At 55.9% G+C, this 56,758-nt stretch carries 55 protein-coding genes, 2 tRNA genes and 1 riboswitch (2 of these 58 cut by a window edge); of the genes, 32 read left to right on the top strand and 25 right to left on the bottom strand.

Going from position 1 to position 56,758, the window contains the following annotated elements:
- The 3 genes from tilS to EKL30_RS08335 all read left to right on the top strand — a co-directional run.
- Positions 1-638, top strand: partial view of a tRNA lysidine(34) synthetase TilS gene (gene tilS / locus EKL30_RS08345; RefSeq protein ID WP_126706760.1) — the 3' portion only. Its footprint begins 415 nt before the window's first position; 638 of the gene's 1,053 nt are visible here — the last part of the coding sequence; its start codon lies beyond the left edge, outside the window; its stop codon occupies positions 636-638.
- A 156-nt stretch (positions 639-794) separates the two neighbouring features.
- A complete protein-coding gene (locus tag EKL30_RS08340; RefSeq protein ID WP_126706759.1) occupies positions 795-2,066 on the top strand; it encodes an aspartate kinase in 1,272 nt (423 codons plus the stop codon).
- A gap of 144 nt (positions 2,067-2,210) precedes the next feature.
- Positions 2,211-2,303 (top strand) — tRNA-Ser (locus EKL30_RS08335).
- A gap of 233 nt (positions 2,304-2,536) precedes the next feature.
- Here EKL30_RS08335 and fabI read toward each other — a convergent pair.
- The 5 genes from fabI to EKL30_RS08310 form a co-directional block, all read right to left on the bottom strand.
- On the bottom strand, positions 2,537-3,319 hold the full coding sequence (gene fabI, locus EKL30_RS08330; protein ID WP_126706758.1) for an enoyl-ACP reductase FabI: 783 nt from the start codon (positions 3,317-3,319) through the stop codon (positions 2,537-2,539).
- Positions 3,316-4,545: an acetate/propionate family kinase gene (locus EKL30_RS08325; RefSeq protein WP_126706757.1), complete on the bottom strand. Its 1,230-nt coding sequence runs from the start codon at positions 4,543-4,545 to the stop codon at positions 3,316-3,318. The genes fabI and EKL30_RS08325 overlap by 4 nt, the downstream gene beginning before the upstream one ends.
- 4 nt (positions 4,546-4,549) lie before the next feature.
- A complete protein-coding gene (locus tag EKL30_RS08320) occupies positions 4,550-5,488 on the bottom strand; it encodes a phosphate acetyltransferase (protein WP_126706756.1) in 939 nt (312 codons plus the stop codon).
- Between the two features lie 24 nt (positions 5,489-5,512).
- Positions 5,513-7,846: a DUF3141 domain-containing protein gene (locus EKL30_RS08315; protein WP_126706755.1), complete on the bottom strand. Its 2,334-nt coding sequence runs from the start codon at positions 7,844-7,846 to the stop codon at positions 5,513-5,515.
- Between the two features lie 247 nt (positions 7,847-8,093).
- Entirely contained in the window at positions 8,094-8,630 is a 537-nt protein-coding gene (locus EKL30_RS08310) for a GNAT family N-acetyltransferase (protein WP_126706754.1), read from the bottom strand.
- Positions 8,631-8,898: 268 nt separating this feature from the next.
- Here EKL30_RS08310 and EKL30_RS08305 point away from each other — a divergent pair, with 268 nt between their 5' ends.
- The 5 genes from EKL30_RS08305 (at position 8,899) to nhaA (ending at position 13,453) form a co-directional block, all read left to right on the top strand.
- Positions 8,899-9,603: a GntR family transcriptional regulator gene (locus EKL30_RS08305; RefSeq protein WP_233582926.1), complete on the top strand. Its 705-nt coding sequence runs from the start codon at positions 8,899-8,901 to the stop codon at positions 9,601-9,603.
- Positions 9,603-10,523 (top strand): fumarylacetoacetate hydrolase family protein, encoded by a 921-nt coding sequence (locus tag EKL30_RS08300; RefSeq protein ID WP_126706753.1) that lies wholly within the window; start codon positions 9,603-9,605, stop codon positions 10,521-10,523. Before EKL30_RS08305 ends, EKL30_RS08300 begins: the two co-directional genes overlap by 1 nt.
- A gap of 6 nt (positions 10,524-10,529) precedes the next feature.
- A complete protein-coding gene (locus tag EKL30_RS08295; protein ID WP_126706752.1) occupies positions 10,530-11,504 on the top strand; it encodes a tripartite tricarboxylate transporter substrate binding protein in 975 nt (324 codons plus the stop codon).
- 54 nt (positions 11,505-11,558) lie between these two features.
- On the top strand, positions 11,559-11,939 hold the full coding sequence (locus EKL30_RS08290; protein ID WP_126706751.1) for a RidA family protein: 381 nt from the start codon (positions 11,559-11,561) through the stop codon (positions 11,937-11,939).
- A 155-nt stretch (positions 11,940-12,094) separates the two neighbouring features.
- On the top strand, positions 12,095-13,453 hold the full coding sequence (gene nhaA / locus EKL30_RS08285; protein ID WP_126706750.1) for a Na+/H+ antiporter NhaA: 1,359 nt from the start codon (positions 12,095-12,097) through the stop codon (positions 13,451-13,453).
- 6 nt (positions 13,454-13,459) lie between these two features.
- On the opposite strand, the gene EKL30_RS08280 is transcribed toward nhaA, so the two are convergent.
- Together EKL30_RS08280 and EKL30_RS08275 are read right to left on the bottom strand one after the other, a co-directional pair.
- Positions 13,460-14,422: a DMT family transporter gene (locus EKL30_RS08280; protein ID WP_233582924.1), complete on the bottom strand. Its 963-nt coding sequence runs from the start codon at positions 14,420-14,422 to the stop codon at positions 13,460-13,462.
- Positions 14,423-14,663: 241 nt separating this feature from the next.
- Positions 14,664-14,849, bottom strand: coding sequence for a hypothetical protein (locus EKL30_RS08275; RefSeq protein ID WP_126706749.1), 186 nt, complete (start codon positions 14,847-14,849; stop codon positions 14,664-14,666).
- Positions 14,850-14,969: 120 nt separating this feature from the next.
- A riboswitch (SAM-I-IV-variant riboswitch) is annotated at positions 14,970-15,076 on the bottom strand.
- A gap of 161 nt (positions 15,077-15,237) precedes the next feature.
- Between EKL30_RS08275 and EKL30_RS08270 the strand changes: the two genes are divergently transcribed.
- Positions 15,238-15,828: a transferase hexapeptide repeat family protein gene (locus EKL30_RS08270; RefSeq protein ID WP_126706748.1), complete on the top strand. Its 591-nt coding sequence runs from the start codon at positions 15,238-15,240 to the stop codon at positions 15,826-15,828.
- Positions 15,829-15,898: 70 nt separating this feature from the next.
- Here EKL30_RS08270 and EKL30_RS08265 read toward each other — a convergent pair whose 3' ends face one another.
- On the bottom strand, positions 15,899-18,250 hold the full coding sequence (locus EKL30_RS08265; protein WP_126706747.1) for a cytochrome P450/oxidoreductase: 2,352 nt from the start codon (positions 18,248-18,250) through the stop codon (positions 15,899-15,901).
- 196 nt (positions 18,251-18,446) lie between these two features.
- On the opposite strand from EKL30_RS08265, the gene EKL30_RS08260 reads away from it, so the two are divergent.
- Together EKL30_RS08260 and EKL30_RS08255 are read left to right on the top strand one after the other, a co-directional pair.
- Positions 18,447-19,262 carry an IclR family transcriptional regulator gene (locus tag EKL30_RS08260; protein ID WP_126706746.1) on the top strand — a complete coding sequence of 272 codons (816 nt, stop codon included), beginning with the start codon at positions 18,447-18,449 and terminating at the stop codon, positions 19,260-19,262.
- A 110-nt stretch (positions 19,263-19,372) separates the two neighbouring features.
- On the top strand, positions 19,373-20,350 hold the full coding sequence (locus EKL30_RS08255; protein WP_126706745.1) for a tripartite tricarboxylate transporter substrate binding protein: 978 nt from the start codon (positions 19,373-19,375) through the stop codon (positions 20,348-20,350).
- Between the two features lie 70 nt (positions 20,351-20,420).
- Here the strand turns inward: EKL30_RS08255 and EKL30_RS08250 are convergent, their stop codons facing one another.
- The 3 genes from EKL30_RS08250 to EKL30_RS08240 all read right to left on the bottom strand — a co-directional run bounded on the left by EKL30_RS08250 (position 20,421) and on the right by EKL30_RS08240 (position 23,445).
- Positions 20,421-21,083: a transglycosylase SLT domain-containing protein gene (locus EKL30_RS08250; protein WP_233582922.1), complete on the bottom strand. Its 663-nt coding sequence runs from the start codon at positions 21,081-21,083 to the stop codon at positions 20,421-20,423.
- A gap of 207 nt (positions 21,084-21,290) precedes the next feature.
- Entirely contained in the window at positions 21,291-22,439 is a 1,149-nt protein-coding gene (locus EKL30_RS08245) for an alpha-hydroxy acid oxidase (protein WP_126706974.1), read from the bottom strand.
- Positions 22,440-22,518: 79 nt separating this feature from the next.
- A complete protein-coding gene (locus EKL30_RS08240) occupies positions 22,519-23,445 on the bottom strand; it encodes a hypothetical protein (RefSeq protein WP_126706744.1) in 927 nt (308 codons plus the stop codon).
- A gap of 155 nt (positions 23,446-23,600) precedes the next feature.
- Here EKL30_RS08240 and EKL30_RS08235 point away from each other — a divergent pair.
- Positions 23,601-23,677: transfer RNA gene (locus EKL30_RS08235), tRNA-Arg, on the top strand.
- 220 nt (positions 23,678-23,897) lie between these two features.
- Here EKL30_RS08235 and EKL30_RS08230 read toward each other — a convergent pair.
- Complete coding sequence (locus EKL30_RS08230) at positions 23,898-24,794, bottom strand: LysR substrate-binding domain-containing protein (protein WP_126706743.1); 897 nt, start codon at positions 24,792-24,794, stop codon at positions 23,898-23,900.
- 125 nt (positions 24,795-24,919) lie between these two features.
- Here EKL30_RS08230 and EKL30_RS08225 point away from each other — a divergent pair, with 125 nt between their 5' ends.
- Both EKL30_RS08225 and EKL30_RS08220 read left to right on the top strand, forming a co-directional pair.
- Positions 24,920-25,669, top strand: a complete 750-nt coding sequence (locus EKL30_RS08225) for a sulfite exporter TauE/SafE family protein (protein WP_126706742.1) — start codon at positions 24,920-24,922, stop codon at positions 25,667-25,669.
- A gap of 123 nt (positions 25,670-25,792) precedes the next feature.
- Complete coding sequence (locus EKL30_RS08220) at positions 25,793-25,975, top strand: hypothetical protein (RefSeq protein WP_126706741.1); 183 nt, start codon at positions 25,793-25,795, stop codon at positions 25,973-25,975.
- 472 nt (positions 25,976-26,447) lie between these two features.
- On the opposite strand, the gene EKL30_RS08215 is transcribed toward EKL30_RS08220, so the two are convergent.
- Together EKL30_RS08215 and EKL30_RS08210 are read right to left on the bottom strand one after the other, a co-directional pair.
- Complete coding sequence (locus tag EKL30_RS08215) at positions 26,448-27,311, bottom strand: class I SAM-dependent methyltransferase (RefSeq protein ID WP_126706740.1); 864 nt, start codon at positions 27,309-27,311, stop codon at positions 26,448-26,450.
- Between the two features lie 221 nt (positions 27,312-27,532).
- The gene (locus tag EKL30_RS08210; protein ID WP_126706739.1) at positions 27,533-28,084 is read right to left on the bottom strand and encodes a DNA-3-methyladenine glycosylase; all 552 of its coding nucleotides are present in this window, start codon (positions 28,082-28,084) and stop codon (positions 27,533-27,535) included.
- A 176-nt stretch (positions 28,085-28,260) separates the two neighbouring features.
- Here EKL30_RS08210 and EKL30_RS08205 point away from each other — a divergent pair, with 176 nt between their 5' ends.
- The gene (locus tag EKL30_RS08205; RefSeq protein ID WP_073107347.1) at positions 28,261-28,470 is read left to right on the top strand and encodes a cold-shock protein; all 210 of its coding nucleotides are present in this window, start codon (positions 28,261-28,263) and stop codon (positions 28,468-28,470) included.
- A 170-nt stretch (positions 28,471-28,640) separates the two neighbouring features.
- Here the strand turns inward: EKL30_RS08205 and catA are convergent, their stop codons facing one another.
- The 3 genes from catA to EKL30_RS08190 form a co-directional block, all read right to left on the bottom strand.
- Positions 28,641-29,552: a catechol 1,2-dioxygenase gene (gene catA, locus EKL30_RS08200; protein WP_126706738.1), complete on the bottom strand. Its 912-nt coding sequence runs from the start codon at positions 29,550-29,552 to the stop codon at positions 28,641-28,643.
- 229 nt (positions 29,553-29,781) lie between these two features.
- Complete coding sequence (locus EKL30_RS08195) at positions 29,782-30,864, bottom strand: adenosine deaminase (protein WP_126706737.1); 1,083 nt, start codon at positions 30,862-30,864, stop codon at positions 29,782-29,784.
- The gene (locus EKL30_RS08190; protein WP_126706736.1) at positions 30,845-31,525 is read right to left on the bottom strand and encodes a GntR family transcriptional regulator; all 681 of its coding nucleotides are present in this window, start codon (positions 31,523-31,525) and stop codon (positions 30,845-30,847) included. Before EKL30_RS08190 ends, EKL30_RS08195 begins: the two co-directional genes overlap by 20 nt.
- A 98-nt stretch (positions 31,526-31,623) precedes the next feature.
- On the opposite strand from EKL30_RS08190, the gene EKL30_RS08185 reads away from it, so the two are divergent.
- From EKL30_RS08185 to EKL30_RS08155, 7 genes are read left to right on the top strand one after another with little or no spacing between them, the layout of a single operon-like run.
- Positions 31,624-32,874: an ABC transporter substrate-binding protein gene (locus tag EKL30_RS08185; RefSeq protein WP_126706735.1), complete on the top strand. Its 1,251-nt coding sequence runs from the start codon at positions 31,624-31,626 to the stop codon at positions 32,872-32,874.
- Positions 32,875-32,932: 58 nt separating this feature from the next.
- Entirely contained in the window at positions 32,933-33,814 is an 882-nt protein-coding gene (locus EKL30_RS08180; RefSeq protein WP_126706734.1) for a branched-chain amino acid ABC transporter permease, read from the top strand.
- Positions 33,815-33,819: 5 nt separating this feature from the next.
- A complete protein-coding gene (locus EKL30_RS08175; protein WP_233582915.1) occupies positions 33,820-36,336 on the top strand; it encodes a branched-chain amino acid ABC transporter ATP-binding protein/permease in 2,517 nt (838 codons plus the stop codon).
- 13 nt (positions 36,337-36,349) lie between these two features.
- A complete protein-coding gene (locus tag EKL30_RS08170) occupies positions 36,350-37,132 on the top strand; it encodes an SDR family oxidoreductase (RefSeq protein ID WP_126706733.1) in 783 nt (260 codons plus the stop codon).
- A 21-nt stretch (positions 37,133-37,153) separates the two neighbouring features.
- Complete coding sequence (locus tag EKL30_RS08165) at positions 37,154-38,086, top strand: 3-hydroxyacyl-CoA dehydrogenase (RefSeq protein WP_126706732.1); 933 nt, start codon at positions 37,154-37,156, stop codon at positions 38,084-38,086.
- A gap of 31 nt (positions 38,087-38,117) precedes the next feature.
- Entirely contained in the window at positions 38,118-39,050 is a 933-nt protein-coding gene (locus tag EKL30_RS08160; protein WP_126706731.1) for a 3-keto-5-aminohexanoate cleavage protein, read from the top strand.
- A gap of 60 nt (positions 39,051-39,110) precedes the next feature.
- Positions 39,111-39,866 (top strand): SDR family NAD(P)-dependent oxidoreductase, encoded by a 756-nt coding sequence (locus EKL30_RS08155; RefSeq protein WP_126706730.1) that lies wholly within the window; start codon positions 39,111-39,113, stop codon positions 39,864-39,866.
- A gap of 4 nt (positions 39,867-39,870) precedes the next feature.
- Here EKL30_RS08155 and EKL30_RS08150 read toward each other — a convergent pair whose 3' ends face one another.
- The 4 genes from EKL30_RS08150 to zwf are packed head-to-tail and all read right to left on the bottom strand — an operon-like array spanning position 39,871 to position 43,803.
- Positions 39,871-40,713, bottom strand: a complete 843-nt coding sequence (locus EKL30_RS08150) for an SIS domain-containing protein (protein WP_233582913.1) — start codon at positions 40,711-40,713, stop codon at positions 39,871-39,873.
- Positions 40,706-41,674, bottom strand: coding sequence for a glucokinase (locus EKL30_RS08145; RefSeq protein ID WP_233582912.1), 969 nt, complete (start codon positions 41,672-41,674; stop codon positions 40,706-40,708). Before EKL30_RS08145 ends, EKL30_RS08150 begins: the two co-directional genes overlap by 8 nt.
- On the bottom strand, positions 41,667-42,341 hold the full coding sequence (gene pgl / locus EKL30_RS08140) for a 6-phosphogluconolactonase (RefSeq protein WP_126706728.1): 675 nt from the start codon (positions 42,339-42,341) through the stop codon (positions 41,667-41,669). Before pgl ends, EKL30_RS08145 begins: the two co-directional genes overlap by 8 nt.
- Position 42,342: 1 nt before the next feature.
- Positions 42,343-43,803: a glucose-6-phosphate dehydrogenase gene (gene zwf, locus EKL30_RS08135; protein WP_126706727.1), complete on the bottom strand. Its 1,461-nt coding sequence runs from the start codon at positions 43,801-43,803 to the stop codon at positions 42,343-42,345.
- Between the two features lie 198 nt (positions 43,804-44,001).
- On the opposite strand from zwf, the gene EKL30_RS08130 reads away from it, so the two are divergent.
- From EKL30_RS08130 to EKL30_RS08095, 8 genes are all read left to right on the top strand, one after another.
- On the top strand, positions 44,002-45,030 hold the full coding sequence (locus tag EKL30_RS08130) for a LacI family DNA-binding transcriptional regulator (RefSeq protein ID WP_126706726.1): 1,029 nt from the start codon (positions 44,002-44,004) through the stop codon (positions 45,028-45,030).
- 237 nt (positions 45,031-45,267) lie between these two features.
- Entirely contained in the window at positions 45,268-45,939 is a 672-nt protein-coding gene (locus tag EKL30_RS08125; RefSeq protein WP_126706725.1) for an amino acid ABC transporter permease, read from the top strand.
- Positions 45,939-46,592, top strand: coding sequence for an amino acid ABC transporter permease (locus EKL30_RS08120; protein ID WP_126706724.1), 654 nt, complete (start codon positions 45,939-45,941; stop codon positions 46,590-46,592). Before EKL30_RS08125 ends, EKL30_RS08120 begins: the two co-directional genes overlap by 1 nt.
- A gap of 62 nt (positions 46,593-46,654) precedes the next feature.
- A complete protein-coding gene (locus EKL30_RS08115) occupies positions 46,655-47,461 on the top strand; it encodes a transporter substrate-binding domain-containing protein (protein ID WP_199748510.1) in 807 nt (268 codons plus the stop codon).
- Positions 47,462-47,479: 18 nt separating this feature from the next.
- Positions 47,480-48,274, top strand: a complete 795-nt coding sequence (locus EKL30_RS08110) for an amino acid ABC transporter ATP-binding protein (protein WP_126706723.1) — start codon at positions 47,480-47,482, stop codon at positions 48,272-48,274.
- Between the two features lie 173 nt (positions 48,275-48,447).
- The gene (locus tag EKL30_RS08105; RefSeq protein WP_126706722.1) at positions 48,448-49,221 is read left to right on the top strand and encodes a sugar phosphate isomerase/epimerase; all 774 of its coding nucleotides are present in this window, start codon (positions 48,448-48,450) and stop codon (positions 49,219-49,221) included.
- Positions 49,218-50,162, top strand: a complete 945-nt coding sequence (locus EKL30_RS08100) for a sugar kinase (protein ID WP_126706721.1) — start codon at positions 49,218-49,220, stop codon at positions 50,160-50,162. Before EKL30_RS08105 ends, EKL30_RS08100 begins: the two co-directional genes overlap by 4 nt.
- Before the next feature lie 86 nt (positions 50,163-50,248).
- Positions 50,249-51,223 (top strand): D-glycerate dehydrogenase, encoded by a 975-nt coding sequence (locus tag EKL30_RS08095; protein WP_126706720.1) that lies wholly within the window; start codon positions 50,249-50,251, stop codon positions 51,221-51,223.
- Positions 51,224-51,253: 30 nt separating this feature from the next.
- Here the strand turns inward: EKL30_RS08095 and eda are convergent, their stop codons facing one another.
- The 4 genes from eda to EKL30_RS08075 form a co-directional block, all read right to left on the bottom strand.
- Positions 51,254-51,880 carry a bifunctional 4-hydroxy-2-oxoglutarate aldolase/2-dehydro-3-deoxy-phosphogluconate aldolase gene (gene eda / locus EKL30_RS08090; protein WP_126706719.1) on the bottom strand — a complete coding sequence of 209 codons (627 nt, stop codon included), beginning with the start codon at positions 51,878-51,880 and terminating at the stop codon, positions 51,254-51,256.
- A 33-nt stretch (positions 51,881-51,913) separates the two neighbouring features.
- Positions 51,914-53,749, bottom strand: a complete 1,836-nt coding sequence (gene edd / locus EKL30_RS08085) for a phosphogluconate dehydratase (RefSeq protein ID WP_126706718.1) — start codon at positions 53,747-53,749, stop codon at positions 51,914-51,916.
- Positions 53,750-53,950: 201 nt separating this feature from the next.
- The gene (locus tag EKL30_RS08080) at positions 53,951-54,328 is read right to left on the bottom strand and encodes a DUF423 domain-containing protein (RefSeq protein ID WP_126706717.1); all 378 of its coding nucleotides are present in this window, start codon (positions 54,326-54,328) and stop codon (positions 53,951-53,953) included.
- 47 nt (positions 54,329-54,375) lie between these two features.
- Positions 54,376-55,530, bottom strand: a complete 1,155-nt coding sequence (locus EKL30_RS08075; protein WP_126706716.1) for an acyl-CoA dehydrogenase family protein — start codon at positions 55,528-55,530, stop codon at positions 54,376-54,378.
- 169 nt (positions 55,531-55,699) lie between these two features.
- Here EKL30_RS08075 and EKL30_RS08070 point away from each other — a divergent pair, with 169 nt between their 5' ends.
- Together EKL30_RS08070 and EKL30_RS08065 are read left to right on the top strand one after the other, a co-directional pair.
- Positions 55,700-56,704 carry a magnesium and cobalt transport protein CorA gene (locus EKL30_RS08070; protein ID WP_126706715.1) on the top strand — a complete coding sequence of 335 codons (1,005 nt, stop codon included), beginning with the start codon at positions 55,700-55,702 and terminating at the stop codon, positions 56,702-56,704.
- A 29-nt stretch (positions 56,705-56,733) separates the two neighbouring features.
- Positions 56,734-56,758 carry the beginning of an isovaleryl-CoA dehydrogenase gene (locus EKL30_RS08065; RefSeq protein ID WP_126706714.1) on the top strand. 1,616 nt of this gene lie beyond the right edge of the window, so 25 of the gene's 1,641 nt are visible here — the first part of the coding sequence; its start codon is at positions 56,734-56,736; its stop codon lies beyond the right edge, outside the window.

Below are 56,758 nucleotides of genomic sequence, written 5' to 3'. Positions count from 1 at the left end.
ATCAGGCTGAAACCGTATTGCTAAGGTTGCTGCGCGGTTCAGGGCCCATGGGCCTTGCCGCCATGTCTGCCTCTATGCAGCGGCAGGGCGTCACGTACCTTCGCCCTTGGCTGGATGTCGAACGAGCGGATATTTTGAAGCAGGCCGAGCGCTTTCGCGAGATCAGCGGCTGGGCGCCTGTACAGGATCCGACCAACGCCGATGATAAATACACCCGCGCAGCGGTGCGAGAGCGTCTGGTTCCGGCACTGAACGAACGCTGGCCGGGATGGCAGGGTAATGTTTCGCGCCTTGCCCGGCAAAGTGCCGAAGCACAACAAGTTCTGGACGAAATTGCAGCCCAGGATTTTGCCGGACTCGACCCCGCTTCGGATGCCAGCAGCTTTTCCTTGAAGGCGTGGCGAGCGCTTTCTCCCGCACGACAGGCACTGGTCTTGCGCTATTGGCTGTCGCTGCAGGGCGTGCATATGCCCACTGATGCACGCTTGCAAGATGTCATGCGGCAGTTGCGTGGCCTGCATGCAATGGGCCACGACAGACAAATGCAGGTCAAGCACGGCCAAGCCTGGATTCGTTGCATCAAGGGCCGTGTTTTGGTCCAGAAAGAAGCAAAAAACGCCGCGTATGAAAAACGTTAAAATATTCGACTTTGTGTGTCGGCTTTCGGCGATTGCCCGCAAAATCTGAAAGACGGCACACTTGCGCACGGCTGACAAAAAGCTTCAGCCGAATCAATAGGCTAAGAGTTTTTTGTTAAGAACAAAAGACAATGCCTCTTTAATGCAGAGTATAAGATGTCCCTGATTGTTCATAAGTACGGCGGCACGTCCATGGGCTCAGTAGAGCGCATCCAGAATGTAGCCCGACGCGTAGCCAAATGGCATGCCGCTGGTCACCAGGTTGTGGTCGTTCCTTCGGCAATGTCGGGTGAAACCAATCGCCTTCTGGGCCTGGCCAAGGAAATTTCACCACAGCCGGATGCTCGCGAACTCGATATGCTGGCATCGACCGGCGAACAAGCAAGTAGCTCGCTGCTTGCCATGGCCTTGATGGCGCAAGGTGTAGCCGCGCGCAGCTATACTGGCTGGCAGGTTCCGATACGGACCGACTCATCGTTTACCAGAGCCCGGATCAGGTCGATCGACGATGCCCGCATACGCGGCGATCTGGACGCTGGGCGCGTCGTCATTGTGACAGGCTTCCAGGGTGTTGATGACGAAGGCAATATCACTACGCTGGGGCGGGGCGGTTCGGACACATCGGCTGTCGCCGTTGCCGCCGCCATGAAAGCCAAAGAATGCCTTATCTTTACTGACGTAGACGGTGTCTATACCACCGATCCTCGTGTCGTGCCCGAAGCCCGGCGTATGACGGTGGTTTCCTTCGAAGAAATGATGGAAATGGCGTCGCTGGGCTCCAAGGTTCTGCAAATCCGATCCGTCGAATTCGCGGGCAAATATCATGTACCGGTGCGCGTCTTGTCTTCGCTGACAGACCCCCTGATTCCCGTCGAAGAAGAGATGGTTTCGGGCACCCTTATCACTTTTGAGGAAGATCAAAAAATGGAAGCCGCCGTTGTATCGGGCATCGCCTTTAGCCGTGACGAGGCGAAAGTCACCCTGCTAGCCGTACCCGACACCCCGGGTGTGGCCTATTCGATTCTGGGCCCTGTTGCAGCGGCCAATATCGATGTCGACATGATTTTGCAGAACCAGTCCGTGCAAGGCACGACTGACTTTTCGTTTACCGTAAATCGTAACGATTTCGCCCGCACGCTAGACCTGCTGAAGAATCAGATCGGCCCGGCCGTAGGCGCTGGTGAGATCGTGTCGGACGACAAGGTATGTAAAGTATCGATCGTCGGTATTGGCATGCGCAGCCACGTTGGTGTGGCAAGCCTGATGTTCCGCACCTTGTCGGAAGAGGGCATCAATATTCAGATGATCAGCACCAGCGAAATCAAGACCTCGGTCATCATTAACGACAAGTACATGGAATTGGCCGTGCGCGCCTTGCACAAGGCCTTCGGCCTTGATCAGGATAAAAGCGAAGAAGATAAAATCTAATTTGATTTTGCCTGAGACCTTGTTCTTTTCTGTGTATTTACTGTTTTACACTGCTGTTTTATCGCGAAGTTTTTGAAGTCCTGGCTCTGTAAAGGCTAGTCCAAGCAGAGTAGGGTTTTATCGTGCTAGAATGGCGGCCTGTTCGGAGACGTGGCCGAGTGGTTGAAGGTACTCCCCTGCTAAGGGAGCATGCGGCTTATACCCGCATCGAGGGTTCGAATCCCTCCGTCTCCGCCAGTAATTGGTAAGTTAAAGCCCTGTTAATCAGGGCTTTTTCTTTTTCGCTGATTTTGCGCTACGGCTATACCGCGGAATGGGGCTTACCGCAATGGTTAGGCCCGCGAGATGCGAATGTCAGTAGCGCATGCATTACCGCCACAAGAACGTAAAATTCTGTGGGGAAATTGGGGCCAAAGTCGACTTTGGTTTCAATAAACGAGTCAGATCGTACCTTTTGCTAGTCGCAAGCACTATGCCATGATGTGCACGCCGCCGTCGACGTAGATGGTCTCGCCCGAAAGCCGCCTCGCGTAGGGTGTCGCCAAGAAGGCGCAGGTGAATCCGACATCCATGATGTCGACCAGCTCGCCCAGCGGTGCGCGCTGCGCCGCTTCGGTGAGCAGGAGATCAAAATCCTTGAGACCGGAAGCCGCGCGGGTTTTGAGCGGCCCGGGCGAGATGGGATGCACCCGAATACCTTTCGGGCCGAGCTCAAACGCGAGATACCGCGCCGATGCTTCGAGGGCAGCCTTAATCGGCCCCATCACGTTGTAGTTCGAAACGACCTTATTGGCCCCGTAGTAGCTCATTGTGAACATGGTTCCCCCGTCTTTCATGAGCGGCGCCGCCATGCGGGCCATGCGTATGAACGAATGGCAGGAAATGTCCATCGCCTTTGCAAACCCCTCTGCCGAGCAATTCAGCAAGCCTCCTTGCAGATCGTTTTTAGCTGCCCACGCTACGGAATGCACGAGCACGTCCAACCGGCCCCATTCTTTTTCGATCCGTGCGAAGACTGCCTCGAGGTCGCCCGGCTTCGAGACGTCGAGCGGCATAAAGATGGGTGCCTCCAACTCGCGCGCGAGCGGTTCCACGTAGCCTTTGGCGGTTTCGCTGGCATAGGTGATGGCCAAGTCCGCACCGAGCTCGTGGAATGCCTTCGCGCACCCATAAGCGATGGAATGCTCGTTGGCGATGCCGCAAATCAGCGCTTTGGCGTTCTTCAGTATCGGACTAGGGACTTTGTCGGTCATGTTGACGCTCCTGGAATATCCGGTGCAATGGTTTTCATCGTCGCCCGCCCGCAGCACACCTCCCACGTATGGCGCGCCACCATCAGTTCTTCATTGGTGGGGATCACCCATGCCGCTACCTTACTGGCTGGAACACTAATGCGCAGCTCGTTCGCCTGGTTCGCTACCGGATCGAGCACCACGCCCAGCCATGCCGCGTCGCGGCACACTCGCTCCCGTATCGCCGGCGCGTTTTCGCCTATTCCTGCGGTGAAGACAAGCGCGTCAATGCCCTTGGCCGCGGCGACAAGTGACCCCAACTCGCGACCGATGCGGTACGTGTATAGATCGACCGCGAAGCGTGCGCTTACCTCTTCACTGGCAAGCAGCGTGCGCATGTCGCTCGATATGCCGGAAACGCCAAGCAGTCCTGACTGCTTGTAGATCAGGGTCTCGATGGCACGCGCATCCATTCTCAGTTCGTCCATCAGATAGAGGATGACCCCAGGGTCCAGATTGCCGCTACGCGTGCCCATCGGCAAGCCGTCAACGGCGGTGAAACCCATTGTGCTGGCCACGCTGCATCCGTTCACCAGCGCGCACATGCTGCTGCCATTACCGAGGTGTGCGACGATGGTGCGACCCGAGGCAGCCATCGAATCGAATTGCGGCAGCATGCTGGCGATGTACTCATAGGACAGCCCATGAAATCCATAGCGTCGCACTCCGAGTTCGGTAATGGAGCGGGGCAGTGCGAAAGCCTGCGCCACCTCTGGCTGACCGCGATGAAATGCGGTGTCGAAACAGGCCACCTGGGGAAGATTAGGCCGCAGCTTGGCCACGACGTCGATGGGCTTCAGGTTGTGCGGCTGATGCAGCGGAGCAAGCGAAGTCAGCTTCTCGAGCGCGGAGGTCACGTCAGCGTTGACCAAAACGGGACGCGTAAACGCGACACCGCCATGCACAACTCGGTGGCCGACCGCTACCAGGCTGTGGTCCTCCTGGTGGCTTTGCAGGAAATCGACCAGATAGGTGACCGCGCCGGTGTGCCCCAGCTCGACAGCCTCTCCCCAATCCTTCTCCTCGATTTTTGTACCGGATGCGTCCTTGACCGCAAATCGGGGAGTGGTATACAGGCCTTCGATCTGGCCGCGCAGCAGCAGCGGGAGTGCCTCGCTACCCGCGTCGAACAGGCTGAACTTGATGCTCGAAGAGCCTGCATTGAGCACGAGAATCACGTCAGCCATAATGTCATCCCAGTATCCTTTCGCCTTCACGCCGGGCTTGGGCGACCAGCGCCGCGACGGCACAGGAGGCAAGCCGGGTCAACAGTGAATCGGCTCGGCTGGTGAGGATGATGGGCACCCTTGCGCCAAGTACGATGCCGGCGGCATCCGCCCCAGCGAGAAACGACAGACTCTTGGCGAGCATGTTGCCAGCCTCGAGGTCTGGCACCAGGAGCACATTCGCGCGTCCCGCCACCGGTGAATCGATTTTCTTGGTTTTCGCGGCCTCGATGTTGATGGCATTGTCCAGTGCCAGCGGCCCGTCGACAATCGCGCCTGTGATCTGGCGGCGGTCCACCATTTTGCACAGCGCGGCAGCCTCGACCGTGGAGGGGACTTTCGGGTTGACGATTTCCATCGCCGAGAGAATGGCTACTCTCACTTCGGGGATTCGCAACGCGTGCGCCAAATTGATGGCGTTTTGGAGGATATCGGCCTTTTCTTCCAGCGTAGGAGCAATGTTCACGGCAGCATCGGTGATGATCAGCGTTTCATCGTGACCCGGTACATCCATCACGAAACAGTGGCTGATGCGTCGTGCGGTACGCAGTCCGGTGTCGCGCTTAACCACCGCGGCCAGCAGCTCGTCCGTGTGCAGACTACCTTTCATCAGCGCTTCGGCCTTGCCTTCGCGCACCAGTGCGACGGCGGCGGCCGCGGCCGCGTTGGAGTCGGGCGCATCCATAATCTCCACTTTTGACACGTCGATCCCGCACTGCTTGGCGGCCGTCAGAATCTGCTCACGCGGCCCGACAAGAATCGGCGCGATCAAGCCGAGTCGAGCAGCCTCCATCGCGCCCTCCAGCGAGGACTGATCGCAAGGGTGCACGACTGCCGTGGGCGTGGGCGGAAGGGTCGCGCAGTAGTCAATCAGGCGCTGATACTTTGCGTGGTCCGAGCTCATCTCGCCCCCCTCGTTGTTTGGTGTCTAGTGTGTAGCGTGTTTGCTCGCAGCGGGGCGCCGCATCCTCTCGACCTTGTTCTTTGCCAGTACATGGCGTATGCGATCCAGCATTGCGACCTGCTCATCGTCCGGAGAGGTGTCTTGCACCCGCTCGTCGGCCGTTATTTTGGCGAGCAGCCCGACGAATCGTTCCCGTTCTGAATCGTCATGGAGCAATTGGGGTAGGGTGGCAACGGCCCGTTCCGGTTCGTATTGCGCGATGATCTCTTGCTTGCCACGAACGCGGCGCCAATCATGAGGCGCAATGTCCGGCAGATAGTCCGCATACTCCGAGTGAAGCTCTTGCCGCAATTCCAGACGCGACAGCGGCAATCGCACGCCTTTCCGCTTAAGCAGGAATCCCACGCGTGCGAGCGCCTCGACGTAGCCCCCTTCGTCGGTCAAGGCCAGGGTGTCGCGGACAATCGACGACTCGCGCGCATCGACCTTGCCTTCACTAGCGCCAGCCTGAACTTCCTTCTGAGCGACGAGGTAGCGCGAGAAGGGATTGGCATACATCGAGAAAAAGCTCGCCTCGGTTAGCGCATCGCGCATGGCGCGGTAGTAGTCAAGCGATGTGCTCACCATTTCGGCGTTCGCTTTTTCGGCCTGCCGCAAGGGATTGCTCTCTGCGATCGCCCGCCGATCCTCCTTGACGGTTTGAGCGGCGGGTGCGAGCCACCATAGCCACGGATTCAAGTCCGAGATCGCCCAGTTTTGAACCCTCAGGGGATGCCATGCCCGCATCTGCTTTGCGGTACGGTCATTCGATACGGCCTGCACGAACGGCTGTGCGAAATGCTCATAGCTCTTTTGAATAACATCCGACACTGCTGCCACCGCTTCGAAGGCTTTTTCGTCGCTACGTTCGAAGCGGTTAAGCCGCGCAGCAATGTCCTCAAGGCGACGCTCATCAAAATCAACCTCGTACTGGGTTTCGCCTTCCTCATCCCCGATTTCAGTGATGTTCATGGCGTACACGCCTGGGGCGAGCCCCTCGATGGTTTTGAGCACCGATACGATCTGCGCATGCTCCTTCTTCGCCACCTTGCCGGAGACGAAGATTCCGAGGTGTCCAACGCTTTCATGAAGCAGGCCGACGATGACCTGGCCGCGCGCCTTGATTTCCTCGGTGCTGCCATATACATCCACGACCCAGTTGAAGGCCTGTTGCGGTGGCGTAATGTTGTCGCCCATGGAAGCTAACAAGACGATCGGTGCCTTGATCTCGCGCAGGTCGAAGCTCTTGCCGCTCGCGGCCTCGACGTCACCTCCCCAAAGCTTGTTGCCAACGAATAGATTGCGAGTGATCCATTCGATCTCTTCACGGTTCATCAGGTAGTACCCGCCCCACCAGCGCTCGAACTCGAGGAATCGCGGGGGCTCCGTATCAGCGTTGTCGAACACATGGTAGTACTTGTCCCACAAGCTATTGGCCGGATTCAGGTTTTCGAAGTTCTGCACCAAGTGGGCGCCATCGAACTTGCCATTGCCGAGGTCGGCCATTAGCGTGGCAAGCCAGGTACCGCCGAGCATTCCCCCAGCGTAGCGCATCGGGTTGTCGCCTTCCCCTTCGCTAAACGCGCCTCCCCAATAGGACATCGGCGCGCCGTTGATGACGATGGGTCCCGTTTCATCGGGGTCGGAGGCTGCCAGCATCATCGCTGCCCATCCGCCTTGGCAATTGCCGACAATGGCGGGCTTAGCGGCGTCAGGGTGCAGTGAGCGCACCTTCTTGACGAAAAGCTGTTCAGCCTGGCAGACGTCCAACAAGGTCTGGTCAGGCTCGGGATCGCGGAAGAAAATGACAAAGTAGACGGGATGTCCCGCCCGCAGCGCCACCCCCACTTGCGAATCGTCCTTGAAGCCACCGATGCCCGGGCCGTGCCCAGCGCGCGGGTCGATGATGATATAGGGTCGTTGGGCCGGATTAACGGTAACGCCCTCAGGAGGCTTGATGCGCAGCAGGGCGTAATTGACGGGGCGCTCAAAAGTGCGTCCGTCGGCCACCATTTCGGAGTCGAAGTGCAGGACGGGCTTGAGACCTTGCGCGGCGTTTTCAAGAAAGCTGTTGCCCCGCTGCCGCAGCGTATCCCAAAAGAGAATCGAACGTTGCGTGGCATCGAGGGTATAGCTGTACCAAGCCCGTGGATCCAGCGAGAAAGGCATGCTGGACGGGGAGGGTTCGGCGTTGCCAGCGCTTGCGGGGCCTAGCCGTTTGGCCAATTCTTCATTCGCCACCTCCATACGCTTTCGAAAAAGCAATGCAACCTTTTCGCTGGTATTGGAGATTTGATTCGGTTTGCTTGCTTCGTCCATGATCGGAACCTCCGGGATCTGCCGACAGCGGTGCGCCTTTCGGGTAGCCGAAGGCTCGGCCTGCACGACGTCTATAAGAGTCGGAGGCGCGATTTACGATAGGTGAGCGGTTCCGCAGACGCAAGTTTTATTTCAAGTCGAAACATATCAACTAAGACGAGTTCTGGATACCCCGCAGCGATTCAATATCCCCGCACGACGTGGGCGCTCGGACGCCACAAGCACTGGACGTATTTCAGTTCCCGTCTCACAGTTCAAGCGTCACCAATCGCAGTGTGGGATCTTCAGGGTATTGAGCGTCCGTGAACCCGAGCCGCGCGGCAAGTCCGCGCATATTGGCGTTGGTGGGCAAGACAAAGCCCTCCATGTGTCGGACACCCCGCGCACGGGCTATCTTGATAAGCATTTCCATCATGCTTCGGGCAAGCCCGAGAGCGTGCCAGTTATCGGCGACCGTTACGGCAAACTCGCAGGTATCACTTCCGGGGGCAGCGACATAACGCGCGCCTCCGATGATGATCTTCCGGCTCCCCTCGTTGCTCAAGGCGACCAGGGCAACCTCCCGCTCAGGAGCCGGATGCGTTGCCGAATCGAGCGCTTTTTCGGGCAGGGCGCGCATTGCAGAAAAAAAACGCGAGTAACGCGACTCGGCGCAGAGGCGTTCGAAGGCGGCCGCAAGCTCGTCTTTGTCCTCGGGGCAGATTGGCCGTATGGTGACGCTGCGCCCGTCGCGCAAGGTTATGGCGAGCGGGCGAAGCTCATCTTTGTCTTGGGATTCTGGCATGTTCGCTCCTTCGGCCGAAACGGTCGTTCCCACGGAAGCTCCGCGTCGGCCTGCACAGTTTTACAACGCTTCGCGAGGGTGCGCTGTCTAGCTCGCAGCACCTTTAGCGGCACAGAGAGGCGTTGCTGCGTCCTGAACATAGTGTAAATGCCCGGTCGGCCAAGTCCGGTTTTTTTTTGGCCGCTGACGGAACGAGCAAAGCCGCGATAGGAGCTTTCTAGGTTCCGTTTAAGCAATTATGCGCACGAAAATGTAATATCGTATACAATTGTCTAAACGTGAATGCAGGATGGACCCGAAGCCAATGACGAAAATCTCTCGGCCCGACGATTCGATCTACGACTCGGTGCGTGCTCATGTGCTGGGTTTAGTCAAAAACATTGACCACCCAGTGCGAGTGCGTGAGGAAGAGTTGGCAAAAAAACTCAGCGTGAGCCGCACGCCGGTGCGCGAGGCGTTGCTGCGGCTGGGCCAGGAAGGTATTTTGACGATGGAGCCACGGCGTGGCGCCTTGCTTTCGCCAGTCACCCTTGAAGACTACATAGAGTGGCTGAAACTTCGTATTGAGCTTGAAGCCTTTGCGGCGCGCGAGGCGGCGTTGAACGCGTCCCAACGTGATGTCGATGCGCTACGCGCCATCTTCGCTCCCTTTAATGATGACAATATCGACGCGCGCATTGATGAATACGCCGCAGCAAACGTGGAGTTTCATGCCGCTGTCATCCGGCTGGCCGAGAATAGCCTGCTGGGGAAGGTCTGGAAGTCATTTGGCCATCGCGCCATGCTCAAGACCAGAACAATTGAGCGCCTGAAGCGTGCACGGCATTCTTTGGCTGAGCACCGGGCGCTTATCGATGCAATTGAAAAGCGCGATGGGGCGCTTGCCGATCGTTTGGCGCGCGAGCATGTTCAAGGACTTCTCGCGCAGACCTTGAATGACATTAACAACACCAGTACGGGAGATTCGATTTAATGAAATTACTTACCTTTGCACAGGGCGACGAGACCCGTTTGGGCGGAATGCTTGACGATGGTCGCGTCGTCGACTTCACTCAGGCGTGGTCAAGCTCCGACCACTCGTTAAAAGCCACTCCGGCCCCCACTGAAGTCTTTGATGTTATTTGCCTTGGTGAGCCGGCTCTCGAAGCTTTGCGCACCCTGATGAAGCTGGCCGAAAAAGGCGGTGCGCCAATTCTGGAAGCCGCAGGTCTCTCCATTCTGGCGCCTATTCCCAACCCGTCAAAGAACATTTTCTGCGTAGGACGAAATTACCGCGCCCACATCGTCGAGGGCAATCTGGCCCGCGGCCGTCCGGCCGACGATTTTCCTAAAGCGCTGGAGTTCTTTACCAAGGCGCCCACGACCGTAGTCGGGCATCAGGCGGCGGTGAGTCGGCACGCCGCGCATACGCGCATGCTGGATTATGAAGTGGAACTTGGCATCGTCATCGGGAAGGCAGGGCGCGATATCCCCCCCGAGGCGGCGCTGGATTACGTGTTCGGCTACACCGTTGTGAACGACATCACGGCGCGTGACCTTCAAGCCCTGCATGGTCAGTGGTTCAAAGGAAAGTCCCTGGATGGCACCTGCCCAATCGGGCCCGTCGTAACACTGAAATCGGCGATCGAAAATCCCAATGCGCTTGACCTGGAACTGGATGTCAACGGCGAATTGCGTCAGTCGGCCAACACGTCGGATATGTTGTTTGATGTGGCCAACATTATTTCTCAATTGTCTGCGGGCATGACCCTGGAGCCCGGAGACATCATCGCCACCGGCACGCCTTCTGGCGTCGGGTTCGCGATGGAACCACCACGCTCGCTCGAACCGGGCGACGTCATCAAGGCTCGCATTAAATTCATCGGCGAGCTCGAAACCACCATTTTTAAGTAGACTATTATGCGTTTAAATATGATCCGTTTGGGCCTCGTTGCCTTAAGCGCTTTGGCGGTAGCACCGTCAGTAGCGCTTGCACAGGCTTATCCTAGCAAGCCGATAACCATCGTCGTACCTTTCCCGGCCGGTGGCACGCTCGATAACTTGACGCGGAGCCTGGGGCAGAAGATGTCGGAAAGCTTCAAGCAGCCAGTCATCATCGACAATAGGCCCGGAGCAGGGACCATCATCGGCACTGAAATGGTCGCCAGGGCCGCGCCCGACGGCTACACCCTTGGCATGGTCGCCAACAGCTTTGCTATCAACCCCAGCCTGCACGCGAAACTACGCTATGACACAGAGAAAGATTTTGCGCCGGTGAGCTGGGTAGCCTACACCCCGCACATGCTTGTTGCTCACCCTGATGTGCCGGTCAAGAACCTTAAAGATGTGATCGCGACCGCGAAAGCCAAACCAGGCGAACTGACCTTCGCTTCCTTCGGTGCAGGTACTTCGCCCCATATCGCCATCGAGATGCTTAAGGCCGAGACAAAAGTCGATGTCCTGCACATCCCTTATAAGGGTCAAGCCCCAGCACTGAATGACTTGCTCGGCGGCCACGTCAACATGATGTTTGCCAACACACCTGATGTGCTCCCGCACGTGAAGTCGGGCAAGTTGCGCGCTATCGGGCTGGCTCATGATAAGCGTATCGATTCGGCCGCCGAGGTAGAAACGTTCAAGGAAGCCGGCGTCGATAACTTCAATTCAAACTCCTGGTTCGGCGTCGTTGCACCTGCCGGCACGCCTCCAGCAATTGTCGACCAGCTGAGCGCTGAATTTGTGCGCATTCTTAATCTTGCGGATGTTCGCGAGCGCTTGGCAGCACAAGGTCTGGAGCCAGCGGGTACAACACCCGCCGAGTTCGCTGAATACCTGAAGTCCGAAATGGACAAAGCCGCAACGATGGTGAAGGCATCTGGCGCAAACGCGTTGTAATCAAGCCCAAGGGCTAAGCCAATTTAAGTTCGATTTGTTATCAAGGAGATACGTATGAGTAAAGAAATTATCACATCCGATAAGGTTACGCCCCCCCGCGCTCCGCTGTCACCCGCAGTGCGCTCCGGTGGTTTTGTTTTTGTCTCTGGTCAGCCTGCTTTTTTTGGCGATCGCCAAATCGTCGAGGGTGATTTCGATGCGCAAATGCACCAGGTAATGGCTAACGTCAAAGCCTTGCTCGAAGAGGCCGGCTCGAGCTTAGACAAGATTGTCAAAGCCAACGTGATCCTCAAGAACGCCACAGATTTCGCTCGCATGAACGAAATCTATCGCACCTACTTCAAGGAAGGCGAGTTTCCAGCGCGCACGACGATTGCCGCCGACATGGGCAATCCTTCGTTCCTGCTCGAGATCGAGTGCATTGCCGCAGCGTAATAGCTTGCAGTGATGGGAATAGCCGGCGAATGCCGGCTATTTTTTTGGAGCGTAGAAATCATTTCTATGTATACTGGCTTTGGGTGTCAGCATCGCACGTTGCGGTGTGGCAGGTTAATGCGTTAGTCGGGCCGCTGCGCGGAGACTTCACGACCATGTACCGAAAGCCCTCGCGGACATCCATGCCGCGCGCCCAACTTTTTACCGAACGCGCTTCGTCAGCGATTGATCGCTTCCTCCACATCGAGGCCGTCAGCGGCATTACGCTGCTCTTAGCGGCAGCCGTCGCACTTATCTGGGCCAACTCGCCTGCAGCTGATAGCTATCATGCGCTGTGGCATACCAACTTGTCGTTCAGTTTAGGCAGCTTGGTTTTCTCGCAGTCTCTTCACTTTCTGGTTAACGACGCCTTGATGACGGTGTTCTTTCTGGTTGTCGGAATGGAGATTCGTCGCGAGATCCACGATGGTGCTTTGGCTAATCTGAAGCTGGCGTCGCTTCCGCTGGCTGCAGCACTGGGTGGTATCGCCTTTCCGGCGGTACTTTACGCAGCGTTCAACCTTGAGCCGGTCCGTCTTCAAGGTTGGGCAGTCCCGACGGCAACCGATATTGCGTTCGCCGTTGGTGTGCTGGCTTTGTTGGGAAAATCTATACCAGGGAACCTGAGAATCTTTTTGCTGGCCGTGGCAATTATTGACGATATCGCGGCAGTCATTATTATTGCTGTTTTCTATTCTGGTGGCCTGGACCATACCGGATTGATAGTCGCCGGATTCGGAATTCTTATGGTTCTTATGTGGCAGCGTATGGGCGTGGCAGCAGCGTGGGCATATATTCTTCCTGGTGCCATCCTATGGTTCGGGCTGCTGCAAACCGGCGCACATCCTACTCTTGCTGGCGTTGTCCTGGGCCTCATGACGCCGGTGTTTTCTCGTTTTGCAGTGGAGCGTCCGCTTGATGTTGTGAAGCGCACAGCCGTTGAGCTAGAGGCTTTTGCGAAAGACGACGGCACGCAAGCTCGTGTACTCGCCGCATCGCTGTCCGAATTGCGCAAGGCGCAACGCGAAGTTCTGCCACCTGTTTCACGCGTACAAATGGCACTCCATCCGTGGGTTGCCTATGGGATCATGCCCTTGTTTGCGCTCGCCAATGCAGGGGTAAGCCTGGAAGGCGTGGATTTGAATAGTAGTGGGGCGCAGAGTGTGGTGTGGGGAATTGTCCTGGCACTGGTGGTGGGCAAACCGGCCGGCTTATTAAGCGCCAGCTGGATCGCCGTTCGCATGGGCTGGTGCCGACTGCCGCCCGGGGTCACTTGGTCTGGATTGATCCTCGTTGGTTTACTCGCTGGCATAGGCTTTACGATGTCCATCTTTATCGCGACCCTGGCATTCGAAGATGCGAATCTGCTGAATGCCAGTAAATTGGCGGTTTTGGTTGCATCCTCATCTGCAGCAGTTCTGGGGCTGGTCTGGGGATTTGTCTATAAACGGCGGGCCCGGTCTGTGCCAAGCTAAGGGCGGTCAGCCCCGCATCCGTTGCTTGCTCGCCAGCACCAGCGCGATACCGCCGAGCACCGCTATGCATGCGATGACAACCCGTAGCGTCAACGCTTCGCCAAGAAACGCTGCTCCGATCAGAGCAGTAAGAATGGGCACGCACAATTGCACTGAACTGGCTTTGAGCACCGAAAGTTGCTTGATGACGCCGTACCAGACCGCGTATCCGAGTCCTGAGGCAAATGCGCCCGAAAGTACCGCACAAAGCACACCAAACGCGTCCCATTTCAACGAGGCCAAGAACGGCACAGCCGCAAGCAAACCGAAGGGAATGGCGCGGGCAAAATTTGCCGCGGTCGTGACGAGTGGACTGGACGAACCCTTACCCAGCAAGGAATACCATCCCCAGGAAGCGCCAGCAATGATCATGAGCAGTGCACTGCCTAATGGCGGGGCGCTACTGCCTGGTAGTAGCAAGTACACCAGACCGCCGATGCTGATAAGTAGACCCAGCATCGACAGCGGCGTCATCCGCTCGCCTTTAAAGACGCCGTACAGCAACATGGTGAGTTGCACAGCGCCAAAAAGAATCAGCGCTCCTACGCCGGACTCCATGTTGACGTAAGCAAGAGAAAAGGCCATGGCATACAGGAACAGTGCGACAGCGCCGGCCCAATTACCCGACTGAAGAACCCGAGACGATTGTCGTGAAAGCGCTGATTCTTGAATGGGCTGTGACCGGAACCGTACCAACACATAAAGTACCAGCGCACCGCTCACGAGCCGTAGCACGGTGAAACTAAAAGGATCGATGCGATCCGCCATAAGAGCGAGCCGGCACAGTATCGAATTGCTGGCGAAGGCCACCATCGCCAGACAGGTTAGCAGGGCGACTTGCACCATTGAATTTGCCGAGTGTACTTTTAGTGTGCCGAGACCGCTGTCGTGAACGTCGTCGACAGAAGCTTTGTGCTGCCCAAACTGCATCTTGCGGTTCCTGTTTTTTTGCGACACCAAAAGTGTGGAGATTCCCACAGAATCGGCAAGCGTAGCATGCAATGGCCATCGCTCGAGGGCGTGTTTTCACCTACGCAAGAGTTCAGCAAAAGGGCAGGCAGCCATTATTTATTGCGACGCGCCGTGCGGTACGAACCAGAAGACCGGTTCACCGATGTGGAGCTTTGGCTGCGGCAATGTATGCCCGTATTCCCGCAGCATGTAGTACCGATCACGTAGTGTAGGGGCTAAAGCGCAGTGCCACCGGATCACGCCACTCACTACGGAATAGTTCGTCGTCCAGTGGCCGGGTGTCGCGGTTCGTCGCGGCAAATGCCGGTACACCTTCGCGGCGCGAATTAACCGGTGCGTATTGTTGGTTGGCCAGGCTTGGCTGAAGGCGGTTGTACTGATTCATGTTGATCTCCTGTTTAGCTGCTTTGACATTGGTCGGGTGCAGCAAGCTGGACAAATCCACCCGGCCGATTGGGTCGGCCAGACCTTAAAAGCAAAAAACCCTCACTAGGAGGGTTGACGCTGTTGCCGGCTTGGTTGCCCTGAACGGGCCACATTTGCTTTTTGGCAGACCACCTTGCCCCGGAAGGCAGGTTGGCGGGGCGTCGAGCCCAACTCGTAATGTAGATAAAATCATACCGTGCTCCGGCCAATTTGCAAAGCACTCTTTTACTAAAGCGGCACCTTGAGGTCATGCGCATCGTTTTTCGTTCTTGTCCGCATACCCTTCGCGCTGGTAAATTGGGCGACCGGTCCTACCAATTTCTAAAAAAGCCACGGAGACTCACCGCATGTTCAAAGTTTATGCCATCGATGGCATCGTTCCCGTTGTTGACCCCACAGCCTATGTGCATCCGACCGCAGTTCTCATCGGGGATGTGATCATTGGCCCTGGTGTGTATGTCGGGCCGCTGGCAAGCTTGCGCGGGGATTTCGGGCGCATCGTACTGAAGCAGGGCTCCAACGTGCAGGATACCTGCGTCATTCACGGGACGGGCGAGATCGACACCGTCGTCGAGGTCGACGGACACATCGGACACGGTGCAGTACTGCATGGCTGCACCATCCAACGTAATGCCATGGTGGGAATGAATGCCGTGGTCATGGATCTTGCCGTTATCGGCGAGGACAGCATGGTGGCGGCCATGGCCTTCGTCAAGAAAGGGCTGGTGGTTCCGCCACGCAGCCTTGTCGTCGGCTCGCCAGCACAAGTGATGCGTGAACTAAGCGACGCTGAAATTGCACGAAAATCTCGTGGTACCCATCAGTATCAGGCCTTGACCCTTAGGTGTTTGCGCACCATGCGAGCGGTTGATCCACTGGCAGAAGCCGAACCCGAACGTGCTCGATTGACTCCCGAGCTGGTGAATCCTCCTGCTTAATACTACGGCGCCCGACAATCATCGGGCGCTGTCTTGTTATGTGTCCATTTGGCTATGGTGATATATCCCTTCATAGATCCAGAACCAACTTCTTGTTAGCCGCGCGCGAGCAACAGGCCATCAGGCGTTTGTTCTCGCGTCGTTCCGCCGTGGTCAGTACGCTGTCACGATGATCCACCTCGCCCGCCAGGACGCCGACTTCGCAGGCGCCACAAAGCCCTTCTTCGCAGTCGCTTTGCACATCGATGTTAGAGGCGCGCAGGACGTTCAGCAGCGTACTTTCGTTCGTCACGGTTAACGTCAGGCCGGAATTCCTGAGTTCCACCTCGAAAGCATGTTCATTGGCAGGGTCCAGGACCGTGACGTTATTAACGAAGTGCTCGATATGCAATGACGTGTCCGGCAGTCCGCGGCGCGAAACCGCTTGTTCCAGTGCGTCGAGCATGCGGGAAGGGCCACAGGCGTACACCTGTGTCGTGTCATCGAAAGTCTTCAGCAATTGGTCGAAATCGCAGCGGCTTCCTTCATCGCTGATATGCACATGAAGGCGCGGACCGTGGAGCGTTTGAAGTTCGTCGAAGAACGGCAGGGCGCAGCGAGACCGGCCGCTGAAATGCAGCTCGTAATCCATATCGAGGGTTCGCGCGCGTTGCGCCATGGCCATGATCGGGGTGATGCCAATGCCGCCAGCAAGCAGCAGCATGCGGCCGCCGTGCGACTCGTCCATGTGAAAGTGATTGCGCGGCCCCCGCACTCGCAATGCGGCGCCGGTTTGGGCATATTCATGGATCCATGACGAGCCGCCGCGGCTTTCTGGGTCGCGCAGCACGGCGACTTCCCAGGCGCTGCGGTCATCGAGATCGCCGCATAGTGAATACTGCCTCGACAGGCCGGTGTGGCCGCATTCGATGTCCAGGTGGGCGCCGGGCGTCCATTTCGGCAACGGCGTCCCGGTGGGCGAGGTAAGGCGCAGCAAGAGGATGTCTTCTGTGGCCTGTCGCGCCGATTCAACTTGAAGGTCACGGACAATATGCTTGGCCAGCGGGCCGCCAAGTCGTACTTCCTGAGTCGCTTTGCGGACTGACGGATCGCTTCGTTCGGGGTTCAGCGCTGGATTCCATTCCACGAGCAGATTCTTTGGGCCCCGGAAGGCGAGGTTGTGTACATACTTGTAGGTCTGGTCAACCAGGCACATATGCGGCAGCCTGCGCGTTAGCTCGCCGATGATGATCTGCATTTCCATGCGGCCGATATTCTTGCCCAGGCATTGGTGGGCACCAAAGCCGAATGTCAGATGTTCGACGGTGTTATCGCGCCGTATGTCGAAGAAATCCGGGTCGCCGAAGTGGCGTGGATCATGGTTGCCCGATGATACGACCAGCAGCAGGCGCGCTCCTGCCGGGATGGCGACCCCTTCGATCTCGACATCGCGCGTGGCGCGGCGCCGCCAGGATCCAATTGAACCGTTATAGCGCAGGCATTCTTCGATGGCGGGCGAAATCAGGCCCGGATTCTTGCAGATATCGGCCCAGCTGTCAGGGTGTTCCAGCAGCAGCTTGATCGCATTGGCCGAGGCGAAGGATGTCGATTCGTGCGCAGCCACAATGATGGCCATCATCATCGAGTGCAGGTAGGAATCGGTGACCACGTCAGGATATTCTTTTTGTTGCCGGATTGAATACCGCATCCAGCCCGGGCCATCGGGAGTGCGCTTCATTTTTTCTAGCACTTGGCCAGAGAACTGCCAGAATTGGCCCACCGTATGGGCGACCGAAGTTCGCTCGGCAGGGGTCGGGCGGCCAAAGGCATTGATGGTATGCGCAATGGAAAACCGGTGCATTGTTTCGCGGTCCGAGTCATCGTCGATGCCCAGGAAGTGCAGCGCCACCGTAAACGGTACGTCCCACAGCAGCTTTTGCATGAGGTCGACGCGCCCGTCATCGATGAATCCGTCGATGGCTTCGGTCACGAGTCGGCGAACCATGGGTTCATGCTTGCGCAAGTGTTCGGGCGTGAAGGGTTCCATCAGCACCCGTCGGCGCGCCATGTGCATTGGTTCGTCTTCGTTAACGAGCGTGCGGTTCATGGCGTAGCCATACTGTTTCAGTATGGCAGCGGCTTCTTCCGAAGGTTCGCCAACGGGTTCGAGTACGTTGGAGGGACTGAAGGTGATGGGGTCACGGAAGATGTCCTTGATGGCTTGATAGCGCGTCACAACCCAGTAGTCGAGCTTGGGGCTGTAGAAAACCGGTGCCTGTTCGCGCGCCCAACGGACGAACTCTGACGGATTCTCCATGTAGGCGTCTTGGAATGGATCGAAGTTGGCAGCCTTGTGATCGACCGGACATTGCCCGGACGATGATAGCTGCGCCGATTCGGCGGCATAGGGGCAAGCGGCGGGCGTATTCTGGGCACTGGTCATGTCGTCATCCTTTGAAAGGGCCAAGCGATAGACCACCAGCCCCGATTCGAATTATTATTTTAGCGTAATACTTACACGCATTGCGTAATTTTTATTCGGTATGAAAAAGCGTATTGCAAAAGGCTCGTATGGACGGCGCCGATGCACGACTTCCGAAGGAATATACTTAGGTCCACTTTAACGCTGGCACCAACTTATGACCACGACACCCATCGATATCGACATAGCAGCCACGACGCGCGGGCGCCGTCAGCGTGTGCAAGCCATCACGACGGGGATCGCGGTTCTTAAAGGCCTCACACGGCTGGGGGGGCGTGCAAGCCTCACGGTTCTCGCCAAACACGTATCGGAAAACCCCGCCAAGGTGCACCGCTATCTCATCAGCATGATGGAAGAAGGACTGGTCGCGCAGGATCCCGTGTCGCTGCAGTATTACCTGGGTGCCGGCTCCATCCAGATCGGCTTGGCTGCCATGCGTTTGGCGGATCCCATACGGGTCTCCGAGCCGGCGCTCATCCGGCTGCGCGAGTCGCTTGAAATGACCTGCTTCATCGCCGTGATGGGTAACAAGGGTCCTACTATCGTCCGGTTCGAAGAGCCTGGCTTGCCGGTAACACTTAACGTGCGCGTGGGGTCGGTCTTGCCTTTGTTGACGTCGGCAACCGGCCGGGTTTTCCTTGGCTTCATGGACGACACGCGCGTAGAACGCATGGCGCGAGATGAGCTGGCTGATATCGCCGATACCAAGCGTGGGCTGGTGGACAAAGTCGATCCGATCGCTGCCATCAAGAACGAAGTGCGCGCGGCCGGCATGGCCGTCGTGCGCGATACCAATCTGCAGGGAATCAGTGCCATCGGCGTGCCGATTTTCGATTTTTCCGATCGTGTGGCGGCCGTGCTGACCGTTCTTGGTGCCACGGGCGCCTTCGATGCCTCGACCGACAGCCGGGTAGCACATGCATTGCGGGTAGAGGGCGCCGCCATCAGCGCGGCCCTAGGCCATGTAGCCTAGTCCCGGGTTGCGGAGCGTCGCTAGGGTTTCCTTGTATTCCTCATTGTTACGCAACGCGTATATTATTTACGCCTCAACAATCTGCACCTTGAAATATCCGGAGAAGAAAAATGTTCACTCTCAAGAAAATAATAACGGTTGCTCTGTTTGCGCTGCCGCTGGCCGTGGCGGCGCCCGCCAATGCGGCCGACTATCCGGATAAACAGATACGCTGGCTTGTGCCTTACCCGGCGGGCGGCGGCTCAGACTTCCTCGCGCGCACGATTGGCGACGCCTTGTCCAAACGCGTGGGCCAAGCGGTCGTGATTGAAAATAAACCTGGCGGCAATACTTCCATCGCCGCCAGCGATGTTGCTCGGTCGGCGCCTGACGGCTACACCGTACTTTCGGCGGACAACGGCACCCTGGTGTTCAACCCGGCTCTGTATCAGAAGCTTAGCTACGATCCGAAAAAGGAACTGGCCCCCGTCACGTTGCTGGGCAGCTTTCCCATGATCATGGTTGCCAGTCCGAATTCCGGCCTGGACAGCGTGAAGGACGTCATCGAGCGGGCGCGCGCCGATAAGAACGGGCTGAACTATGCGTCGGCCGGCGCGGGAAGTCCGCACCACCTCGCCATGGAGTTATTCAAGGCAGAACTAAAGCTTAATATGGTGCACATACCCTACCGCGGCGCAGCACCGTCGTTGACCGATGTGGCCGGTGGACAAGTGCCCGTCATGATGGTCGATCTTGCAGCGGGTGCCGGCTTCATTAAAGGGGGCAAAGTGAAGCCCCTGGCGGTTGCTAATCCAGAACGCCTGGCCCAGTTACCCGATGTACCGACGTTTGCCGAATTGGGGTATCCCAATGTCGTGGCAGCGGCCCAAGTGGGCATGGTGACAACAGGAGGAACGCCGAAGGACGCTGTTAACGCCTTGAACAAGCACGTGGTGGCCACACTAAACGAGCCCGCCGTGCGTCAACGCCTGGTCGATTTCGGGATTCAGCCTGTCGGCAACACACCCGACGAATATGCCGCCCTTCTCGAGAAAGAAACGGCACGTTGGCACAAGTTGATTGGCGAACTTGGTATCAAGCTGGATTAGTTCAGGTGCCGAGAACAGCAAGGCGGGAAAGTTTGCTGTTCATCATTATTCCTGAGCGCTTGTGACGAGGTCAGCCTTTCGATGCCAAGACGTCACGGGCGGCCTCGGCTGCGACACGCGCAAGCTTATACGACTCAGTCAGGACGACGGAGGCGTAATTTCTTGCGTTGCCGGAGTACTTTTTAAGGGCTTGGATAAGGCTGCCATCCGCCTTTTCCAGATATTCTTCGATCACATCCGCTCCGACGCGGATGTTGACCTCCGGGTCGAACAGCGACTCAGACGGATGTAGCTTGTCGTAATGCCACCGACGAACGACTTGCATCAAGCCCTGGGCGCCATAGTGGCTCTCCACTTTCGGACGCAGTGAGCTTTCTTGTTGCATCATGGCAATGAGAAGCTCGGCCGGAACTCCGTTGCGTTTGCCAGCCTCTTTCCACGCGAGCTCCACATAGTTGCGAATGCTCGACTCACTTTGGCGGAACTTTGCCGCCAGGTACTGTGTTTGGGCCTGGATTTTCGCTTCTTTTTCGCTCAGTAGATTCCTGCGCTTCATAAATTCAAATTGTGAAGGCTGCATGGCGTGTTCGCGTGCCTCCAGGGGCCACAGTTGCAACGTGAACAGTCCGATCGACGGCAGCGGATCGCGCTCGTAAAGCTCGCTGGCGACGAGGCCCGTCGGCACAAGCATGCCCAGAACGACCGATAGCATGGCGGCGTGTCGAAGTACCATAGTGTTGCACTCCCATGAACGTGAACAGGACGGCAATGGCGGACTATGCGTACGGTAGGATATTTTTACGTTCGAACGCTACGGGCCAGGAGCCCTAGTTTTGATGGCCCGGCCGAGGGCAGTTGCGGCGCTGTCGCAATGTGCTGGCCCTAAACGACAACGCCCGCCAAAAAGGCGGGCGTTGTGCAGATTCACGCGCGGCTATGGTTAATATCGGTCGAAGATATCGCCGTTCAACAGAATGGATCGGTCGATATTCTGTATATCGGTATGCCCGCAGAAGCCCATGGTGATGTCCAATTCATTGGCGATCATTTGCAGGCATCGCAATACGCCTGCCTCGCCCATGGCCCCCAAAGAGTACAAGAACGAGCGGCCTATCATCGTACCTTGGGCCCCTAAAGCCACGGCTTTAAGTACATCTTGCCCAGAGCGGATACCGCCGTCCATCCATACTTCGATTTCCTTGCCGACGGCATGGGCGACGGCGGGCAGGGCTGATATTGACGAGGGCGCGCCGTCGAGCTGACGTCCGCCATGGTTCGAGACGACCAGCGCGTCGGCCCCGCTTTCGACAGCAAAACGGGCATCCTGGGCATCCATGATTCCTTTCAGTATCAATTTGCCGCCCCAACGGTTCTTGATCCATTCGATATCTTTCCAGCTAAGGGCGGGATCGAACTGTTCGGCGGTCCATGAAGATAAGGAAGACAGGTCGCCGACACCTTTTGCATGGCCGACAATATTGCCGAAGGTGCGGCGATTGGTGCCCAACATATTCAAACACCAGCGCGGTTTGGTCACCAGGTTGACTAAATTTGCCAGTGTTGGTTTGGGAGGGGTCGATAAACCATTCTTGATATCTTTATGGCGTTGGCCTAGCACCTGCAAGTCCAGTGTCAGGACCAGGGCAGAGCAATTGGCCGCCTTGGCACGATCGATAAGGCGTTCGATGAAGTCACGATCGCGCATGACGTATAGCTGAAACCAGAAGGGCTTCTGTGTATTCGCGGCGACGTCTTCAATCGAGCAGATGCTCATCGTGGAAAGCGTGAACGGAATGCCGAATTTCTCGGCCGCCTTGGCGCCAAGAATCTCGCCATCGGCGTGTTGCATGCCAGTCAGGCCGGTTGGCGCTATGGCTACCGGCATGGCGACATCGATACCGATCATTGCACTGCGATGGGTACGTTTTTCAATGTCGACGGCTACGCGCTGGCGAAATTTCAGCTTATGGAAGTCGGTCTCGTTGGAGCGATACGTGCCCTCAGTCCATGAACCGGAATCGGCGTAGTCGTAAAACATCCTGGGAACCCGACGTTCGGCCAGCTTGCGAAAATCTTCAACGCAAGTCATTGAGGTTGGGGTGGTCACGAAGTTCTCCTAATTATTGGTATGGTGCCGGACATGGCCGGTTCTTTCTAAGTGAAACATCTTAACTAAAATTTTGTTCGACTTCGTTCGCATAGACCATTAGCGCCTTGCGGCCATCCCACCAGTACACCTTCGCCACTTTGGTTCGATACGCAATATTCAGCGCTTGGGTGGGGTCGCTTTCAATATAGTGAGTATGGCAGCGGTCCAGAATGGCCTGCGCTTTATGAGCAGCGGTTTCTTGTGAGGTGTGGCGGGCTTCGTCGCGCATGATCAGAGGCCCATGAAAGCCGTGCTTGCTTAGCCACGCTTGGGTGCGTTGGCGATCTTGTTCCGGACGTCCAGTAATGATGGTCATGTCTGTCAGATCGAGCCGCGGCAAGATTTCGTTTGGCGGAAGCAGATCGCGTTGAGCCAAGGTATCGTGCAAGGCCAACTGGTATTGGTCCTCGGGCAAATCCATGAGCAGCACGCCGTCCAAGTCTATTGCCCATGATGCGTACGTGTATTCCGGACGATCCGGCCCGTTAAGAGTGCCATCGAACGCTGCAGTGATGGATTCCCGTTCCCATGGGAACCAGGCCCTGAATCCCTGGGGTATCTTCAAGCCATATTGAGGCGTAATGCGCGATTCGCTATCGTAGGCCAAAGCAAAAATCGTAAGGTCGTGGCCTAGTTCGAGCAGGAATGCTGCACAGTCAGATAAGGTCGTGCCCCGACCTGCAACGTCTTCAATAACAAGCAAGCGAGACGGACGGCTGGGGCGGGCGACCGTAAACCACGAGACAGCACGATCGCTGCGCGAGTAGGCGACGGCATATAAAGGGACGCCGAGGCTGGTGGAAGCCATCACTCCAGGCACCAGGCCGCCGCGCGCTATCGATACCACGGCATCGAAATCCATGGTCCGCCATGGCCCCAAAAATTCTGAAATGACGGCTTCCATCCGAGAGTAATCATAGGGAAAGGCGACTCGGGCAGTTTTCATTTTTATCCTGTACGTTGAAAGCGTGCTGCAATGTACACAGGGTAACGTGCAGGAGATACTTCTTAAATTGGGGAAGCAAGGTCGTATTTTACGCAGTAAGTGGCAGGCCGCAAGACACGCAAAAAAATCTATGTTATAGTCATGCCTCTTTCGCAGCGGCTGTAGCTCAGTTGGATAGAGTACTTGGCTACGAACCAAGGGGTCGTGGGTTCGAATCCTGCCAGCCGCGCCAGAATTAGCTAGTTAAATTAACTAGTTAAAGCCCCGTAAGGCCTAAACAGCTTTACGGGGCTTTGTTTTTTCTAGCTTCATGGGTACACCTATCGGTACACCAGAAGCTCATGGGTACACTGCAGTACCCTATACATCCATCAACCGGTACAGATTCAGCAGGCGTTCATACGTCGCAGTGGCGAAGTATTGTGTTTCTCCCACGCAGCCGTCGTGCTTGCTTATCGATGCGGCGGTTGTGCGAGTATGTATTGGATGAGTTGCTGCACATGAACGGGCACATCTTGCATGCGTCTCATACAAAATACTAAGTTACGCTGCGCCCATGGGTCGGATAACGAAACAATTTTGATGCCAGCTGACCGGGTGTACCGCAGGCAGACTGCCTTAGGAATAATAGCCAGACCTATACCCCGTCCCACGACGCGGCATATCGAGTCGAAGCCGCGTAGACGCACTCGGTAATCCAAGCTTTTTCCTAAACGGCGAGCCTGTTGCGTTACATGATCGTGTAGGGCGCTGCCCGAGCCAAGCCCCACGAATGGTTGGTCGACGACTTCTGCGAAGGCGACTCTTTTCTTCTTCGCGAGGTCGTGATCGCGAGGCACCGCGAGGACCAGAGGATCGGAACGGAATGCGAAGCACTCCAAGCCTTCAATATCGACTGAGTCGGCGACCACGCCAACGTCACACAATTGATTGCGTACGGCGTCTACGATCTCGTCGCTCGTACGCTCTTCGAGATCTATTGAAATGCCGGAATGCTCGGCAAGAAAGCTGCTTATGACGTCGGGCAGGTGTTCGCTGAGCGCCGACGTATTACAGAGCAAACGCACGTGCCCGCGTAAGCCAGCGCCATAGTTACCAAGTTCGTCGTGCATCTGATCGATTTGAGCTAGGACAAGCCGAGCATGGTGTACAAGGGCTCGACCTGCTGGCGTCATGCGCGTGCCCCGCCGGTCGCGTACGAGCAAGGGCGTGCCGATCGCGTCCTCCATACCGCGAATGCGCTCGCTAGCTGAGGCGAGCGTCATATGGCTCGCTGCAGCGGCGGCCGTAATTGTTCCTGCCTCGTACACATTGAGAAAGAGCCGTAAGTCGATAAGATCGAAGCGCATGATGAAAGAAAGACTACCACAGTTATCCTTAGGTTCCGCCTAAGCCTGCCCTCGGAAAAGCCCGATTGTGAAGTGAGATTAATCGCTTATTATCTTTTCACTTTTATGACTTCATATGCATCGGAATGAATGACCTCTTTTCCCTGAATGTGCTCATTATCGCGTTAACGTTCTTCGTGGCCGGCATCGTCAAGGGGGTGACGGGGATGGGGTTGCCGACGCTCTCGATGGCGATTCTCGGTGCCATCATGTCGCCACTCACCGCGGTTTCGCTGCTGATCATCCCATCTTTCGTCACGAATTTTTGGCAATTGATCACCGGACCGGATTTTTGCGCGTTGATCAAGAGGTTGTGGCTAATGATGCTCGCCATCGTAGTGGGCACTATTGCCGGCTCATGGCTTTTGACGAATACCAATACCAAGTGGACGAGCATGGCGTTGGGAGCCGCCTTGGTGTTCTACGCGGCGCACGGTCTTCTGGGGCGCCCTTTGTCGGTCCCTCCGTGCATGGAGCGCGCATTATCACCCGTTATTGGAATGATGACGGGAGCCATCTCTGGAGCAACCGGGGTTTTCGTCATCCCCGCAGTTCCGTACCTCCAAGCGCTTGGCTTAAGCAAAGACGACCTCATCCAGGCGCTTGGGCTCTCCTTTACGGTTTCGACCGTTGCGCTTGCGGCAAGTTTGGGAGTCGGCGGAGCCTTCCACCTTGGAAACATTACTCTGTCGGCACTTGCCATCATTCCAGCCTTGCTAGGCATGCGGGTCGGGACTGCAGTCCGAGCACATATCGGCGTCGCGACATTCCGCCGCTGGTTTATGATCTTCCTCGGTGTCCTCGGTCTTGAGCTCATTTTCCGCTCGGTTCTGTGAGTGGGTAATCATTGCGTCATCAGCGAAAGGCGGTGCGGACTGGGGCTACCCGGATTGGCAAGGATGATTTTCCACCCTTACTGATTTGTTCTCCGATAGCATTGCGTTGGAAGGATCTGCTTTATGAAGCTGCTCACCTCGTTATGGCACAAACAGAAGCAGGAGCAAAGCCCAAATGATCTACTCAATAGCGCTCTCGATGTAGCGCTGGATTTTAACAATTGGCTGAGCCCGATCCAAAACCGACTAAAAGAGCGCCATCGATCGCTTACAAAGGCGGAGCTTGATGCGTTAAACCAGACCTGACGGATGTCATTGTCTTTGGACAGCAATTGGCGCTGAATCTCTCCGCCGAAGTGGAAACAACGAGCGTGCAAGACCGCTTCAATGTGCAGCTCGCCGAACGATACCCATGGACCAGCCAGGCAAATCTGGAGCGCGCATATCGACATTGCATTTATTACGCAACCAAGACTGTCCGATTTCGGTAGTCAGAGCAGGCATTCAGAGACGTCGCGTTGCCCAGGGATTCGCCGCAGCATCGATAGCAAACGCGTTTGAAGAGCGCCTGGACGACGTCGATTAGAAACTGGTCGCCCAGTTCATTTTTCGAGGCAGAACGAAACCGAGCGATAATTTGCACTTATAACCGCGGCCACCAAATCTCACGCCAAGAGCCTTGGCCGACTCACGACCTAGCCTGGTGCAATCAATGATCTGGTTCATCACCCAACGTGTTCCATGCTTGGGTTTTCTCAGCTTGCATTGGCCAGTTTGATTACCGTGCGCCTGCAGTCAGCAGTAGTTCATTCGGGCCTTCCCATCCGCTTGGTGTTTGAAATTGGCGTAACCTGCTTTCCATTTCAAGCAGGGCCGCTTCGCGTGCGCTGGGCGTGAGCATGCCGAGAAGGCGCATGACAGACGACGTAGAAGTTCGAATAAATTCCACATAAGCAAAGGCCGAGGGCAGCGAGAACGCTGCGGGAATCGCGCTTGTCGTTATATCGTGGAACTTTGCGCTGGCGAACAACTCGCCGATGTCGCCGGGTCGGCTCAGGCTGAACAAGGTCCCGGGCATATAAGGATCTGGCCATGGAAGGCCGGCATATTCCAAGGCTGTCTGCATTACGATCGCCAGGCATGGATTTCTCTCGACTTGCGAGTACACCAACACACTGACTCGTGAACCCGGTTTCAGGGCATGGTGAATCTCTTGCAGACTCCGCTTAGGGTCAGGGCAAAACATAAGGCCCAGCCGGCAAATTGCGGCATCGAAGCTTGCCGCGGGTAAATTAAGGTTTTCGGCGTCGGCCACCATGGTCTGGACGTTATCGAACCCGTGGCCTCTTGCATTGGTTGCGGCAAAATGAAGAATGTTGGGTGAAATATCGGTGGCTAACACGTAGCCGTTCGGACCCACCCGGCGGGCAGCGTCCAGAGTCTGATCGCCGGCGCCGGCGGCCACATCCACTACGCATGAGCCAGGGAGGATGTTGGCCGCATCAAGCATCGCGCTGGTGGCATTTGCAAGCCATCGACGTATCTGCGGTGTGTGTACGTTCCAGCCGATGGCGGCCCGGCTCCACGAGTCACGCGCCTCGGCCTTGAACTGCTGTGGGTCGAATGCCTCGTTCTCGTTCATGGCGCCTCCAGGCAAGCCGATCGGATCGCATTGGAACTTTATTGACTTTCTCAATATAGCGGCTTTGCACGAGGGGTTGAAGTAGGCTCTCTGGAGGGTAGTGATGGACTTGAACGGCCTCTAAACTTTGATCACGCGAGCTTGTGACGGAATGCGAGGCCTTGAATATTTGCCATGGAAAGGGCCTGCTTGCTGTCGCCGGCTCGCGACTCCGGCGTGCCTTATTTCTTTGACACGTATCGATTGCCTTCTATATAGAAGCGCAATAATTTTCCAGCCCATTCGCCGGCATAGTCGACGCCGATCCGGGGGCGCTGGATAATCGTAATGTCTTCGTGACCGAGCGGCTCGGCGATAAAAAAATCGCCACTGCACAGGTCGTGCCCATAGTTGCTGCGGTCTATACCCATCGCTTTGCAGAGGCGACCGGGTCCGTTGGTGTTTACCGAAATATTTGCCACGGGTTCCAAGGCCCGCAGCAATACCGCGGCCCCCGTGCCGTCAGGTTCGGTAACGATATTCATGCAATGATGAATCCCGTATATCAGATAGACATACGCGTACCCGGGAGGACCGAACATGACTTTGGTACGCGAGGTAAGGCCCTTGGAAGTATGAGCCGCCAGATCGTGTGGGCCCAGGTAAGCCTCGACTTCAACAATCTTGCCCGTACGCAGGAGTCCGTCGACCTGTTTCACCAAAAGTTTGCCCAGCAAATCCTGGGCGACTACTGTCGTTTTTCTACTATAAAAGTCGCGGGATAGTGGTCGCATAGGAAAGAATCACTTGACTGACGGTTTGTCAAGAGGTAGACTTCTCGCTTAGATTTTCAAGTTCGTTGAAGTTAGTACAACTGAAGTACCAGAAACAGTACTTTTTTGCTCAAATCTCTACACCTTGACAGTCTTCTATAGAGCATATCGCTCGTCTATTTTAGGGATTGCAAAAAATGCAAACAGAAACTGGTATTGTAAAGTGGTTCAACAACGAAAAGGGCTTTGGTTTCATCAAGCCTGAATCGGGTGGCAAAGACTTGTTCGCCCATCACACCGACATCATCGGCACTGGCTTTAAATCGCTCGAAGAAAACCAACGCGTTTCCTTCGTAGCTGCTGAAGGCCAAAAAGGTCCTCAAGCCAAATCGATCCAAGCTATCTAATAATAGTTTGCTGGATTAAAAACCCACCTTTCGGTGGGTTTTTTGCGTTGGAACGTCATTCCTTGAGCGTCCGTGCATCAACAGATTCCCCTGCCGGACACACAAAAGACGGCCACGGAAAAATTCCCCGGCCGTCCTTTAGATCGTACTTACCTGTAGTTAGGTAAGGCTTATGCGGCGGCGCGTGCCCGGGTTACGTCAGTACCCAGCACATTGGATTTCTCGGCGTGAAGAGTAAAGTTAAAGACAATGTGCGAAAATTCGCCTTTCAGCTTGTATTTGGCAATTTCAGCGGGGTCGCTTACTTTGGTCAACACCGGCACCAGACCTTCCCGCGTGGCGAAGGCGAAGTCGTCCCACAGGTAAGGGTCGCCATCAATATTAATTTGCGTGGTAAGTTTGCGGTGATCGTTGGCGGTCACGAAAAAGTGAATGTGCGCAGGGCGGTTGCCGTGACGTCCCATTTTCTTCAGAATGGTATCGGTGGCCCCATTGGGCGGAACACTGTAGCCGACAGGCACGACGCTTTGGAAACAATACCGACCGTTCTCGTCAGTACGGATGCTGCGACGTAGGTTGAACGCTTCCTGCGATGGATCAAAGTAGGAATAATTGCCCAGGTGATTGGCGTGCCAAACCTCGACCAGCGCATTTTTCAGCGGAGTAACGCCATCTTCGGCAAATACCTGGCCTTCCATAACCAAGGGGTCGCCTACTTCATCTTCGCTGCATAAGCGCGCAAACCCGACCGATTCCGGTGCGCCCGCGACATACAGCGGGCCTTCGATTGTGCGCGGAGTGACATTGGGATTGAGTCCGGCTTTGGCCTCGGCCTCGTCCATGCGAATGTCCAACAGGCGTTCGAAGCCAAGCCCTGCAGCGATAAGACCAAACTCTTTCGAGCTAGTGCCTAAAAAGTTCAGTGCAGTCCAGAATTCGCTGGGTGTGATGTCGAAGTCTTCAATGGTGTAAAACAAATCTTTGACAATACGATTGGCGATGGCCTTGATTCGCTCGTCAGCAACGGGGCCTTCAGTGCTTGCTATTTTCGCTATTAAGTCGTCGATTAGTTGCTTGCTCATGGGTACGGCTCCTTTTCAATAGCCATAAAGATTTTAACGGTTGCCGTAGCGATTGGACGCCTTGACAGCTTTGTCGATCAACCTGCGCAAACGGCGAGTCTGGGCCGGCCTGCGCTAATTGGACCCACGGTGTTACGTGAACGGGCTTCTATGCGGCAGTCAGTATAAGAGTCGCTAATCGTCAGGTCTAATACTATTGAAGGCTTCCCGCATACCTTCAGGGTATCGCTTATGGCCTCGACGAGACAGGCAACGTGACCGCTGGAAACCGAGCAATCAGGCTTGCTTTTTGCGCCTCGGGTAGGAACGAAGCGAGCAAGCTGTTTGTTGCCAGCGTTGCCAATTCCTGTCGGCTGGGGTGTAGGGCGTGGGCAACGGCCATATAGTTGTCGGCGATATAGCCGCCAAAATACGCGGGGTCATCGGAATTGATCGTAACCATGACGCCGCGGCGCAGCAGACGAAGGATGTTGTGGTCGCTCAACGATTTCACAACCCGCAGTTTCAGGTTCGATAGCGGACACACCGTTAATGGCGTCTGCTGGGCGATAAGGCGCTGCATTAGCTCGGGGTCGTCTTCGCTGTTTACGCCGTGGTCGATGCGCTCGACCTGTAGCAGGTCCAGTGCATCGCGCACATAGGCGGCGGGTCCCTCTTCGCCGGCATGTGCCACCAGCCTGAAGCCCAACTCTTTGCAGCGCGCAAACACGCGGGCAAATTTTTCAGGTGGATTACCGCGTTCGGCCGAGTCCAATCCTATGCCTATCCAAAGATCCTGATACTGCTCTCGCAAGGGCAGGGCTGCGTTCAGGGTCGCCAAGGCATCGTCTTCCGACAAGTGGCGTAGGAAGCTGGGCAGCAGATAACTGGTGATGCCGGTTGAGGCACGGGTTTCTCGCAGGGCGCCGGCAATGCCAGCGAATACCGTCTCTATAGCGATGCCGCGCTGAGTGTGCGTTTGCGGATCGAACATGATTTCGGCGTGCACGACACCGTCGACCTGGGCACGACGCATGTAGGCCATGGTCATGTCGTAAAAATCGCGTTCGGTAACCAGAACGCGTGCGCCCGCGTAATACAAGTCTAAAAACGACTGCAGGTCCTGAAAAGCGTAGGCGTTGCGCACGTCGTCGACGCTGGCATAGGGTAGGACAATACCATTACGCTGCGCTATGTCGAACAACAGTTCCGGTTCCAGAGAACCTTCAATATGCAGATGAAGTTCGGCCTTGGGCAAGGCTCGTATAAATTCGCCAAGGCCAGGGGCCACGTCCGGCTTGCCCGTGCTTGCTTCAAGAGAATTGTTTGGCATAAATATGTTGGAAGGCGCTGGTTATATCGGTGCAAAGCGCCGTCCGGGCTTCCACTGGGTTTTTTTCTTCCAGCGCCTTGATCAGGCTGGCGTGATGCTCGACGGCAATTTTTTTTTCGGTGCGTTCTGATCCTGCCCGCAGATCGTAGTTCAAGACCGGTCCTATTCGAAGCCACAAGGTTTCAATGATTTTCATCAGCATGGGCATCTGGGCTGCCTCATAAATTGAGAAATGGATCTCCTTGTTAAGCAGTACGACGGCTGCTTTATCCTGCGTTGGCGCATCCATCGCCAAAGCCAGTTCCTTGTTTAGCTCCTTTAGGCACTTCACCAGTGCAGGGCCAGCGTGGGGAGTGGCTTGTTCCACTGCGAAGCCTTCGATTTGAAGTCGAATGTCGGTGATTTCCCTGAACTGACTTGCTGTCATGACCGGCACTCGGACAGAGCGATTGGGCGTTACTTCAAGTGCCTGATCGGCCACTAGCTGGTACACGGCTTCGCGCACAGGCATCACACTAACTCCTAGCGCCTCGGCCGTCGATCGCAAGGAAAGGTGTTCGCCAGGCATCAGTTTGCCGGTAAGCAGCAGCTCTTTGATTTGGAACAACACGTTGGCCCCCAGCGTCTCTCGGCGGGGAGCAGGGTTCAACAGAGTCTGCATAATTATCTACTTCAAGGGTTATTACCAAGTGTGATCTGTGATCACACTTGGTTAGTATAACGATAAAACATCTCATTAAATTCATCGAGGAGACAAGCATGACTGACAAGAAAGTCGCAGCGCCTGGACGCCGTTTGTTGCTGCAAGGGTCTGCCGCGATGGCGGCCGGCCTGGTCATGCCCTCACTGGCACGTGCCCAAACCGCCGGGCCCATCAGGATCGGGCACTTGACTCCTCGCACCGGGTTCCTGGGCCCCATGGGCGAGTATGCGGTTTTGGGCGCAACACTCGCTGTAGAAGAAGTCAACGCCGCCGGCGGGGCCTTGGGACGCAAACTGGAATTATTAACCGAAGACAGTGTTAATCCACAGACGGCTTCCACCAAGGCGCAGCGCATGGTGGAACGTGACAAGGTGAACGCAATCGTCGGTGAAATCAGCTCTGCCTCGGGGCTCGCGATCGCGCAGGTCGCCACGCGGGCGAAGACGCTGTTTCTGCAAACGGGATGCAATTCCGACGAACTGCGCGGCAAAAGTTGCAGCCGCTACATGTTTCATCTCGAGGCATGCAACACCATGTATGTCCGTACCATCGGCCGGGCATTACTTCGCGATGGCATGGTGAAAGGCAAGAAATGGATGGCATTCACGGCGGATTATGCATTCGGCCATGATCTGTTCAAGCAAACTAAAAAGTTCATGGACGAGCATGGCGCGATTTTCGTTTCCAACGACATGCTGCCCACCGACGCAACAGAGTTCAGTGCATCGTTATTGAAGATACGGCAGCAGAAGCCGGATCTCGTCATGAGCAATTTGGCCGGAAATCAGACGACGAACTTTGCCAAGCAATACAAAGAGTTTGATATCGGGATCCCGTTTGCAGGGGCCGACATGAATATGACCAGCATCTGGGGGGCCGGAAGTGCAGGCTTCAGCGGCACCTGGCCCATTATCTGGACCCATCAGGTCCAGGCTCCGTCCGCCGTCGAATTCGTATCCCGGTTCCAGAAGCGCTGGAACAAGCTTCCCGAGAACCAGGCCGTCAACGATTACCTGGCAATAAAAATACTGGCTGATGCCATGAACAAGACTCAATCCGACGATGTTCAAAAAATCATTGCCTATCTTGAGTCGGACATAAAGTTCGACGTGCTTCGCGATCGACAGGGGTACTTTCGGCCTTGGGACCATCAATTGATGTACGAGATGTATACGGTGACGCCCAACTCCGACAAGGGCACCGGAAAGCAAGACTTCATGACCACCAGCAAGCCGGTCCCGGCTGTGTCGGAAAGCCTTGAAGTGCTGGCACCAACGCAGCAAGAAAATATGTGCACTTTCGCCTGAAATACGACATGATGGGCGTTGAATCGTTCAGCGCCTTGCCCCGCCCGGAGAACGTGTTTTGGCAACGGAACTGATTTTCGTATTCCAGCAGGTAGCCAATGGCTTGCTCTTGGGCGTTTATTACCTGTTGATTGCACTTGGCTTATCGATCATATTCAGCCTAGGCGGCATAGTTAACCTGGCTCATGGCGCGTTTTACGCCATCGGCGCTTACCTGATGGTGTTTTTAAGCGAACGTCTGGGCTATGGCTGGGCTTTCGTTGCATCACCGATTCTTGTCGCTATGCTGGGCATGATCATTGAACGGCTGTTTCTTAAGCGTTTCTATCGCTCTGATCCTGTACTGAGCCTGTTATTTACGTTTGCCTTATCGATGGTCATCGAGCAATCGCTTCGAATGATCTTCGGTGCCTCGCCCCTATCGTTTTCAATTCCTGAGTTTGCACATGGGCAGGTTATTGTTGGCGATTTTTTCTACCCGGTATATCGGGTAGGCATGCTGGTGGTTGCCATCGCCGCAGTCGCCGGCACCTGGGTACTGCTTAATAAAACCGCCTTCGGAAAAATCGTCAAGGCAGGCATCAATGATCCTGATATGGTCCGTGCCATGGGCATTTCTCTGGCCCCGGTCATGACGGCGGTTTGCGGACTTGGAATCGGTCTGGCGGGCTTGGCCGGAGTTCTTCTAGCACCCATTACCGGCGTTCAGCCCGCCATGGGCCAAGAGATCCTGACTGCGGCATTCGTGGTCGTCGTCATTGGAGGCCTAGGCAGCTTCTGGGGGGTAGTCGTCGCAGCCATGCTGGTGGGCACGATTCGCGGCCTCACTTCGTATTTCTATCCGCCGGCGTCCGAAGCCTCTTTGTATTTGTTGATGCTGCTTATTCTGGTGCTGCGTCCGCGCGGTCTTTTGGGCGAGAAGTTCGAGCGCCTGGAGTAATGCCGATGTCGATGCACGAATTGAAAACATTAGGCTCAATAGCGCTGGGGCTCGTTCTTCTTCCTCTTGTACTGCAGATCGCCGGACTGACCTACAGCACGGCAGTTGAGTGCCTGGTTCTTGCCATGGCCGGGTTGGCGCTCAATATCCTTCTGGGCTCCACCGGGCTGGTGTCTTTTGGCCATGGCGCCTGGTTCGGTATCGGTGCCTACGTGGTGGCGATTCTGCAGCTACGCTATTTTCACGACTCTTCGCTGCTTCCCTTGCTGCTTGCCGTTGTCCTGATAGCCATTGTCGGGATGGTCGTTGGTGTTCTGGTCCTGCGTCGGCGCGGCGTCTACTTTTCCCTCTTGACGCTTGCCTTCGGTGCCTTGTGCTTCACGGTGGCCTACCGCTGGACGGCGCTGACTGGCGGAGAGAATGGACTGGGCGGCATTGAGCGTTTCTCTATTCTTGGTATTAGCCTGGACACGCCGACAAACTTTTATATATTCGTTTCACTCATCGCGTTTGTGGTGGTGGCGTTTCTGTTGCGGCTGACGCAATCCCCGTTCGGTAAAGTGCTGGTCGCTATTCGTGAGAACGAACTCCGATGCAAGTTCATCGGTTTTAACGTCGACTCGTACAAATTGCTGGCCTTTGTTTTATCGGCGGTGATCACTGGTTTGGCAGGAGGCCTTTCGGTGCTGAGCCATCGCATTGCCTCGGCCGAAAGCATGTCGCTTACGTTTTCAGGCGAGTTGTTGGCGATTGTTTTAATCGGGGGTATGCGCAGCTTTACCGGCCCGATATTCGGTGCCTTATTTTATATTCTGTTCCGGGAATACCTGTCGATGTACACGTCCGACTGGCTGCTGTATTTCGGAATAATTTTCATCTTCTTCATCCTGGTCACGCCGTCTGGCCTGACGGGCATATGGTCGCGTATCAGAAGGCTCGTCGTACCCGACAAGATCACCGATGCGGCGATGGGAGGCCGAGTCATCCCTTCCGGGTCAGATTTTTTTCCCTCTTTTCTTGGCAGCCAGCATGCAGCGATCTTGCGCTGTGAAAACATCAGCAAGAATTTTGGCGGCATCAAGGCGGTCGATGACGTCAACCTCGAGGTTCGAGCAAAGGGCGTGCATGCGTTGATCGGCCCGAACGGGGCGGGCAAGACATCGTTGTTCAATCTGATATCGGGCCTATTTCCGGCCGACCAAGGAGCCCTGTCGCTGGGTTCCATGAAACTGAATGGGTTGAGCCCCGACCAGATTTGCGCCAACGGGCTCGCTCGTTCGTTTCAAATTACCAACTTGTTCAAAGGCCTGAGCGTTCGCGAAAACCTTTGCCTGTCGGTTCTAAGCCGCGATCCGCAACGATTTTCAATTTGGAAGCGGCTAGACGCCTTGCCGCTTACTCAATCCCAAACCGATGAACTCGTGAAGTACCTTGGGGTTCAGGGTATGGAGACCGCCATCGCCGAGGACTTGTCCTACGGGGGACAGCGAGTGGTCGACATGGGCCTCGCCTTGGGTGCCGCACCCCGCATATTGCTGCTGGACGAGCCACTGGCCGGTCTGGCGGCGGCAGAACGCGACCGGATCGGCACGTTGATTCGGAATCTTGGGGATCGCATCGGCATTTTGCTGGTCGAGCATGACGTAGATCGGGTCTTTTCCATGGCCGACAAGATCACCGTGATGAACCAGGGCAGTGTGCTGGTCGAGGGCGATTCGGAGGTGGTGCGCCGCCACCCCGAGGTGCGCGAAATTTATATCGGATCGGGAAGCCAGGCACTTGCCGCCAAGGTCAAGCCAGGCACGATATCCGATCACGTGGCATTGCGTGTTGACCATCTGGATGCCTACTATGGCAAAAGCCATATCTTGTCAGATATTTCCTTCGTGGCACGCAAGGGCGAGGTAATCGCAGTATTGGGCAGAAATGGTGCCGGCAAATCGACTTTATTGAAAAGCCTGCTGGGCCTCGCCCGCATGGGCGCGGGCAGCATCAACATTGCGGGGCAGCATCTGTCTTCCCCAGTTCCCGAAGTAATGGCCAGGCTGGGCATTGCCTTCGTGCCACAAGGCAGGCGCCTTTTCTCCGGCCTGTCGGTAAAAGACAATCTCATGCTGGGCCGTCTGAAGCGGTCTCAAGTCGGTTCCAACGGCTGGACTGATCAGGAAATCTTCGATGTTTTTCCTCGTCTCAAGGATCGATATAACGTCGACGCAACGTTGTTATCCGGCGGCGAGCAGCAGATGGTGGCGATTGCGCGTGCGCTGGTCGGGCACACCGAGGTATTGCTGCTGGATGAGCCATTCGAGGGTTTGTCGCCAGCCATGACGGAAGAGGTCTTCAACGCCATCCTTGAACTCAAGTATCGCGTGACCATACTGATTGTCGACCATAACCTGGATTTGGCGCTGGCTATTTCGGATACAGCACTTGTGCTTGATCGCGGCAAGGTGTCGCATCAAGGAGAGGCACGCGAATTACTGGTGAATCTGGATTTCCGTAAAGAAAAACTGTGGATCTGAAAAGGGGGAAGCCATGTTTGAAGATGTCAGCATGAAAGGAAAGAAAGTTCTGATTACCGCAGGCGGCAGTGGTCTGGGTCTGGAAATGGCCAAGGCGTTTGTCGCCGCAGGTTCCGATGTGTTCGTTTGCGATATCGACCAGGAATCACTGGCGGCTGCCAAGGTTCAGTGTCCGCAAATTCACACCGCTATCGCAGACGTATCACAAGAGGAAAGCGTCGCCGCTTTGTTTGCGCTGATTCATGACAAGTTCGGCGGCCTGGATGTTCTTGTGAATAATGCCGGCATCGCAGGACCTACCGGTTATGTCGAGACGCTGAACAAGGCAGACTGGGACAAGACGCTGGCCGTGAATATCACCGGGCAATTTCTGTGCGCGCGCCTGGCAATTCCATTGCTGAAGAAATCCGATGCAGGGGTCATGATCAATATGTCTTCCGCTGCGGGGCATCTGGGTTTCGCTGGCCGTGCGGCGTACGCGGCGTCCAAGTGGGCCGTCATCGGCTTTACCAAGAGTCTTGCCATTGAACTGGGCAAGTCCGGTGTGCGCGTCAATGCGGTTCTGCCCGGGGCGGTCGAAGGTCCCCGCATTCGAGCGGTGATTGCCGCCAAAGCACAAACTTTGGGAAAGCCTGTGGATGAAGTGGCAAGCTCATATGAGCAGCAGGCGTCGCTTGGCCGCATGGTAACGGCCCGGGATATCGCCAATATGGTGTTGTTTACCGCAAGTTCTGCGGCGGGCAGCGTGAATGGGCAGGCGCTTGTCGTAGATGGCCACACTCAGGCGTTGGTTTGACGTGATGAAATCGGGGAAACAATGAAAATTGCGATAATAGGGTCCGGACTGATAGGTCAGGCGTGGGCCATTGTATTTGCGCGCGGCGGATGCGATGTGCAGCTGTGGGATGGGGATAAGCTTGCTGTGCAAGATGCCTTGAAGCTGATCTCACGACAAGTTCAGCAGCTGGAAAATCAGCAGCTTTTGACCGATGCCAATGGCGTGGCCAAGCGTATCCAAGCGGCCGATACTCTGGAAAGCGCGTTGGATCAAGCCGACTACGTGCAAGAGAACCTGCCTGAACGACTGGAATTAAAGAAAGAAATATTTCGCACACTAGATCAGCTAAGTGGCCCGGCGACCATTCTGGCCAGCTCGACATCAAGCATCCCTGCGTCGGCCTTTACTGAAGATCTGCCTGGCCGACATCGCTGCCTGGTGGCCCATCCGGTAAACCCGCCGTATCTTATTCCGATCGTCGAATTATGCGGTGCGCCGTGGACCGATAAGTCGGTTATCGACAAGGCGCGGGATATCCTGCGCGCAGTCAAGCAGAAACCCGTAATTGTCCACAAAGAGATCGAAGGCTTTGTTCTGAATCGTTTGCAAGGAGCGCTTCTGCGCGAGGCATTTCGGCTAGTGCAAAACGGATGCATCAGCGTGGAAGATCTTGATATTACGGTCAAAGATGGTCTGGGTCTGCGCTGGTCGTTCATGGGGCCGTTTGAAACCATAGATTTGAACGCGCCGGACGGTCTTGAAGATTACTGCAATCGCTACGGCGCAATGTACCAGTCGATCTCCCGGGAGCAAACCTCCACCGAGGCCTGGGATCCTGCGCTCGTGGCAGCCATAGAGCAGCAAAGGCGTTCACTCGTGCCAAAAGACGAGCTGCTGGATAGACGTTTATGGCGTGACGAGCGCCTGATGGCGCTGATGCGGCATAAGGATCACGCCGATTCAGGCGAATAGTTTTGAGTTACCTCGACCAAGGAAAGGCACCATGGCAAGCAAGAAGAAGGTCGTCATTACCTGCGCTGTGACCGGCGCGATCCACACTCCCAGTATGTCCCCATATCTCCCTGTCACGGCGGACGAGATTGCCGATGCGGCCATCGCCGCTGCACAGGCGGGCGCGGCGGTGCTGCATTTGCATGCCCGCGATCCCGTCAATGGCAAGCCCTCCCAGGATCCTGATTTGTTCAGGCCTTTTCTGGAGCGAATCAAGTCAAGCACCGACGCGATCGTCAATATCACAACCGGTGGCAGCCCCCACATGACGGTCGAAGAACGCATGCGTCCTGCCATGACGTTCAAGCCCGAGCTCGCATCTTTGAATATGGGTTCAATGAACTTCGGCTTGTTCCCCATGCTGCAGCGATTCACACACTTCGAGCATCAGTGGGAGCGGGAACATCTGGAGAACAGCAGGGATCTGATTTTCAAGAATACTTATAAAGATATTGAAGCCATTCTGAAGCAGGGAACCCAGAACGGCACTCGATTCGAGTTCGAATGCTATGACATCAGCCACCTGTATAACCTAGCCCATTTCGTAGACCGCGGGCTGGTGGAAAGTCCTCCCTTCATCCAATCCGTGTTCGGCATACTGGGCGGTATCGGCCCACATCCTGAAGATTTGATGCATATGCGACGTACCGCTGACCGCTTGTTTGGCGACCATTACGAGTGGTCGATTCTGGGTGCCGGACGTAATCAGATTGCTTTGGCGACTATCGGAGCCGCTATGGGGGCCAATGTAAGGGTCGGTCTGGAAGATTCGCTGTGGATAGGCCCCGGCCAGCTGGCGTCGTCCAACGCCCAACAGGTTGAGCGCATACGCATCGTCCTTGAAGCCTTGAATCTCGAGGTCGCAACACCTGACGAAGCCCGTTCCATGTTGCAGTTAAAGGGTGCTGACAAGGTTTCTTTCTAATGGGAAATACGCTGCCACGACGCTACCGCAAGGCCTCGAGTTTTTTTTTAAGGAGCTTGTATGTTTGACTTGTCGGGGCAGGTTGCACTGATTACGGGGTCGTCGCGCGGAATTGGCCTGGCTGCCGCGCAGGCCCTTGGGCTTCAGGGGGCAACCGTCGTTATCAACGGCCGCAGTGCTGTCCTGCTTGACGAAGCCCGGCAGCGTCTGCAGCATTTGGGTATCCACGCAATTGCCTTGCCTTTCGACATTACCGACATCGATCAGGCCATTAACTCGGTCGATGAAATTCTAAAGACGGTTGGAAAAATTGATATTTTTTTCTCAAATGCGGGTATTCAACATCGTGAGAAACTTCTTTCGTTTCCTTTGTCGGAATTCGAGCGGGTGGTATTTGCCAATTTGACGGCACAGTGGGCATTGGGCCGCCATATCGCTTCCGGCATGGATGCTCGGGGGTACGGGCGCATAATTTTTACGGGTTCCATTACCGCCTTGCTTGGAAGGCGCGAGATCACTGCTTACACCGCGGCCAAGGCGGCCATGCATGGCCTGGTCAAACAATGGGCGACCGAGTTGGCCGGCTCGGGCATTACCGTCAACGCCATTGCGCCGGGTTATATAAAAACAGAACTGACCACGAAGCTATGGCAAGACCCCGCTTTCAATTCCTGGCTTGAAAATCGGGTTCCTCTTGGAAAATGGGGCGAGCCTGACGATATCGCCTCCGCCCTGGTGTTTCTTGCCGCCCGTGAATCGCAATTCGTGACGGGGCAGGTTCTGGTCGTCGACGGTGGCTTGTCGTCCAGCATGTAGCATGTTATTCCCGGCGCGTGCGAAGGCTTTCCTTGGTTTTTTCGAGCACCCGGCTGACGTCGGCGCCGCACTTCAAGGCGACCCCTAAAGCCAAAACATCGATCAAGGCCAGATGCACCAGGCGCGAGATCATGGGGCTATAGATAGCGGTATCTTCTTGCGTGTCGGCTCGCAATAAGACCGTGGCCAATTCGGCCAACGGCGTATTGGATGCGGTAATGGCGACCACGGGGCACTTATTGTTCAGGGCCAGTTTCACGGCGTCGAGCAACTCTTTAGACCGGCCCGAATGCGATATGGCGACCAACACGTCTTTGGGCCCCAGCAGAGAAGCGGCCATGAGCTGGGTGTGTGCATCGGAATAGGCAACGGTCGACAGATCGAAACGGAAGAATTTATGTTGGGCGTCGGCCGCGACAATGCCGGAATTGCCGACGCCGTAAAACTCAATACGGCGCGCGCCCGTCAGTAAACGTGTGGCTGTGTCCAGATGCTCGGCATTAATGTCGTTACGAACGCGCAACAAGGCGGATATCGCGTTATCAAGAACTTTTGCGGCCAGCACGGCAGTTCCGTCGTCTGCGCTTAAAGACGAATGAACGTAAGGCACGCCAGCCATGAGGCTGGCAGCAAGTTTGATCTTGAAGTCGGGCCAGCCTTGATAGCCCATCGAACGACAGAATCGGATCACCGTGGGCTCGCTTACTTGAGCCAGGCGAGCGACGTCTCCTAGGGCAGATTTCGCAACGGTATGGGTTTGCTCCAGAATCAGATGGGCGACTTTGCGTTCGGCCGTGCTCAGACGGTCGAGCTGTAGCGTAATGTGTGCAAGCATCGATTTATTCATTGGCGTAGGTGTCCAGCCCGGCTGCTGCGCCCAATAGTCCGGGATAGCTGGTGGTAATGACAAAAACCGGGATGGCCGCCAGATAGTCGGCGAAACGGCCCTTGTCGTTGAAACGCGCTCGAAACGGAGATGTCAGGAAATAGTCGCCCAGTTTTGGAATAATCCCGCCGCCTATAAATATGCCGCCCCGTGCACCCAGCGTGACCGCAAGGTTGCTGGCAGCTGTGCCAAGAATTGCGCAAAAGGTATCCAGGGCTTCCCGGCAAATGGCGCAGGCGTTGCTGATGGCGCGATGGCTGATGTCTGCTGGGGTGTAGTCATGCGCGGTGGCGCCTGCTCTTAGACACAGTCGTCGATAAATAAACTGAAGACCGGGTCCCGACACCAGTCGCTCCGTGGATACGTGGCCGAATTGCTGGCGGGCGTCATGCCACAGCATAAGCTCGTCTTCATCGCAGGGAGCGAAGCTGGTGTGCCCCCCTTCGGCCGCCAGCGGCAGCCATACGCCCTTGGGGGCGGGAATCAAGGCGGACACACCCAGCCCTGTTCCGGGACCAAGCAGGCCCAGAGGCGTCCCGGGTACCGCGTGGCCCCCGCCGACGGCAAGCAGTTCATGCGGGGGTAAATGCGGTAGTGCCATGGCCAGGGCGGTGAAGTCGTTGACCACCTTGAGCTTTTCAAACCCGAGCGACTTGCGAGTGGCGTCGATTGAAAATTCCCAGGGGAAATTGGTCATTTTTACATGATCGCCCAGTATTGGATTGGCGATCGCGATAATCGCATGTTTAACCGGAGGCTTGCCATTTTTGTCCAGATAATGGGAAATGGCCAGTTCCAAGGTGGGGAAGTCCGCCACGGCCAGAACGCTGATTCTATCGATATCTCGTACTGATGTGCATAAGGCAAATCGAGCGTGGGTCCCGCCAATGTCGGCAATAAGATGTAGTGGGTGTTCAGGCATGCCAGTATGCATCGAAGGGCACTCCGGTTTGGGTGATCAAATAACTAATGGGCATGGCCGGCGACCCTTGCTGCGCGGCCTGCTCGAAAATAGCGCGCTTTTCTGAGCCGGCGATGGCGAGGATCAGCCGCTGAGTGCTTAACAGCGCAGTCAAGGTCATGCTGATTCTTTCGTGCGGTGCTGCGGGTGGGCTGATGTGTATATAGTGGTCTTGCAGGTGGACGTCCAGCGCGCGTTTCAGCTGTGCCGCGGCGGGAAATAACGATGCGGTATGGCCGTCGTCGCCCATACCCAGGATAGCCATGTCAACCTTATGATTCTGGCTATTGGCCTGCATTACACAGCTTTCAAGACTTGTGGAGTCGCTGGCCAGTCCTGAAAAGGTGGCGCGACGCGCGCGGTTGATCAACAGAAATTTTCGGACCAGGTACTCGTTGCTTTCCGGGTGTTCGGGTGGCACAAAGCGCTCGTCTACCAGCGTAATGCAAATTTTTTCCCAGGGAATATCGGTCTGGCTTAATCGTTGGAATAAGGGGATAGGTGATTTGCCCCCAGAGACGGCGAGGCCGGCCCGCCCCTGGACCAGCACGGTCTCTTTTAGAAATTGAGACACGTCGGTGACCAATGTCGTCAGGTAGGTTTCCTGATTGCAGAATTCGTGCCACATGTCAGGTTTCCTCGTGCCATAGGAAGCCGGCCCGGGAAAGCAGGGCGCTTGATGCGGCAGGCCCCCAACTGCCCGCCGTATAGGTTTTTGGCGAGGCGGCGTAATTGCTCCAGCACTCAAGTATGGGTTCTACCCACGTCCATGCCTGGGCCTGTTCATCGCGCCGCATGAATAGCGCCAGCCTGCCCCGGATCACATCCAGCAATAGCCGCTCGTAGGCATCTGCCCACCTGGCCTTGAACGTAGTGTGAAAGTCCATATTCAGATAGGTGGACTGCAGGTTCATCGCATCACCGGGTTCTTTGGCAAGAAAGTACAGCCGCACACTTTCTTGCGGCTGCAGTCGGATGACCAGGCGGTTAGCCGAATGGAGACCTAATGGCATAGGAAACAAGGCATGCGGCACGTCGCGAAAATTGATCACTATTTCCGCAACCCGTTCTTGCAGGCGTTTGCCGGTACGTAGAAAGAACGGAACCCCAGCCCATCGCCAATTGGCTAATTCCGCCTGCAGGGCAACAAAAGTTTCTGTATTGCTGTCATGGGCAACATGCTTTTCTTCGCGATAGGCGACCACTGGCGCACCATTGATCGCGCCATTGCGGTACTGGCCGCGCACGGTCCGGGTCAACACATCTTCGGTACTGAAAGGCTTCAGCGACTTGAGCACCTTAAGCTTTTCATCGCGTACTGCGTCTTCAGACAAACTGGCAGGAGGCTCCATGGCGACGATGCATAAAAGTTGAAGTAAATGGCTTTGCAGCATATCGCGCAAGGCGCCAGTACGATCGTAGAATTCACCGCGTTCTTCAACGCCGAGTTCTTCTGCAATGGTGATCTGTATATTGTCTATCCACTCGCGGCGCCATAAGGGCTCAAACAAGGTATTGCCGAACCGGATCGCCATGAGGTTTTGCACCGATTCCTTACCCAGGTAGTGATCGATGCGATAGATCTGATTTTCCGTAAAGCAATGCCCTACGGCTTCATTGATCGCATTGGAAGACGTCAGGTCGTGGCCCAAGGGTTTTTCAAGAACCAGGCGCACATTCGAATGGTTCAAGCCGACATCGGCCAGATGCCCGCAAATTGTGGTGAAAAGGTCGGGCGCTGTCGCCAAATAGCATACGGTGACACGGTCAGAAGGGGCGTTCAAGACACTGGCCAGGGCCTTGTAATCGTCTGCGTTGTTGGCCTCGAGCTTATGGAACTGCAGCCGGCTGGTAAAGCTTGCCCACGATGGTTCATCGTAGTCATCGCCTAGCGCCTGCTTGACCCATTGCAGCAGCAAATCCAGGTAGTCCTCAATGCTCAAGGCTTTGCGTCCCAGCGCGAAAATGCGGCCGTCCGGATCCAAAGCACCATATTTGTGGGCCTGATAAAGCGCCGGCATCAGCTTGCGCAGCGCAAGGTCGCCGGTGCCGCCAAAAAATACGATATCAAAAGGCGGTGTGCTGGCCATGAGCTCCTTTTGCTGCGGAATAGCTGAGCAGCGGCGTTAACGGGGTGTTGCGTCGATGTAATTAAGCTACAGGTTGATGGCCTTGTAAAGAGAAGCTTGGAAAGATGAAGTTCGGGCGCGCCTGACTGGGGCGCATCGATAGCTCGTTACAATATGGGCTACTTTGTTCCCGCCACGCGTGCATGATTAAAAATAAACATGAGTAAAAGTTCTGGTCGCAACACCATTGCCGACGTGGCGCGCCACGCAGGCGTTTCCAAAGCGACTGTATCCCGATTTCTGAATCATCGCGAAACCTTGCTTTCGCCTGAAATCGCCGACCGTGTTGCCGTGGCGATTGCCGAAATGGGTTACACACCCAGTCCCATGGCGCAGGCGCTCAAGCGCGGCCGTTCGCGGCTGATAGGGTTGGTAGTCGCCGATATCACGAATCCCTATTCTGTAGCGGTTTTGCGCGGTGTCGAACAGGCGTGTCGCGAAGCGGGCTATTTACTGATGTTATTCAATCTGGGTAACGAGATCGACCGCGAGAGTGCCGGAATACGGGCTTTGTCGTCGTACCGCGTAGAAGGGTTCATTCTTAACACGATGGGTTACGACGCGGGGGCATTGTTGGAAACGGCGCGGCAAGGCAGGCCGATTGTGCTGGTCGATCGTCTGCATCAGGGACTGGATGTCGATTTCGTTTCGCTGGATAACCAACAGGCCATTTACCTGAGCGCACGGCATTTGGTGGACGCGGGGTACGAGGAACTATTGTTAGTGTCTGAGCCCCTGGCCAACATAAGCTCGCGTATCGAGCGGCTTACGGCTTTCCAGGCATTTATTGCTGAACACGCGGCCGTCGCGTCGGGCACATGCGTAGAAAGCCGAGCGGAGGAGTCCGATGCGTTGATAAACGCCTTGCAAGAGGCTCGTGTCCGAGCGCAGGCCAGGTCCACCATGCCAGCGGTCATTGCCAACAATGCCGTAGTAACCTTGCGCATTGTGGCTGCCGTTGCGCGCCTGGGCTGGCGCTTGGGCAAAGATATTGGTCTGGTTGGCATAGATGAAACTGAATGGGCGCCCTATGTGGGCCCAGGCATCAGCACAGTATTGCAGCCTACAGCCGAACTCGGTCGCCTGGCAGCGCAATGTCTTATGCAACGCGTGGGTGGCTCGAACGTTCCGGTACGCAGGGTATTGCTTCCAGGAACGTTGGTCGCGCGCGGATCTTCGCAGCAATAATCTTGTAGCTTGAAAATGCTAGGGAAATCGGCCCAGTGGATAAGGGCTGATATAATTTGCCGCTTTCGTGGTTAAACTATGAAACCGGTTTCATAGTAGTGTCGGCTTTTAACAGTACCGTGTCTGCGTGGCATTGCTCGTTTGAAGCCACTGACGTTATCCTTGTTTTAAGTAGGTGTTTTCTGAATCGCGCGGTATGCTTTTATCCGCTGGCAATGCCTAAGGTTTAAAAATAACGTGAATTATTCCTTTCAATTCGGTCCGGTTTTCGATGCTTGGCCATTATTGCTTCACGGCACCTGGATGACTATTCAGCTGTCCTTCCTCGCCATGATTCTCGGGTCAGCGGTCGCGGTAGTGTGTGCCTGGGGCAAAACAGCTGGACCCGCGCCATTGCGCTGGCTGATCAATGCGTATATCGAAGTCATACGTAATACGCCCTTTCTGATACAGCTCTTTTTCTTTTTCTTTGCGCTGCCCACGATTGGCGTTCGATGGTCGCCGTACACGGCTGCCCTGGTCGCCATGGTGTTCAATCTGGGCGCTTATGCAACCGAGATCGTGCGTGCGGGTATTGAGTCCATACCCAAAGGTCAAATCGAAGCGGGTACGGCGTTAAGCCTGTCGCGCTATGAAATTTTTCGCTTCGTCATACTTAAGCCGGCCTTGCGCGCCATTTACCCGGCGCTGACCAGCCAGTTCATCTTGCTTATGCTGGCTTCCAGCGTCGTATCCGTGATCTCGGCCGATGACCTGACTTCGGTTGCAGCAAATCTTCAGTCGCAGACATTTCGCAGTTTCGAAATCTACATCGTCATTACCGGAATTTATCTGTTGTTGACGCTCGCCTTTTCTTATGTGTTCCGACTGATCTACCAGTGGGGCCTAAATTATCCGGACCGTCGATAATGCGTACATTTGGCTACTCTGATTTTTGGTTCATTCTCGACGCTGCTCAGTGGACCATCCTGCTGTCTATCATTGCCTTCATCGGCGGTGGTATCGTCGGTTTGATTCTGGCCTTGTCACGCACGTCGGAAAACAAGGTCGCGCGTACCCTGTCAACCGGCTTTATAAGGCTGTTTCAGGGTACTCCCTTGCTGCTCCAGCTTTTCCTGGTATTTTTCGGCGCACCGGTGGTGGGGCTCGACATCAACCCGTGGGTGGCTGCAGCGGTCGGTTTGACGCTCAATAGCGGCGCCTTTCTCGGCGAAATATGGCGCGGCTGTATCGAAGCCATTCCGCGCGGTCAATGGGAGGCAGCTGAAGCGGTAGGGCTTTCGTATCGCCACAAAATGCGCGATGTCGTGTTACCACAAGCCATGAAGATAGCGGTGCCGCCTACTGTCGGCTACCTGGTGCAAATTGTCAAAGGTACATCGCTGGCGGCCATTATCGGTTTCACAGAACTTACCCGCGCGGGACAGATTATCAATAACGCGACCTTTGAGCCCATGCTGGTGTTCTCGGTTGTGGCGCTGATTTACTTCGTATTATGCTGGCCTTTGTCTTTGCTGGCAGCTCACATGGAACGGCGAATGGCCGTTTCATTGTCGCGTTAAGAAGTGCGGGATCCGATCCTTTGTTTTATTGATGTCGTAATTCAATCCTGGAGAGACCTAACATGTTCGTAATCAAGAAAATGCGTACTTTTGTAGGCGCAACATTGCTCGCAAGTTGTACAGCGTTATCGCTGGGCGCGACCGCTGCCAATGCAGAAACCATAGATCGAATCAAAGAGAAGGGCGAGCTTACCATCGGCATGCTGGTCGACTTTCCACCCTACGGAATATTGAACGGCGAGAACAAACCTGATGGTTACGACGCTGACGTAGCCAAAAAGCTGGCGCAGGATCTTGGCGTCAAGGTGAATATCGTTGGCGTTACGGGACCCAATCGTATCCCATACTTATTGACCAATAAGGTCGATATGCTGATTGCCTCGCTCGCCATTACCCCTGAACGTGCAAAGCAAGTACAGTTCTCGCATCCTTACTCGGCAGCTCAAATCGTCGTATTCGGCGGCAAGAATGCCAAGATCACCAAGCCAGAAGACCTTTCCGGTCTGCGCATTGGTGTGGCTCGTGCCAGCACCCAGGATATTGCGGTAACGAAGATAGCACCCAAGGATGCAAACATCCGCCGCTTTGACGACGATGCATCGGCCATGCAGGCGCTGTTGTCCGGCCAAGTCGATGCCATCGGTTGCTCGACGACCGTAGCAGGGCAAATTGCACAGCGTGCTCCAGACCGTTTCGAGAATAAATTCGTTTTGCTCCAACAGGAAATGGCGGTAGCCATGCGTCCTGGCGAAGCCAAGACCCTTCAGACTATCAACGAACTGGTTGATAAAAATATCAAGAACGGCGATTTCAGCAAACTGTTCGAGAAATGGTTGGGTGCGCCTTTGCCCGCGCTGAAAGCCTCCTGATTCACTTAGCGATTTATCATGACTGACAGACAAACCACGCTTGCTGTCGATGAATCGAATCGTTCCGCCCGGGAGGGTGGAACGATCATCGAGATCGAAGCGCTGAATAAGTGGTACGACAAATTCCACGCCCTTACTGAAGTTAATTTGACCGTCGCCGCGGGTGAACGTATCGTAATCTGCGGCCCATCAGGCTCAGGTAAATCGACGCTGATCCGCTGCATCAATGGCCTTGAAAAGATACAACAGGGCCGCATTGTGGTCGACGGAATTGACCTGACGGCCAATTCCCGCAACATCGAGGCGATTCGTCAAGAAGTGGGTATGGTGTTCCAGCAGTTCAACCTGTTTCCCCACATGACGGTCCTGCAAAACTGCATGTTGGCGCCGATGCGCTCGCGTGGCATCAATACGCAAGACGCGGAAGCGATCGCCATGAAGTATTTGACTCGAGTGCGTATTGCGGACCAGGCTAAAAAATATCCCAGTCAGTTATCGGGCGGCCAGCAACAGCGGGTGGCGATTGCCCGTGCGCTTTGCATGACGCCCAAGATCATGCTGTTCGATGAACCGACTTCCGCGCTGGACCCGGAAATGGTTAAAGAAGTGCTTGACACCATGATTGGCCTTGCCGAGGACGGCATGACCATGTTGTGCGTGACGCACGAAATGGGCTTTGCCCGTAGTGTGGCGGACCGCGTGATTTTCATGGCAGATGGCAAGATCATCGAGCAGTCTTCGCCTGAACAATTTTTCAGCAATCCTGAAAACGAAAAAACCCGAAGCTTCCTGGGCCAAATCCTGAACTCCTGATCCACGGTCGGTTGGGAGGTCCTGTTGACGCAACAGAAACAAGAAGGCCCTCGGCTGTTATGCGGGCTTGGCCTTGATTGAGGGGGCCCCTCGTTTGATGTATCGATACCAGGGCACTCGGCGTCACGTGCCCTGTCTTCAGTGAGCCGTTCACGGGCGGCTCTTACGGAATCATGAATTCTTCCAGTCAGATTATTGTTTCTCTAACCTCTTTTGGAGCGAGCGAGGTTCGCCGCCATGGGCAGCGCTGGTTTATAGAACTGTGCAAGGCGGCCGGTGCGGACGGCGTCGAGATTCGCGGCGAACTCTTGCAGGGGCGCGACGACGAGTTGAACGAATTGGCAGCCAGCATTCGCAGTACGGGACTTAGGTCAGTGTATTCATGCCCCGACATGCTGTGGGATGCCGATGGTTGGCTTAATCTGACCGCGCTGGACCGCAGCCTTTCTATCGCTGTTGTCTTGCAAGCCCGCGTACTGAAGATGTCTATTGGCGCGTTCGGAAATGCAGCCCCCGATACCTTCGAGGTCCTGAAACAACGTCTCGCCGCGCAAGATGTCACCCTGCTTATCGAGAATGATCAGAGGGCTAGCGCCGGCGCGGTCGACAGCTTGCAGCGCTTTTTTCGCGCGGCAGCCTCGCACAATCTGGATCTGGGCATGACCTTCGATATGGGCAACTGGCACTGGGTCGGCGAATGCGCTTTGCAGGCCGCGCAAGCCTTTTCCTCGAGGGTGCGCTATGTACATTGCAAAGGCGTGCAGCGCCAGCCCGGGCGCTGGGTTGCGGTGCCCTTGACGGATTCGTCGGCGCCGTGGCGCGCCATATTAAGGGCAATGCCGCAGGATGTACCGCGCGCTATTGAATACCCCCTGTCAGGCGACGATTTGCTGGCTGTGACACGCAACGCCATTGATGAACTACGCAATCTGGAGATTGAATCGTGAGCACCCCGCTCGATGTCATAACCTTTGGTGAAGCCATGATGATGCTGGTTGCCGACCGGCCGGGGCCCATTGAGCAAGCACAGGCTTTTTATAAGCGTACCGCCGGAGCCGAAACCAATGTTGCCATTGGACTGGCGCGCCTGGGCTTGAAAGTGGCCTGGGCGAGTCGTTTGGGAAACGACTCGGTAGGGCGATACTTGCTGTCGGAGATGCAGGCCGAAGGCATCGATTGTTCGCATGTGACGAGCGACCCCACCCAACGTACTGCTATGCAATTCAAGGGTCGCGTCACCGACGGCAGCGACCCGCCGGTCGAATACCATCGGAAGGGATCCGCGGCCAGCCAGATGCAATTGTCCGATATCGATGCCCCTTGGTTGTGCCGTGCGCGGCATTTGCACAGCACTGGTGTGTTCGCCGCGATTTCCGATAATTGCTTTCAGGTCAGCCGCCAGACCATGGCACTGATGCGAGAGGCCGGTAAGACCATATCGTTTGATCCCAATTTGCGTCCGACCTTGTGGGCATCGACGGAACGCATGCGCGAGGGCATTAACGAATTGGCATTTGCTGCGGACTGGGTTTTTCCCGGCATAGATGAAGGACGCCTGTTGACCGGTCATCGGACTCCTGAAGCCATTGCCACCTTCTATCGCGATCACGGTGCGCGGCTGGTCGTCATCAAGCTAGGGGCCGATGGCGCTTACTTCGATAACGGCGCCGAGCAGGGCTACGTGGCGGGATTTCCGGTCGAAACCGTGGTTGATACCGTGGGTGCCGGCGACGGCTTTGCGGTCGGCGTCATCAGCGCATTACTCGAGGGTCAGCCGGTACGCAAGGCAGTAGAGCGCGGCGCATGGATTGGTGCAAGAGCCGTGCAGGTGTTGGGCGACACCGAAGGACTCCCCACACGTGAAGAACTAGAAGCAGCCGCGCTTTAACAGACCTCCGGCAGTCGTGTAAAGTTCATGCCGAACACGTTAGAGTTCAACGTTAATGCTTAAGGTCAGGGATGGAATCAATAAAAATGAGCCGAAAGAAGGTGTTGGTGTACAGGCAGTTGCCACCTGACCAGTTAGCCCGCATACAGCAGGAATACGATGTTGTGCTGGCAAATCCTCGCGTCCCCGAAGAAAGCGCTGCTTTTCTGGATGCCTTGCCACACGTGCACGGCATGATAGGTTCCAGTTATCAAATCGACGACGATTTACTCGCGCAAGCACCGCAGCTTGAAGTGATCTCCAGTATCTCCGTTGGTGTGGACAAGTTTTCGTTGGACGCTTTGTACCGCCGCGGGATCATGCTTTGTCATACCCCCGGCGTTCTTACCGAGACCGTTGCCGATCTACTGTTTTCAATGGTCCTGGCGACCAGCCGGCGCATCGCCGAAATGGCACGCTACGTGCAGGACGGGCATTGGAATCGCAGTGTGGGCGAAGATCTTTACGGGTGGGACGTGCACGGAAAGACGCTGGGCATTCTGGGGTACGGCCGTATCGGGCACGCGTTGGCCAGACGGGCGGCATTGGGTTTCAATATGCCTGTGCTTTACCAGACACGCAGTGCTGTTCCCAGTGGCCTTCCGGAAGGCAAGGCGCAGCCTGCAACGTTTCGCGAACTGTTAATGAAGTCTGATTTCGTGGTGGTGGTGCTGCCACTGACCGACCAGACTCGTGGTCTTATCGGCTCGCAGGAATTCGCCGTAATGAAGCCGGGCGCCATCTTGATCAACGGCGCGCGCGGCCCGATAGTTCAAGAAACCGCCTTGTTGCATGCCTTGGATCATGGCACCTTACGCGCAGCCGGCCTGGATGTTTTCGACATCGAGCCTTTGCCGCTGGATTCGCCTTTACGAAATCATCCTAAGGTCTTGCCCTTGCCGCATATTGGTTCGGCTACCCATGAAACTCGCCAGGCCATGTGTGAGATGGCGACCACCAATCTGTTGCTCGCCTTGCAAGGCAAGGCGCCACTTGCGTCCTACACCCCCACGACGAAGTAGAACGGGCCAGGGGCGGCGGCAGGCGAAACCTTAATTTTTTCTCAGTAAACAGGCCTGCCGAGCCAGCTCGGTAATGGCCGCCCAGTCTTTATTCGCAATGGCCGATTCAGGCGTGAGCCACGAGCCGCCCACACACTTCACATTGGGCAAGGCCAGATACTGCGCCGCATTTCCGGCGTTGATGCCGCCTGTCGGGCAGAACACGATATCAGGCAATGGTCCGTATAGGGCCTTCAGTAATGCTACGCCGCCAACCGCTTCAGCGGGGAACAATTTTTGAACAACGAAGCCCTCGTCGGCTGCAAACATGGATTCGGATGGCGTAGCAACGCCGGGCAAGAACGGTATCCCAGTCTGGCGCGCTGCAGCTGCTACGGCTGGCGTCAGCCCTGGGCTTACTGCAAAGCGAGCCCCCGCCTTGACCGCTGCTTCGAGCTGGCCAGGGCTGCGCACGGTACCCACGCCTACCAGTGCTTCGGGTACCGCTTCGCTGATCAGGCTGATGGCCTGCAGTGCGGCGTCCGAGCGCAAGGTAATTTCAAGGCTGCGCACGCCACCCTTGACCAGGGCGCGGGCCAGGTCTATGGCCGATTCAAGATCTTTGATCACCATTACCGGCATAACGGGACTTTGCTGCAATAGTTCTAAAGCGTTCATGGGAATTCCTCTTGATGAATAACGGGCCGTTGCTTACCGTGCGACGGTCCAGTCGGGATGTTGGAAGGTGGCGGCGCCCTGTTCTGCAATGCTGGCGTGCTGGCGCGCCGCAGCAAACAGTTCACGGCCGAATCCGGTTTGATGCGGTTCGATATCCACGGGGACGGGCGTTCGTTCGAACCAGTCCGCCGGTTCCAGTATGGACAGCTCTCCGCTATCAGCGTCCAGCCTTACGATATCGCCGTCTTGAACCAGCGACAAAGGTCCGCCAGCCAACGCCTCCGGGCTGACGTGGATGGCTGCGGGAACCTTCCCCGACGCGCCTGACATGCGGCCATCGGTGACCAACGCTACATTAAACCCCTGGTCTTGAAGAACAGACAAGGCGGGAGTCAGTTTGTGCAGTTCCGGCATCCCATTTGCACCCGGTCCCTGGTAACGCACGATGGCGACGAAGTCGCGTGCCAGCATGCCTTGCTGATAAGCCATCAGTAAATCGTCCTGGTTGTGAAACACCAGCGCCGGAGCCTGTACGATGCGATGCTGCGGCTTAACGGCGGAGACCTTAATCATTGCGCGGCCCAGGTTGCCTTGCAGCAACTTCAGGCCACCATCCGGGCTGAAGGGGCGGTCCGCTGGACGTATCACATTGGTATCCAGCGATTCGCTCGCGCTTGGCCGCCATTCCAGCTTGCCCTCATTCAAGTAGGGTTCCTGCGTGTAGTGTTCCAGACCATCGCCGGCAGCGGTTTTTACATCGGCATGCACCAACCCCGCTTTGAGCAGTTCGGCTATTACCAGGCCTATGCCGCCTGCCGCGTGGAAGTGGTTCACATCAGCACCCCCGTTGGGATACACGCGAGCCAGTAAAGGGACAACAGCAGATAATTCCGAAAAATCGTCCCAGGTAATGGCTATGCCGGCTGCCTGGGCGATGGCGACCAAATGCAGCGTGTGGTTGGTGGATCCGCCGGTTGCAAGCAGGCCGACGATACCGTTGACAATGGCCCGCTCGTTGATGACTTCCGCAAGCGGTGTGAATTCGGTGCCAGTGGCGCTTAGCTGCAAGGCGCGCTGAGCGGCTGCGCGCGTCAAGGCTTCCCGCAAGGGCGTATTGGGCGGCACGAAGGCCGCGCCAGGCAGATGCAGGCCCATGATTTCCATCAGCATCTGGTTCGAATTGGCCGTGCCGTAAAACGTGCAGGTACCGGGGCCGTGATATGACTGCGATTCGGATTCCAGAAGTTCAGCGCGGCCCACTTTGCCCTGAGCGAACAATTGACGCGTCTGGGCCTTGTCGCGGTTTGATATGCCCGAGCTCATGGGGCCGGCTGGAACGAAGATGGCGGGCAGGTGGCCGAAACTTAAGGCGCCTATCAACAGTCCGGGCACAATCTTGTCACATACGCCGAGATATACCGCCGCATCGTACATCTGGTGGCTCAAGGCAATGGCGGTAGCCATGGCAATGACATCACGCGAGAACAGGCTCAGTTCCATCCCGGTTTCGCCTTGCGTCACGCCGTCGCACATGGCCGGGACGCCTCCGGCAAACTGCGCTGTTCCGCCCGCGGCGAAGGCCGCCTGTTTGATCAGCGCCGGGTATGCCGCCAGCGGCTGATGCGCAGAAAGCATGTCGTTGTAGGACGAAACAATGGCAAGATTAGGACGTTCGGCTTCTTTCAGTCGCAACTTATCGGCATCGGGCATGGCTGCAAAAGCGTGGGCAAGATTGGTGCAACCCAAGCGGCCGCGCTCGGTTTTTTTTCCGTATGCGGCCCGCGTGCGTGTCAGGTAGCGATCCCGAGTGATTTTGCTACGGTTGGAGATGCGGTCGGTGACGAGCTGTACGACGTGATGTAGTGCCATGGAATGAATCCCCAAAAAAGGATACGAAAAGGCTTTCGTCGATTGTAGTTTAACTACATCGTAAATTCAATTCCGGACGTTTGTCTCTATAAAACACCGTTCTAAGCGCTTATCGAGGGAGGTTTATGTTTGTTAACTTATGTAGTTTTGCTATATTCGTCGGCCAAAGGGCCTTGCGGAGCCCCACGTGAAGACCTGGCTTTACTGAACGCTTCTGTATGCAGCCAAGGCGACCATTGCCCAGGCAACGATAAAGGCCAAGCCGCCTATCGGTGTGATGGCACCCAGCCACTTCGTACCTGTAAGGGCGAGCACATACAGGCTTCCACTGAAAATGACGACGCCGGCAAACATCAAAGCGCCGGCGTTGCTTAATAAGCCGGATCCGAATCTTGCACTTAAAGCCGCTACGGCGAGCATACCCAGGCCATGCACCAATTGGTACAGGACGGCAGTTTGCCAAACGTCGATGAGTTCGGGGCTGATCACGCGCTTGAGCCCGTGGGCTCCGAAAGCGCCTGCACCGACGCCGACGAGCAGTGTGAGCGCGGCGAGAACTACAAGTTGGCGGTCGGTCATGTGCGAAAATCCTGAGTAAAGTTGCGGGCCGGTACTGTCCTGTTGAATCAGATGGTGGCGCCACGTATCAGGCCGCGCGCAATAATGACTTGCTGAACCTGAGACGTGCCTTCATATAGGCGAAACAGACGCACATCGCGGTAGAAGCGCTCGACAGCGTAGTCGCTTACGTATCCTGAACCACCGTGTATCTGGACCGCACGATCCGCTACGCGGCCGCACATTTCAGTCGCAAAGTATTTGGCGCATGATGCTTCGATTGACACGTCTTTGCCTTCATCGCGTTTGCGCGCAGCGTCGATAACCATGCATTCGGCTGCGTAAATTTCCGTTTTGGAGTCGGCCAACATACCCTGTACCAGCTGGAAATCGCTGATGGGATGCCCAAATTGCTTGCGATTCATGGCAAATTCGAGTGCGTCGCGCAACATGCGTTTAGCGGCACCAATGGCAACTGCGGCAATATGCAGTCGGCCTTTGTCGAGCACCTTCATGGCGGTCTTGAAACCGACACCTTCCCGGTTGCCGATCAGGTTGGCCGCAGGCACTTTGCAGTCTTCGAATATGACGTCGCACGTATGCGCGCCTTTTTGGCCCATTTTTTTGTCAATTTTGCCAAGCGATAAGCCTGGGGTACTGGCCTCGACGATAAAGGCAGAAATACCGCCAGCGCCTTTGATTGTCGTGTCAGTACGTGCCATCACGGTAAAAATCCCGGCTTCGGGTGCGTTCGTAATAAAGCGCTTGGTGCCGTTAAGTAGGTAGTAGTCGCCGTCCCGGACTGCCGTGGTTTTGAGCGATGCGGCGTCGGAGCCAGCCTCGGGCTCGGTAAGAGCGAATGAACCGATCAGATCGCCGCTGGCTAGACTGGGCAAGTATGTGTTTTTTTGTTCGTCCGTGCCATCAAGGTAGATGCCCATCGCACCTATACCATTATTGGTTCCGATCAAGGATCGAAAGGCGGGTGAGGTTTGACCAAGTTCGAAGGCAATCCTGACTTCTTCCTCCATGGTAACGCCCAACCCACCATATTCTTCTGGTAACGAGAGGCCGAAGAGTCCTATTTCCTTCATCTGCGCAATGACGTCTTGCGGTATCTGGTCAGATTCTGCCACTTCTTCTTCTCGAGGAACTAAAACCTCTTGAACGAAACGGCGTACGCCTTCTTCTAACAGTGTTTGGGTTTCGGGATCGCGGATCATGGTCAGTCCAGTAATTCTTGGGATAGCGTTGTAAAGCAATACTTTAACAGTCTGGACTGGTTCCGGCCGTTCCGCGATAGAGACGTTCGCACAGCGGACACGATGCTAATGATATGATCGGATTAGCGTTTTAAGCGTTGGCGCCGGCTATAAAGCCGAAGAATTAAGTATGGCAGACGACACTGTACACATTGATCCGCCTGAAAGGGCCGTAGTCGCCTCGGTTCTGTATCGCCCGAGGCGCGCGCCCATGCAGGTTCCCCTGTCGCAGGTCGCCTCGTGCGCGAACGCGACTGATGGCTTATTATGGATAGGGCTTTGCGAACCCACTAGCGTCCAGCTAGAGCAGTTGGGCGCCGACTTGGGGTTCTCCCGTAAAGCGATCGAGGAAATCTCCTCTCCCCACCGCCGGCCCAAAGTTATTGAGTTCGAAGAGCTCATTCTTATTGTCGCTATTACGGTCGAGGTCGAGAACCTTCGGCCCAGCTTTGGCGATACCCAGATCCTGATAGGCAAGGGTTTCCTGGTCACTATCCGGCGCGGAGCAACGGCGACTCATCAGACGCTCCGCGACCAGCTTGAGAATTCTCCTGAGTTTCTAGGCCGTGGAAGCGACTACGTGGCATCCGCCTTGCTCGATTTGCTGGTCGATCGCTACATCAATGCCCTAACGAAACTCGAGACGGTGGTAGAAAGCGCCGAGCAGCAGTTCCTGTTTCGCGGCTTCCGTGAAACGGATGTGCGCCGCTTGCACCGCCTGCGCCGCGACTTATTGCGTATTCATACTGCTATTGCGCCTATGGCCGAAATAAGCCGGCGCTTGTCACGCGTCGAAATGCGTAATATCGATGCAGAAAGCCGAGCGTATTTCGGAGAAGTGGCCGATAGGATCCTGCGCGCAAACGAATTCATTAACAGCCTACGCGAAGCGCTTGCGTTCGCCTTCGAGGCCAGCCTCATGATCGGCCAGGCGCAGCAAACCGATACGACGAAAAAACTGGCATCCTGGGCCGCCATCCTTGCCGTACCGACCGCCGTCGCCGGTATCTACGGCATGAATTTCAAATACATGCCCGAACTGGACTGGGTTTATGGCTATCCGGTCGTGATGGGTTCTACGATTGCGGTATGCGCTTTGCTGTATTGGAAGTTTAAGAAATCCAACTGGCTATGAAACGCTGCGGCGTTACAGGGGATGCCATCATGAGCTGGGCGACACACGAAGTGA

It is taken from the genome of Candidimonas sp. SYP-B2681 (assembly GCF_003971065.1).
Lineage (GTDB): Bacteria > Pseudomonadota > Gammaproteobacteria > Burkholderiales > Burkholderiaceae_B > Pollutimonas.
The sequence above is the reverse complement of the archived record's forward strand: the minus strand, read 5'-3'. Positions and strand labels throughout refer to the sequence as shown.

Coding starts and splice junctions, on each gene's coding strand:
- EKL30_RS08280 (WP_233582924.1), bottom strand. CDS start 14,422: ATGCAGTTTGGGCAGCACAAAGCTTCTGTCGACGACGTTCACGACAGC.
- EKL30_RS08170 (WP_126706733.1), top strand. CDS start 36,350: ATGTTTGAAGATGTCAGCATGAAAGGAAAGAAAGTTCTGATTACCGCA.
- EKL30_RS08295 (WP_126706752.1), top strand. CDS start 10,530: ATGCGTTTAAATATGATCCGTTTGGGCCTCGTTGCCTTAAGCGCTTTG.
- EKL30_RS08080 (WP_126706717.1), bottom strand. CDS start 54,328: ATGACCGACCGCCAACTTGTAGTTCTCGCCGCGCTCACACTGCTCGTC.
- eda (WP_126706719.1), bottom strand. CDS start 51,880: ATGAACGCTTTAGAACTATTGCAGCAAAGTCCCGTTATGCCGGTAATG.
- EKL30_RS08145 (WP_233582912.1), bottom strand. CDS start 41,674: ATGCCTGAACACCCACTACATCTTATTGCCGACATTGGCGGGACCCAC.
- EKL30_RS08120 (WP_126706724.1), top strand. CDS start 45,939: ATGCGTACATTTGGCTACTCTGATTTTTGGTTCATTCTCGACGCTGCT.
- EKL30_RS08185 (WP_126706735.1), top strand. CDS start 31,624: ATGACTGACAAGAAAGTCGCAGCGCCTGGACGCCGTTTGTTGCTGCAA.
- EKL30_RS08175 (WP_233582915.1), top strand. CDS start 33,820: ATGTCGATGCACGAATTGAAAACATTAGGCTCAATAGCGCTGGGGCTC.
- EKL30_RS08225 (WP_126706742.1), top strand. CDS start 24,920: ATGAATGACCTCTTTTCCCTGAATGTGCTCATTATCGCGTTAACGTTC.
- EKL30_RS08265 (WP_126706747.1), bottom strand. CDS start 18,250: ATGACCAGTGCCCAGAATACGCCCGCCGCTTGCCCCTATGCCGCCGAA.
- EKL30_RS08160 (WP_126706731.1), top strand. CDS start 38,118: ATGGCAAGCAAGAAGAAGGTCGTCATTACCTGCGCTGTGACCGGCGCG.
- EKL30_RS08300 (WP_126706753.1), top strand. CDS start 9,603: ATGAAATTACTTACCTTTGCACAGGGCGACGAGACCCGTTTGGGCGGA.
- zwf (WP_126706727.1), bottom strand. CDS start 43,803: ATGGCCAGCACACCGCCTTTTGATATCGTATTTTTTGGCGGCACCGGC.
- nhaA (WP_126706750.1), top strand. CDS start 12,095: ATGTACCGAAAGCCCTCGCGGACATCCATGCCGCGCGCCCAACTTTTT.
- EKL30_RS08310 (WP_126706754.1), bottom strand. CDS start 8,630: ATGCCAGAATCCCAAGACAAAGATGAGCTTCGCCCGCTCGCCATAACC.
- catA (WP_126706738.1), bottom strand. CDS start 29,552: ATGAGCAAGCAACTAATCGACGACTTAATAGCGAAAATAGCAAGCACT.
- EKL30_RS08205 (WP_073107347.1), top strand. CDS start 28,261: ATGCAAACAGAAACTGGTATTGTAAAGTGGTTCAACAACGAAAAGGGC.
- EKL30_RS08150 (WP_233582913.1), bottom strand. CDS start 40,713: ATGAATAAATCGATGCTTGCACACATTACGCTACAGCTCGACCGTCTG.
- EKL30_RS08095 (WP_126706720.1), top strand. CDS start 50,249: ATGAGCCGAAAGAAGGTGTTGGTGTACAGGCAGTTGCCACCTGACCAG.
- EKL30_RS08325 (WP_126706757.1), bottom strand. CDS start 4,545: ATGGCTGACGTGATTCTCGTGCTCAATGCAGGCTCTTCGAGCATCAAG.
- EKL30_RS08105 (WP_126706722.1), top strand. CDS start 48,448: ATGAATTCTTCCAGTCAGATTATTGTTTCTCTAACCTCTTTTGGAGCG.
- EKL30_RS08220 (WP_126706741.1), top strand. CDS start 25,793: ATGAAGCTGCTCACCTCGTTATGGCACAAACAGAAGCAGGAGCAAAGC.
- pgl (WP_126706728.1), bottom strand. CDS start 42,341: ATGTGGCACGAATTCTGCAATCAGGAAACCTACCTGACGACATTGGTC.
- EKL30_RS08215 (WP_126706740.1), bottom strand. CDS start 27,311: ATGAACGAGAACGAGGCATTCGACCCACAGCAGTTCAAGGCCGAGGCG.
- EKL30_RS08320 (WP_126706756.1), bottom strand. CDS start 5,488: ATGAGCTCGGACCACGCAAAGTATCAGCGCCTGATTGACTACTGCGCG.
- EKL30_RS08230 (WP_126706743.1), bottom strand. CDS start 24,794: ATGCGCTTCGATCTTATCGACTTACGGCTCTTTCTCAATGTGTACGAG.
- EKL30_RS08245 (WP_126706974.1), bottom strand. CDS start 22,439: ATGACTTGCGTTGAAGATTTTCGCAAGCTGGCCGAACGTCGGGTTCCC.
- EKL30_RS08115 (WP_199748510.1), top strand. CDS start 46,655: ATGTTCGTAATCAAGAAAATGCGTACTTTTGTAGGCGCAACATTGCTC.
- EKL30_RS08290 (WP_126706751.1), top strand. CDS start 11,559: ATGAGTAAAGAAATTATCACATCCGATAAGGTTACGCCCCCCCGCGCT.
- edd (WP_126706718.1), bottom strand. CDS start 53,749: ATGGCACTACATCACGTCGTACAGCTCGTCACCGACCGCATCTCCAAC.
- EKL30_RS08275 (WP_126706749.1), bottom strand. CDS start 14,849: ATGAATCAGTACAACCGCCTTCAGCCAAGCCTGGCCAACCAACAATAC.
- EKL30_RS08070 (WP_126706715.1), top strand. CDS start 55,700: ATGGCAGACGACACTGTACACATTGATCCGCCTGAAAGGGCCGTAGTC.
- EKL30_RS08190 (WP_126706736.1), bottom strand. CDS start 31,525: ATGCAGACTCTGTTGAACCCTGCTCCCCGCCGAGAGACGCTGGGGGCC.
- EKL30_RS08260 (WP_126706746.1), top strand. CDS start 18,447: ATGACCACGACACCCATCGATATCGACATAGCAGCCACGACGCGCGGG.
- EKL30_RS08075 (WP_126706716.1), bottom strand. CDS start 55,530: ATGATCCGCGATCCCGAAACCCAAACACTGTTAGAAGAAGGCGTACGC.
- EKL30_RS08155 (WP_126706730.1), top strand. CDS start 39,111: ATGTTTGACTTGTCGGGGCAGGTTGCACTGATTACGGGGTCGTCGCGC.
- EKL30_RS08240 (WP_126706744.1), bottom strand. CDS start 23,445: ATGAAAACTGCCCGAGTCGCCTTTCCCTATGATTACTCTCGGATGGAA.
- EKL30_RS08195 (WP_126706737.1), bottom strand. CDS start 30,864: ATGCCAAACAATTCTCTTGAAGCAAGCACGGGCAAGCCGGACGTGGCC.
- EKL30_RS08340 (WP_126706759.1), top strand. CDS start 795: ATGTCCCTGATTGTTCATAAGTACGGCGGCACGTCCATGGGCTCAGTA.
- EKL30_RS08250 (WP_233582922.1), bottom strand. CDS start 21,083: ATGGTACTTCGACACGCCGCCATGCTATCGGTCGTTCTGGGCATGCTT.
- EKL30_RS08165 (WP_126706732.1), top strand. CDS start 37,154: ATGAAAATTGCGATAATAGGGTCCGGACTGATAGGTCAGGCGTGGGCC.
- EKL30_RS08110 (WP_126706723.1), top strand. CDS start 47,480: ATGACTGACAGACAAACCACGCTTGCTGTCGATGAATCGAATCGTTCC.
- EKL30_RS08270 (WP_126706748.1), top strand. CDS start 15,238: ATGTTCAAAGTTTATGCCATCGATGGCATCGTTCCCGTTGTTGACCCC.
- EKL30_RS08210 (WP_126706739.1), bottom strand. CDS start 28,084: ATGCGACCACTATCCCGCGACTTTTATAGTAGAAAAACGACAGTAGTC.
- EKL30_RS08255 (WP_126706745.1), top strand. CDS start 19,373: ATGTTCACTCTCAAGAAAATAATAACGGTTGCTCTGTTTGCGCTGCCG.
- EKL30_RS08315 (WP_126706755.1), bottom strand. CDS start 7,846: ATGGACGAAGCAAGCAAACCGAATCAAATCTCCAATACCAGCGAAAAG.
- fabI (WP_126706758.1), bottom strand. CDS start 3,319: ATGACCGACAAAGTCCCTAGTCCGATACTGAAGAACGCCAAAGCGCTG.
- EKL30_RS08130 (WP_126706726.1), top strand. CDS start 44,002: ATGAGTAAAAGTTCTGGTCGCAACACCATTGCCGACGTGGCGCGCCAC.